Here is a 56,997-nt window from a genome sequence, read left to right on the forward strand (position 1 = left end):
AGGCGTTGCCGGGATCGTGAGGTAGGGCTCAGCCCAGCACCCGTGGATCGCCTGCCTGCCAACTGACCGATTGCCGGCGCAGGACGATCCGCCATCCCTCGGGGCGGTGCTCGACAACATCGTCGTAGGTGCCGGCGATGGTGAACAGCTCGGTCCGGCCGTCGATGCTCCGCACGTGCTGGGCGTGGAAATAGCTCGACACGGTCACCGTGTCGCCGTAGGAATCGAGGAGCGCCGAACCCACCAGATGCTGGCTGGCATCGAGCGGTTCGAGAGCCGTCGCGCAGGTTCCGGCGATCGCTGACGGTCCGGTCTCGGCCGGCAGTCCCGCGAACTCCATGGTCCCGTCCGGGGCGAACACCGACTCGAGACCGGTCCAGTCGTGACGATCAAGCGCGTGTGCATAACGCGAGGTCAGGGCGAGGATCTCTACTTTGTCGTCGGCGGTCAGTGAGGCGTGGGAAGTGGGCATAGTAGTGGCTCGTTCCGGTTCTCGTGGCTGATCGACTGGCATCAAAAGCAGCCGTTGACAGTGTGGTGAGGCTCACATAACGTAGCAGAAGCGAGTTCAATTCAACAGGAAGGAAGCGGACATGGTTGACAGCAGCCGCGAGGTCCGGGCGACCTCTGAGATGAAGATCCACGACGGGGTGGACAGCGACCAGCTCCGCTCGGTCGTCACGCAACTCGCCTCGAGTACGGAGGCCGAAGGCGATCACCTGTACGGGCACAACTTCTACGTCGACGATGCGGCGGGGATCCTCTTCGCTCACGAGCACTACCGGGACGCCGACGCGTTTCTGCAGCACCTCAAGGAGATGGACCAGGAGGTGGTGGGTGCGCTCATGTCGAAGGTCGACGTCCTCGACCTCCGGATCTACGGGTCCATCAACGACGAGCTCCGCGGGCTGCTCGAGGGGTTCGGCTCCGTCCGCACCTTCGACTACGTCGGCGGATTCACCAACCGGGGGGCGTGATCGTGACCACCGATTTCCAGTACGAGAAGTTCTTCGGTCTCGACGCGGAGCAGTTGAAGTGCCCGCACACCGCCTTCGAGGAGGTCCGGTCGGAATGTCCGGTCTCCCGTAGTGACGCCCTGGGCTTCTGGGTCGTGGCCGACCACGAGAACGCGCAGAAGGTGTTCAAGGACGCGAAGGTGTTCTCCACGAAGAAGATGCTCGGCGAGCAGGTGTCCGACGAGTGGCAGCGTCTGGTGGACCTGGCTTCCCAGCGTCCTGGCGCCAAGGAGGAGCTCGGTGAGGACTACGGCACGAGTGATCGGAAGGTGCTCCTGTTCGCCGACCCGCCGGAGCACGGACACCACCGCAAGCTGATCATGGGGGCGCTCACGCCCAACGCCCTGAAGTCCTGGGCTCCCAGGATTGAAGAGACCGCGGACATCTTCGTGGGCGGTATCACCGCCGGCGAGGAGGTCGAGTTCGTGGACGGGTTCGCGAACAAATACACGATGACCGTCATCGCCGACATTCTCGGATTCCCGCGGGACATGGTGCCGCAGATGCTCGACTGGACCGAGGGTTTCAACTCGATGGTCGGTAATCCGGACCAGACGGACGAACAGATCGAGGCGCTCGTCGACACCCGCTACGGATTTGACGTCTACTGCAACCGGCAGATCGACGACCGGATCGCCGCTCCGACGGAAGACCTGATCTCCCGGATTGTGAAGCTCAACGCCGACAGTGACGCACCGCTCGGCAGGGACGACCTGTTCCAGGTCATCCAACTGTCGATGGTGGGCGGAAGCGAGACCTCGGCGACCGCGCTGTCGAAGATGATCGAGTTCCTCGGCAAGAATCCCGAGATGTGGGCCGAGCTCAAGGCCGACACCGCGCGGATTCCCGCCTTCATGGAGGAGATGCTGCGGATGTACTCGCCGGTTCAGGGGTCGTTCCGTGGGGTCACGGAGGATGTCGAACTCGGCGGTCAGCAGCTCAAGGCCGGGGACATGCTCTGGGTGGGAATGGGCACGTCGAACCGTGACCCGAAGGTGTTCGACGACCCGGACCGGATGGACATCGACCGAGAGCGACTCGCCGCCACGCACGTGGCTTTCGGCGGGGGTCCGCACGTGTGCCCGGGGACCTCGCTGACGCGGATGGAGCTGCGGTTGATGCTCGAGAAGCTCATCACCGGCTTCTCTGGCGTCGAGCTGGTCGATTCCGATCCGGCATCCAAGCAGAGCTTCAACTTCTACGGACCTGCCGCACTGCCGGTCCGCTTCATCGCGTAACAGCCGCACGGCACCCGCGGCGCGCCCAGCGCGATCTTCGCGCCCGGATCGCTCAACGCCGATGGAGTGTCCCGTCGGCGCAGACACCACACGAAAGGACCTCACACCATGGTCAACGTCGAGAATCAGCCCGTATACCTGTTCGCCCTGTACCGCTGGTCGGGCACCTCGCCCGAGGAGTTCCGCGAGCACTACCTGGAGAAGCACGCCGACATCGGCAAGTCGATCCCAGGTGTGGCGTGGTGGCACACCTTCCTCAACAACAATCCGATGATGAACTGGGGGATCCCGGAGGGGGCGCCCAAGCCGGATGCATTCTCGATCATGGCCTTCGAGTCCGAGGAAGCACTGAAGAAGGCGCCGGAGAGCGAAGGGTGGGCAGCGGCCAACAGCGACAACACGGGCTTCGTCCAACACATCGACGTCTACGAGGTCTCGCGGGTCCAGCTCGTGTCCGAGAGCCTCTCTCAGTCGTAGTCGCAGCCGGGCCCAGGTGAGTCGGGCCCACGAGGGGGTCCGGGAGATTCTCCCGGGCCCCCTTCGACGTGTGTGTCCGTCCGAGAGGGGGTCGAGTGACACGCACCGAAGTGGACGTTCGTGTACTGCCTGCCGCATCAACCGTGTGACACGCCGAGCTGCACCGATTCATGAATGGGCTCAGTTTTACATTTGGCCTGCGCAAACGGCAGCGACGGGCGAGATATGAGGAAGTCAAAGTATTTGCCGAATGTGCCTTGCATCACTGTGTGGCCATGGTTACAGTGGTCCCTAATCAACTTCAGTTCAATTCGAAAGAGAGGCGCACGATGAGTGACGAACTGCGGAGCAAGAACCTGGAGCTGGTGCGGGCCTACACCGACGCGCTGAACAAGTGGGACATCGACACGATGCGTGAGATGTCTACCGAGGACGTCGTGTTCGAGCTCCCCTTCCGGCCGCCGACATTCGAGCGCGAAACGGCCGGCCGGGCGAACTACATGGAGGTGCTGGGGCAGGCCCGGGACCACATGATCGACGGTTCCGAGAACCTGCACGACATGACCCTGGACACGCTCGCGAGCGATCCGAACGTCGTGATCGCCACCTACAAGAGCGACATGACGCTCCGCAGCGGTACCCGGTACGCGAACGAGTACATCTCCCGCTTCGTGATCCGCGACGGCAAGGTGGCCCGCTTCGTCGAGTACTACGACTCGATCAAGCTCTTCACCGCCCTCGGCGGCTCGCTCGTCGAGGCCGGCGAGAACGAGCTGCTCCCCGAGGGGCTCAAGTCCTGACCCCGCTGCCGGCGTCGCCGGCGACCTCTCTCCCCGAACCCTCTCTACACCCCTAGGAGTACCTCTCATGGGTAAGGCCCTGCCTGATCCCGACGCCGTCGTCGCCGATCAGCCGAAGTGCCCCTTCGTCGACATGTGGTCCGACGAGTACAACGAGAACAACCTCGAGATCCTCAAGCACCTGCGCGAGGAGCACGATCTGGCGTTCCACAAGCAGGGGAACACAACCGTCCCGCTGGTGACGCGCTACAAGGACATGTGGAAGATCCAGCGTGACTGGCGGACCTTCCAGTCCGGACGTGCAGCCTCGCACCTCGCGGACCGACGCTACGACGATCCCAATGACACCCCGACGTTCATCCCGCTCGACACCGACCCCCCGGTGCACAGCGAGTGGCGTCAGATCATCGAGCCCCTCATGACCCTCAAGAAGATGGAGGCGCACTCCGAGATGATCGACGGGATCGCCGACGATCTGCTCAGCGGGCTCAGTGGGCGCACCCGGTTCAAGGTCATGAGCGAGTTCGTCCGACCGCTGCAGGCCAGGGCGATCTTCGCCGCGATCCTCGGGGTCCCGGCCGACAGTGACCGGATCATCCAGTTCTCCGAGTGGGCGCAGGACGCGCTGATCGTTCCCGAGCGGGCGGTCGAGGCGTTCGGAAAGCTGTCCGGCGCCCTCATGGAGATCCTCCAGGAGCGTCGTGCCAACCCCCGTGGCGACGACGACGTGGTGACCGTCCTCGCCAACTGCCGTCCCGGTGGTGAGGTTCCCGAGGACGGCGACCTGATCAAGATCATGATCGCGCTGACCCTCGGTGGGCTGGAGTCGACCGGCACCGTGCTCAGCGGAACGATCCACCACATGGCCACCCACCCCGACGACCTCAAGGAGCTCCAGGGCGACATGTCCCTGCTCGACGAGGCGATCGAGGAGGCGCTCCGACTTTTCGTCAACGTCACGCTCACGCAGCGGACGGTGACCAAGGAGACCACCCTCAACGGGTACGACCTCAAGCCCGGTGACAAGATCTGGAATCTTCCCGGATCGGCCAATCGTGACGAGACCGTGTTCCCGAACGGCGACGCCTGGGACGTCCACCGTGAGAACAAGCGGCACGTCTCGTTCGGCGCCGGAATCCACCGCTGTCTCGGGTCGAACCTCGCCCGCATCTTCCTCCGGGTGGCCTTCACGGCAGTCCTCACCCGGATGCCCGGTATCGCCCTGGTCCAGGGGCAGACCATCAAAACCCACTCGATGCCGACCCGCGGCTTGACCGAGTTCGAGGTCACCGTCGACGAGATCTCGCCTGCTGCCGCCGCCGGCTGACGCACCGGACGAGCACAGCGGGAACGACGCACTCCAGAAAGGACTCATCATGAAGGTGAAGATCGACCACGAATTCTGTGTCGGCCACGCGCGCTGCTTCGCGCTGGAGCCCGACTACATCGCCGAGGACGAGCGCGGACGCGGCGTCGTCCGTGAGGACGCGCCCGAGATGTCGGCCGAGACGGCGCGCCGCCTGGTCCGGGCCTGCCCGGAATCCGCGATCTCGATCGTGCGGGAATCCTGAGGCGACAATGACCATGGTTCAGGACCCTTTGCGCACCGGGATCGTCGACCCGGGCGAGGACGCGGGCGGAGACGCGACGATCGATGCGGTGGTCGAGCGCCGACGCGATCTCGCCGAGGGCGTCATCGAGCTCGTTATTCGAGCTGCCGATCGTAGTGATCTGCCCCGCTGGGAGCCCGGCGCCCATGTGGACATCGTCCTCGACGACGGTGAGATCCGGCAGTACTCACTATGTGGGGATCCGTCGGACCGCACTACGTACCGGGTGGCGATTCTGCTCGAGAATGAGGGGAGGGGAGGATCGCGGCGCATTCACGCCGATCTTCAGGCCGGGACGCCGCTGACCCTGAAGGGTCCGCGAAACCACTTCCCGCTCCATGATTCCCCTCGCTACCTGTTCATCGCGGGTGGGATCGGTGTGACGCCACTGATCCCCATGATGCGCGCGGTGGAGGCGGCCGGTGCCGAGTGGCGGTTCGTCTACGGCGGCCGGAATGAGTCGACGATGGGATATGTCGACGAGCTGCGAGAGATGGGCGACCGCGTCACGATCTGGCCCGAGGACGCGAACGGACTCATCGACCTCGACGGTCTCCTCGGAACCGCGGAGGAGGGCACGCTGGTCTACAGCTGTGGGCCCGAGCCCCTCCTGGCCGCGGTCGAGGAGCGGTGTGTGTCGTGGCCCAGCGGAGCATTGAATATCGAGCGGTTCACCGCTGTCGACATCGACACCTCTGCTGATACCGGCTTCGAGGTCGAACTGGCCCAGACCGGGATCACGGTCCAGGTGTCGGCCGAGCAGACGATCCTCGAGGTGGTCACCGACGCAGGTGTCTACGTTCCGACGTCGTGCACCGAAGGAACGTGTGGTTCCTGCGAGACCCCGATCCTCGAGGGGACCGCGGAGCATCGCGACGTCGTCCTGTCCCCGGAGGAGCAGGACGCCCAGGAAACGATGATGATCTGCGTCTCCCGGGCCTCCTGCCCGCGCCTCGTGTTGGATCTGTAGCACCGAGCGACATCGGCCGGCCGTCCTGGCATCACCCTTAATCACTCACATCAGGAGGAACAATGCTCCCCAGGAGCTACAGCGAGTTCTACATCGACGGACAGTGGCGGCCGACCGAATCGACCGAGAAGTTCACCGTCGTGTCCCCGTCCACCGGTGAGGCGATCGGCGAGGTCCCGCGCGCCACTCGCGCCGACATCGATGCCGCCGTCGAGGCGGCCCGTCGGGCGTTCTACGAGACCGACTGGGCCGACCGGCCTGTCGAGGAGCGCGCAGCGCTGTGTGAGGCACTCGCCACCCGGCTCTACGAGGTCAAGGACGAGATGGCCGAGCTGCTCGTGGACGAGCTCGGGTGCACCCGGATGCTCGCGGACGTCTACCAGGCGGTGGCTCCGACATTGCACTGGAACTACAACGCCGAGGTCGGACGGACGTATCCGTTTCAGGAAGTGCGCAAAGCGGACCTCGGGCCGCTCGCCGGAGGGTCCGCCGGCGGCATGATCATGCCTTACGAGACCCAGGCACTCGTGGTCAAGGAGCCGGTCGGGGTGGTGGCGACCATGGTCGCCTACAACTTCACCATGCCCGGGACGTCGCAGAAGGTCGCCCCGGCGATCGTGGCGGGCTGCACTGTGGTGGTCAAGGTTCCCGAGCCCAATCCGCTCGCGGTGTTCGCTCTCGGCCGGTTGATCGACGAGGTCGGATTCCCTCCCGGTGTGATCAACATCGTCGCCGCGGGCCCGGACGAGTCAGCTCACCTCGTGTCGCACCCCGACGTGGACATGGTCAGCTTCACCGGGTCAACCACCGTGGGGTCCCACATCGGCCGCGAGTGTGGATCGCTCATCCGCCCGGTGGTGTTGGAGCTCGGCGGGAAGTCCGCCGCGATCGTCCTCGACGACGCCGACCTCGACACCACCGTGCCGACCCTCCTGGGAGTCAGCGTGATTCCCAGTAGCGGGCAGAGCTGCGTGTGCCAGAGCCGCTTCCTGGTGTCCGAGGCGCGGCACGACGAGCTGGTGGAGCGACTGGTCACGGCCATGGCGGATATCAAGGTCGGCGACCCGCACGCCTCCGACACGGACATGGGGCCGCTGATCACCAAGGCACACCGCGAACGGGTGCTGGGGATGATCGAGCGAGCCGTCGAGCAGGGCGCGAAGGTCGCATTCGGTGGCGGCGTTCCCGAGGGGCTGGATGCCGGCTGGTATGTCGAGCCCACGCTGTTGGTCGACGTGACGCCGGACATGGAGATCGCACAGGAGGAGGTGTTCGGCCCGGTCGTCGCCGTGCTCAAGTACACCGACGAGGACGACGCGGTGCGGATCGCCAACGACAGCCGCTACGGTCTGGCGGGATCGGTCTACACGACTGATGTGGAGCGTGGATTCAAGCTTGCGCGGAAGGTGCGCACCGGCACCTTCTCAGTCAACTCCTTCTCGGCGGACTTCAACTCCCCGTTCGGCGGATTCAAGGAATCGGGCATCGGGCGTGAGCACGGAGTGGCCGGTCTGGAGGGTTACCTGATCCCCAAGACGATTTCGGTCGACCCGTCGATGTCCATCCCGGACTCTGTTGTCGAGCAGGCGGATGTCGTCACCACCGGCGCCCGCAAGGGGGCCTGAGCGAGGGGGCTGGTCAATCAGGCGGGAAGCGGGGCCCGGCCGGGTCGTGGCTCCCGCCGGCCAGCACACCGGGCCCGCCCGTCTCCTCGACTTTCCTCCACCCCTGTCGAGACGAGCGTTCCGCCAGCACCTGCCGACGGCAGATGCTGGCGGAACGCTCGTCTCATTGCCTGGGTGGCAAAGCAGGACGGTTGCGGCGATGGATGGGGGTCAGTTTCCGCTCGGCGCATGCCGCCGGAGCACCAGGTAGCCCAGCACGCCGGCCGCGACTGCGGTCGTCAGGAGGTACTTGGAACCGGTCAGGGCGGTCTGGTGGAGGAACCAGCTACCGATCCCGGACCAGCCGATGTCGCGCACGATCAGCAGCATCACCAAGGCCACCAGCGCGAGCAGGGCCACCAGGAGTGCCCAGAATCCCATCAGCGAGATGCGGCGGAACACCGCGGCGAACAGAAACGTCACGACCATCACCGCGAGCGAGAGTGAGCCGGCCAGGAGTCCGCCGCCCAGCAGGCCGTTGCTGCTCGTCATGAACGGCGAGTCGAATTGGTAGGCGTGGATGCCGAAGCCGTTCGTGACCCGCTCGATCCAGGCGGCCAGTGTGTAGGCGACCCCGACGCCGGCCGAGACCGCCGCGAACGCCAGGTAGGTGCCCAGCACGAATGTGCGTCGGCTGTAGCTCAGGGCCATCGCGAACGGCAGCGTGTGCGTGACCGTGTACGCAGCCAAGAAGGCGAGGGTCCACACCGCCGCCTGCGAGGCGCCGCCGTACATCGGATCCTCGGCGGCCACGCGGTCGCCCAGAGCGGCATGGATCCACAGCGTGATCTCGATCGACAGTGCCCACACCAGGACGAACACCATCGCCGGCACGAGGATCAGGTTGGTGGGGACGATGAAGTGCAGTCGGAACGCCGCCGGGATCCGGGCGACCCACGAAGGCGAGCGGGGTCGGTCGAGGCGCGGTGCGTCGAGGGTGGCGGCGGTCATGATGCGCTCTCCGGGTCGATGGTCGGATTCGGGGACGGTGTCGTCGTCGTTGGCGCAGTCGATCCCTCCGTAGCTCCTACTCCGTCGCCGACGGCGCCGGCAGTGACCGACGTCAGGTGCACGATCAGCTGCTGCAGTGAGACCGCGAGGACCTCGACGCCGCGGGCGCTGGCCCGCCGGAGTTCATGCTCCTCGAGCGCGCCCCACACGGTGGTGCGTGTCATGCGCCCCAGCGACTCGGTGTGCAGGACCTGCCGGAAGTCGGTGAGGTCGCGCACGGCGTCCGCGGGGCCGAGGAGGGTCACCGCCCGGCCGCGCAGCGTGTCGACCGGTTCGTCGAGCAGTATCCGCCCGCGGTCGATGAGGACCACGTTCTCGATGAGGTGCGCGATCTCGTCGATGAGGTGCGAGGAGAGGTCGATGGTGCGGGGGTGCTCGGCGTAGTCCTCGAGTAGCCGGTCGTAGAACAGCTGCCGGGCCACGGCATCCAGTCCCGTATAGGGCTCGTCGAAAAATGTCAGCTCCGCGCGGGAGGCGATCCCGATGATCACCGCCACCGCCGAGCGCTGCCCCCGCGACATCTTCTTGATGCGAGTCCTGCCCGGCACACTGAAGTCGCGGGCCAGTCGGTCGGCCAGGTGCTGGTCCCAGTGCGGATACGCCCTGGCGGCGGCCGCGAACGCGTGGCGGGCCATGGCGTCCTCGATGTACTTCTGGTCTTCGCGGACGAAGCAGATGTGCGGCAGGACCCGCTCGTTCTCGTGGGGGTGCTCGCCGAACACCGACACCTCGCCGCTGGTGGGCCAGTCCTGGCCGGACGCGACCGACATGAGTGAGGTCTTGCCGGCACCGTTGCGTCCGAGCAGACCATGGATGACGTCGGCCTCCAGTGACACGGTCACCGAGTCGAGCGCCGTGGCCGACTTGTGTCTGCGGGTGAGGTCGCGGACCTCGACGGCGTTACTCATCTACGCCTTCTCCTTCAGCTGGCTGTGGTCAGTGGTGGTGCGGATCAGCTCCACCACGTCCTCCGCGCTCAGCCCGAGGGTGCGGGCCTCGTCGAGCATGGGGGTGATGAAGTGATCCGCGAACCGTTGTTGTCTCTCGGCTCGCAGGAGCTCCCTGGCGCCGTCGGCGACGAACATCCCAAGACCTCTACGTTTGACGAGGATCCCGCGGTCTACCAGGAGGTTGACGCCTCTGGCAGCGGTCGCCGGGTTGATGCGGTGGAAGGCCGCGAGCTCATTGGTCGACGGGGCGCGCTCGCCCTCGGAGAGCGAGCCGTCGAGGACTGATGCCTCGACCTGGGTGGCGATCTGCACGAAAAGCGGTCTGCCGTCGTCCACTGACGTCACCCCTATAGTTGGCTGGTTAGTTACTCAACTAATGAACCATTTGACCGAAGGGGTGTCAAGGGCGGATCCGGAGTTGCTGACCGGGTCAGACGGAATCGGTTCAGCCGTCACTCCCGTACGTTCTGGCGGCTGCGGTCCTGGGGAAACGCTGACCGGAGTGACGGCTGAGTGGCCGTGGGGAGTGTGGCGGCCGCGTGACGGCTGAGTGGCGGCGGGCAGTGTGGCGACGGGCTGAGTGCGGCGGGCTGAGCGGAGGTCGAGTGCGGCGGGCCGACCGGCTTTGGAGGAGTTGCGAGCGACGGAGCGAAGGTCGCGGGAGACGGGGAGGCGCACCCGCGCGCCGGCGTCAGATCTTGCGCAGGCGCAGCCGTTGGATCGAGTGGTCCGAGTTCTTCCGCAACACCAGGGTCGCCCGCGGCCGCGTCGGCAGGATGTTCTCCACGAGATTCGGCCGGTTGATCGAGGTCCAGATCTCGCGCGCGGCGAGCCGGGCGGCCTTGTCGGACAGGTCGGCGTAGTGCGCGAAGTGCGAGTTCGGGTTGGAGAACGACGTCTTACGTAGGGAGAGGAATCGTTCGATGTACCACTGCTCGATGTCCTCGATGCGCGCGTCGACGTAGAGGGAGAAGTCGAACAGGTCCGAGACCATGAGCCGTGGCCCGGTCTGGAGGACATTGAGGCCCTCCACGATGAGAATGTCCGGACGCCGCACCTCGATGTGCTCGTTCGGCACGATGTCGTATTTGGTGTGCGAGTAGACGGGCGCCCGGACCAGCGGGGCGCCGGACTTCACCTCGGTGACGAACCGCAGCAGCGCACGCCGGTCGTAGGACTCGGGGTAGCCCTTGCGGTGCATGATCCCGCGCCGCTCGAGTTCGCGGTTGGGCAGGAGGAAGCCGTCGGTGGTGAGCAGGTCAACGCGGGGGTGGGAGTCCCACCGGGTGAGGAGCGCGCGAAGTACGCGAGCGGAGGTGGACTTGCCCACGGCCACAGATCCGGCGACCCCGATCACGAACGGCATCGGGGCGTCCGAGGCCTCGCCGAGGAACAGGTTGGTGGACTGGAACAAGCGTTGCCGCGCGGAGACCTGCAGGTGGATGAGGCGACTGAGCGGGAGGTAGATCTCCGCGATCTCGTCCAGGTCGAGATGGTCGCCGAGGCCGCGCAGGCCCTCGAGGTCCTGTTCGGAGAGCACCATCGGCATGGCCCGGCGCAACCGGCGCCAGCTGCGGCGGTCGAACTCCACGTACGGCGTGTAGTCGCCGGCATGTCTGCTCACAACACCCGATTGTGTCAGGTTCGTACGTGGTAGGGGACGTGAGGGGCCGGGGCACTAGAGTGGACGACGACGATGACGACGACGAGCCCTTCCGTCACCCGAGAAGTTTCGTCCACGGTGAACGCCAATGTGCGAGGAGCAGACATGAACGACCCGAACACCGACGTGTTCTCCGCATCCCTGTCCGACCTGGACCCCGAGGTCGCGGAGGCGATGGCCGGTGAGCTCGCCAGGCAGCGGGACACGCTCGAGATGATCGCGTCGGAGAACTTCGTGCCGCGCGCGGTGCTCCAGGCCCAGGGCTCGGTCCTGACCAACAAGTACGCCGAGGGATACCCGGGTCGCCGCTACTACGGTGGCTGTGAGCATGTCGACGTGGTGGAGAACCTGGCACGCGATCGCGCCAAGGAGGTCTTCGGCGCCAAGTACGCCAACGTGCAGCCGCACGCGGGCGCGCAGGCCAACGCCGCCGTGCTCATGGCGCTGGCGAAGCCGGGAGCGAAGATCATGGGCCTGTCGCTCGCCCACGGTGGCCACCTCACCCACGGCATGAAGCTCAACTTCTCGGGTCAGCTGTACGAGGTCGTCGCCTACGAGGTCGACCCGGAGACCATGCAGGTCAACATGGACACCGTCCGAGAGATGGCCCTGGCCGAGAAGCCGGATGTGCTCATCGCCGGCTGGTCCGCCTACCCGCGGACGCAGGATTTCGCGAAGTTCCGTGAGATCGCCGACGAGGTGGGCGCCAAGCTGTGGGTCGACATGGCGCACTTCGCGGGCCTGGTGGCCGCGGGACTGCACCCCAGCCCGGTGCCGCACGCGGACGTGGTGTCCACCACCGTCCACAAGACGCTGGGCGGCCCACGGTCGGGCATGATCCTCACCAACGATCTCGAGCTGTTCAAGAAGATCAACTCCAGCGTGTTCCCCGGGCAGCAGGGCGGCCCGCTCATGCACGCGGTCGCCGCCAAGGCCACGGCGATGAAGATCGCCGGCAGTGAGCAGTTCCGCGAGCGTCAGCAGCGCACACTCGAGGGTGCGAAGATGCTCGCCGAGCGCCTCACACAGCAGGACTGCAAGGACGCCGGTGTCGACGTGCTCACTGGTGGCACCGACGTGCACCTGGTTCTGGTGGACCTGCGCAACTCGGAGCTCGACGGTCAGCAGGCGGAGGACCTCCTCCACGAGGTCGGCATCACCGTCAACCGCAATGCGGTGCCGTTCGACCCGCGGCCGCCGATGGTCACCTCGGGCCTGCGGATCGGCACCCCGGCGCTCGCCACCCGCGGCTTCACCGCCGACGAGTTCCGCGAGGTCGCGGACATCATCGGTACAGCTCTGGCCGGGGGCAAGGACGCCGACGTCGCCGCGCTCCGTGACCGCGTCGCCGCGCTGGCCAAGGCCAAGCCGCTGTACGAGGGCCTGGAAGATTGGAAGATCCTGGGCTGAGCAGTCCGGTGAACGCGCGAAACCCCCCGCTGCACGCGGGGGGTTTCTGCTTCCCTGGGTTCCAGCTTTGAGCGGTGCTGGCTGTGAGGGGGCCCAGCTCTGAGCGGGGTCTACTCGGTGAAGCGGACCTTGGGCGTGCGGCAGATGAGGAGGCGGCGGACCTTGTCACCGTCGACCAGCTGGGCGGTCGCGTTGAAGCTCGCCTCGAACTCGCCGTCGCGTCGGGTCTCGCCGAGACAAAGCTCAGTGTCGCCGACACGTGCACCGGAGAGGATGTGATGGGTCAGAACGCTCTTCTCGCGCTGCTCGAGGTAGATCACCAGGCCGGCACGGTCTCCGTAGAACTCGGCCGCGGAGTCCCCTTTCGAGAACTGGATGGACAGCTCGAAATCGTCGGTGATGTGGTTCAGGACCCGGTCGGGGTCGTCCGAGTCCATGATCTCGAACCAGGCGTGTAACAGCGGGGTGGGAATGGACACAGCGTGTGCTCCGTTGCTCGTGGGTTCAGTTGCCGAGGGTGGGGGAGGCCAGGCCGAGTTCGGGATCGAACGCCACCTGGTAGCCGGTGATCAGGCCGTCCTCGCCGATCCGGGCGGACGCGAGGAAGTGACCGGTGATCGTCACGCCGTCCTCGACCACGGCGCCGTAGACGAACTCGAGCTCGCCCTCACGGGTCGCATGCGTGGGAACGTGGCGACGGTCCACCGGACCGCGGCCCTCGAGATACTCGCGGACCCCCTGTCGGTTCTCGCCGCGAACAGCGGTCTCGGGGAGAATGATGGCGAAGGAGACCCCGGGGGCCAGGAGTTCGAGTCCTGCGTCGAGATCGCGCGAGTCGATGCGCTCGTAGTAGGTCACGAGGGTTGAGTCATTCAAGGACATGAATCGAACTTAGTTCAGCCAAGGTGGGGTTTCAATAGGCTTGCGTGATCTGCCTCACCGTGATGTCATGTGGTGAACTGAACTCAGCTCAAGTTGTGAGATATCGGAGGTCCCTCGTGGCACAACAGATCCGGACGATCCAGCCGGAAGCAGACCCCTCGATCATCCTGCCCTCGGAAGAGCGGGAGGAGCTCCGCGCGGTGATCACCGGATTCGTCGACCGGCACGCCTCCCACGAGGCGGTCCGGGAGTCCGCCGACTCTAAGCCGGGCTACTCGCCCTCGCGGTGGGCCACGCTCAACGACGAGTTGCAGATCGCCGCCCTCGCCGTGCCCGAGGAGCTCGGTGGCCACGGCTTCGGTTTCGGCGACCTCGGTGTCGTCCTTGAGGAGGCCGGCGCGGCCCTGCTTCCCGAGCCGATCCTCGCCAGTGCCGTCGTGGGGTGCCAGGCGCTCGTCCGAGCCGACGATGCCACAGCCGTAGAGGAGCTTCTCGCCGGCGTCCTCGGTGGCCAGACCGTCCTCGCGACCGCACTTGATCAGACCGTCGCGCTCGAGTCCGCCGACGGGGGGACGGTCGCCAGGGGGCTGGCCGAGGGGGTGCTGTGGGGTGCTGCGGCCGACCACCTTGTCGTCGTCGCCACCTCCGGCGCCGACACCGTGCTCGCGGTGATCGACCTCGCCGACCTCACCCCCTCGCCGCGGGAGGTCGTCGACCTCACCCGCCGCCGCGCGGACCTGCCGCTCGAGGGCGCGCCGGCCCGAGTCCTCGTCGGCCCGGGCCGGGCCGCACAGGTCCTCGGCGAACTGCGTCTCATCCAGTCCGCGTCGCTCGCCGCCGAGCACGCCGGCATCGCCTCACGTCTGGTCGACGCCACCGTCGAGTACGTGCAGCAGCGCCAGCAGTTCGGACGCGCGATCGGCTCGTACCAGGCCATCAAGCACCGGCTCGCCGACATGCTCGTGGACCGCGAACGGTCCCGCGCCGCCGCCCTGTACGCCATGGCCGTCCTCGACGAGGAGGGTGCGGAGGACGCCGAGATGGCGGTTGCCGTGGCCTCCGCCGTGTGCGCGGACGCGGCCACGCGCAACGCGTACGAGACAATCCAGCTCCACGGGGGGATCGGCTTCACCTGGGAGCACTCCGCCCACTATTACCTCCGAAGGATGCTCGGCGACGAGGGCGCGTTTGGAGGCGGTCGCGCCGCACGCCGCGAGATCGCCGACCTGGCCGGGGTCTGAGGGGAGTGGGGGAATGGGAGCGAGAAGTCAGCCGGTCGTGGGCAACCCCACGACCGTGATGCCGGGGATCTCGGCGCACGAGCTCATCACCACCACCCGGGCGGTACGCCTGCGGATGGACCTCGACCGACCCGTCGCGCCGGAAATGCTCGAGGCCTGCGTCGCCGATGCGCTGCAGGCGCCGCAGGGGTCAAACCTCATGCGGACCGAGTTCGTGGTGGTCCGTGACCCGAGCAGGATCGCGCGACTCGGCGCGATCTACCGCGAAGAGTTCGACGGTTTCTACCGCGCCAGCGAGGTCGGGCTGTTCAAGCGTGTCGACGCCGACGACCGACACGCTGCCCAGAGTCGGCGCACCCGCGACTCAGCGGAGCACCTGGCCGAGGTGATGGACCGGGTGCCCGCGATCGTCATCCCGTGCCTGACCCCGCGCCTGACCGACGGGGACCTTCTCGCCGCCAAGCACCGGCTCGCCACCGTGTATCCCACCGTGTGGAACTTCATGCTCGCGGCACGCCTACGAGGGCTCGGCACCTGCTGGACGGGCATGACGCTCGGACGGGAGGCGGAGGTCGCCGAGATCGTGGGCATCGACCACACGGCCGTCGAACAGGTCTGCATGATCCCCGTCGCGTACTACACGGGGGAGACGTTCAAGCCGGCGTGGCGGCCGCCGGCCGAGGACTTCATCCACTGGGACACCTGGTGACCGCAGGGCCCGGACGAGAGCCCGACAGCGGGGCGGGGCGTGACTCTGTTCTGCGAAACCGCGTGTTCCGGGCCCTGATCACCGTCCAGCTGATCAACGCGATCGCGGTGTGGATCCACGTCGTGGCGGTCCAGTGGGTGCTCACCGAGCGCGGCGAGTCCGCTCTCGTGATCTCGCTGGCGCCCGCCGCGATGGCCGTGCCGTTCCTCCTGCTGTCCATGCCCGCCGGGGTGGTCGCGGGCTACGCCTCCCGCAAGAAGCTGATGGCGGGGGCCACCACCACCTCGGCCGTCGCGGCGGCCGCGGCGTGCCTGCTCACCGCTCTCGGCCGTGACGAGGCGTTCGCCATGGTGCTTTCCGTGCTGCTGGTCGGCTCCGCACTGGTGCTGGTGGGCGTCCCGTGGCAGTCGCTGTTGCCGGAGACCGTCGAGCGGGAGGACATCCCCTCCGCCGCGGTGGTGGACGGTGCCGTGTTCAACGTCGCGCGTGCCCTCGGGCCGCTCATCGCCGGTATCGGCCTGGGCCTGGTCGGCGCGGCGTGGACGTTCGCGTTCGTGTCCTTCCTGGCCGCGGTGTGCGCGGTGTTGTTGATCCGATCCGAGCGTGCTGCGCCTGATCGCACGCATCCTGGCCGACCAATCCTTCCCGAGCTGGTCGGCGCACTGCGGTTCGTCGCCTACTCCGCCTGGACGACCCGGCTGCTGGTCCAACTCGTCCTCTTCGGCATCCCGTCCAGCGCCCTGTGGGCCCTGATCTCACTCGTGGCCTACGACAGTCTCGCGATGGACTCCAGCGGTTTCGGCGTGCTCATGGCACTGGTCGGGTCGGGTGCGGTTCTCGCGGCGTTCACCCTGGGAGGGCTCCGACGCCGATTGCGTGTGCGGTCGTTCGCGGCCCTGGGGGCGGCGACCTACGGCGCTGCGCTGCTCGTCCTGGCCACCTCGTCCTCGGCGCTCGTGGTGGGCGTCGCGGTGTTCTTCGCCGGTGCCGCCTGGGTCAGCGTGCAGAGCACCTGGATGAGCATGGGGCACCAGTTCTTCCCGGATTGGATCCGCCCGCGGCTCATCGCCGTGATCCTCCTGGCGTTCCAGGGGACGCAGGCCGTCGGCGCCTTGCTGTGGGGGTCCCTCACCGACTCGCTCGGGCTCCCGGGCGCGCTCGCGATCGCCGCCGGACTGCTCGCCGTGAGCGCGCTGTCGCTGCGGTTCGTCGGCCTCGGGGCAGAGTCCGGGATCGAGCCCGTGCTGCTCTCCGGAGCACCGCCGATCGTGGTCGAGGAGGACAGCCGCGGAACCGTCGAGGTCCGGTACCGGTACGAGGTCGACGACGACCACGTCGCCGAGTTCGAGACCGCGATGAGGCACCTACGTCGGTCGCGTCTGCGCCTCGGCGGATGGGCCTGGACTCTCGACCGCGACGAAGGTCGAACCGGCGAATACGTCGAGTCCTATCGCGTGGCGAGCACAGCCGTGTTCACAGAGCAGGAACACAGCCGACTCACGGTGCCGGAGGAGCGGCTCCGCGAGCGCGTGCGGTCCTGCTCGGTCGCGATTGGCGGACCAGAGCTTCGGGTGTTGGACCACCGCTGACGCGGCGGGCTCCCGCGCATAACCCGCACGAGGGGTGGAGCAGGAAGGTGTCGACACCATTTCCTACGAGCTCGGGGCCCGCGCAGAGCTGGACGAGACCGGAGACCTGGTCCGCCAACTGGGGCGTCGGGCGTTCACCGCGGTGGCGGACACCCGTGATCTCGACCAGGTCGAGGCGGTCGTCGCAGAGGCGACCGAGCAGTTCGGTGGAATCGACATCGTCTGCGCCAATGCGGGCATCGCCTCGTGGGCGACCAGCTGGGAGATGACCGCCCTCCGGTGGAAGGAAATGGTCGACATCAATCTGACGGGCGTCTTCAACACCGTCCGTGCGGCACTGCCAGGGATGATCTCGCGCGGACGGGGTGGGTCGATTGTCCTCACGAGTTCCACCGCGGGCATCAACGGCTACCAGAACACCGCGCATTACACCGCGGCTAAGTACGGCGTGATCGGTCTCACGAAGGTGATGGCGCAGGAGGTCGGGCAGTACTCGATTCGCGTGAACGCCGTCTGTCCCACGACGGTCAACACGCCGCTGGTGATCAACGACGGCACGTTCAGGCTTTTCGCACCGAATGTCGAGAACCCGGGGGCAACGTCATCCGTCAGTGACGGCAGGGTCGGCGGTGGGGGCCCGGGAATTCACCTTTACATTTCAATGAACTGAGTTCAAATCGGTGATACCGTGAATCTCATCACACGAGCGATGAAGACAGCCGATCCGATAGTGGGAGTGACCATGGACAGCACCGCCGACCTACTCGTCATCGGCGCCGGGATGGCCGGACTGACCGCCGCCGCGCGGGCCACCGCGAACGGCGCGACGGTCACGGTCCTCGAGAAGGGATCGGCGACCGGAGGGTCGGCGCAGTTCGCAGGGTATGCGTGGACCGCGCCCACCCGGGAGATGATGTCGGAGATCAACCCCCATGGTGACCGGGCCCTGCGCAACGCGATCGTCGACGACTTCGCCGCGGGACTGGACTGGATCCGCGGACGCGGGGTCGAGTGTGCGGACGGCGTCCCGGTCCTGCGCTACGGCATCGGACACGCCTTCGACACAGTCCAGTACCTGGACGCCTGTGTGCGGGAGATCAAGGCCGGTGGAGGACAGGTCCTGACCGACGCCGAGGTGCGCTCCCTGGTCACGGACGGTGACACGGTCGTGGGCGCGGACGCGGTGGTGGGCGGTGAGTCGGTGCAGTTCCGCGCGGGCACGGTCCTGCTGGCGACCGGCGGGTTCCAGGCGAACCATGAATTGATCGACGAGCACCTGCATGCCAACGCCTCACAGCTCCCGCTGAGGTCCAACCCCCACAGCGACGGCGGGGGACTGCGCCTGGCCACGTCGGTGGGTGCCGACATCGGACCGCGTGACGCCGGCTTCTACGGCCACCTCATCCCCGCGGGCCTTAAGTTCCGCGACTCCGGCGACTTCGTGGAACTGTCCCTCTACTACTCCGAGCACGCGTTGCTGTTCAACCTCGGGAACAAGCGCTTCTATGACGAGACGCAGGGCGATCACCTCACCGCAAACGCACTCATGGAGCAGCCCGAGTCGCGCGGCCTGCTGGTCGCCGACGCCCGTGTCTACGAGGAGTTCATCTGCGGCTCGTACGTCGAGGGCGCGGTCGCCGTTGACAAGTACTCCGAGACCGCCAAGCGCGGTGGCCGGTGTGGCATCGCCGCGACGCTCGAGGACTTCGAGTACCTGCCCGAGGAGTGGGGCTATGACGGCGCCGCGATCGCCGAGGAGATCCGCAAGGTCAACGCCGCCGGACAGAAGGTGTTCCCGCCCCGCGAGTACGACTTCGACCCGCTCGACCGCGGGCCGTACTACATCATCGAGACCACACCCGCGGTGACGTTCCCACTGGTGGGGATCCGGATCGACGAGAACGCCTCGGTGCTGCGCGCGGACGGCAGCCCGATCCCCGGCCTGCTCGCCGCCGGATCCGACGTCGGCGGCATCTACCGCCGCGCGTACGCCGGAGGAATCTCCGCAGCACTGGTGTTCGGCCTGCGCGCCGGCGACTCCGCGACCCGGTGAGAGAGGCGAAACCCATGACCGAACAGGCGCGCTTCCCGCACGCATTCTCCCCGTACGCGATCGGCCCGCTCACCCTGCGCAACCGCCTCGTCGCCCTGCCCGCCGGCACCAGCATGGCCGTCGACGGAGTGCCCACCCACGCCGACCAGGAGCACTTCGAACGCATCGCCGGGGGCGGCGTGGGCCTCATCATCGGCGGCGCCACCGTCGTGCACCCGTCCACCACGCTGCGCTCACGCAAGCTGGTCGAGGCATACATCGACGAGGTGGTGCCCGCACTGACCGACAAGGCTCAGGCGGTCCACCGGCACGGCGCCAAGATCATCGGCCAACTGTGCCACCTGGGCCGCGAGTTCATCGGCGGGGAATCCGACTCGCCACCCACCGCGCCGTCGGCGATCAAGACCGTGCGCGACGCCTACCCGCCGCACGAGTTGTCCTCCGAGGAGATCGCGGACATCGTGCGGGGGTGGGGCATCTCGACCGAGAATCTCGTCCGAGCCGGATATGACGGTGCCGAGATCCACGCCGCCCACGGCTATCTACCCGCCCAGTTCATGTCCGAGCTCACCAACCACCGGACCGACTCCTACGGCGGGTCGTTCGAAAACCGGATGCGCTTCCTCGACGAGGTGGTGGCCGTGATGCGCGCGGCGCTCCCCGAGACCATGGTCCTGGGCGTGCGGTTGTCCGGCGAGGAGGAGATCCCCGGCGGCATGGGCATCGACGAGTGCGTGCGGATTGCCGAGCACCTCGCCGCCTCCGGGTCGGTGGACTACTTCAGCATCACCCACGGCACCCGGGGAAAGTACGTCAAGGATTCGACCAACCCGGACGCCGTGGCCGTGGATTCCGCCGCCCGGGTGCGCGCGGCGACCGGCCTGCCCGTCCTGGTGGGTCAGCGGATCCGGGACGCCGCGACCGCCGACCACATCGTCAAGACCGGCAAGGCCGACCTCGTCGGCATGGCCCGCGCGCTCATCGCCGACCCCGATCTGCCGGAGAAGTCCCGCACCGGCAGACTTACAGAGATCCGTGGCTGCCTGGGGATCAACCAGGACTGCCGGGCTTTCGATCCCCACCTGCACTGCGCGGTCAACGCCGAGATCGGACGCGGACGCCACGCCTCGTTCGGGGTTCTGGCAGACACTCCGAAAAACGTCGTGGTGATCGGCGGTGGCCCGGCCGGGCTCGAGGCGGCCCGGGTGGCCGCCGGCCGCGGCCACACCGTGACGGTGTTCGAGGCGCGGTCCGAGCTCGGCGGGACCGTGCAGGTCGCCGCGCAGTCTCCGCACCGCGCCACTATCGGCGACATCGTCGACTATCTGTCACACGAGATGCGCCGGCTGGGGGTCGAGGTCAATCTCGGTGCCCGGATCGACCCCGACGATCTCGCCGACATCCTGGAGATGGCCGATCACGTCGTCGTCGCCACCGGATCTTCGCCCGGCCCCCTGCCCACGCCGGCACGACCTGCCCAGGCTTCCGGCGCCCCGGCTCTGGTCACCGTGGACGACGTCCTCACCGGCACCATTCCCGAGGCGCCGGGTCGTGCGGCGGTCTACGACCCGGGCGACGGCTTCTGGCCCGCCTACAGTGCCGCGGAGGCGCTGCTCGCCCGTGGGTGGGAGGTCGACGTGGTCACGCCGCTCACGGCGCTGGCGCATCGCGTCCCCGCCGAGAGCGTCGGCCCGCTCCTGTCCCGCTTGGGGGCCGGGGGAGCCCGCCTGCACGTCGCGAGTGAGCTCACCCCGGATGCTGGGCGAGCGACGATCACCCCCGTCTTCGGCGGAGCACCCACACCGATCGAGGTCGACCTCCTCGTGTGGCACACCCCGCGCACGCCAGTCGGTGAGCTGGCGCGGAAGCTGGGGCAGCAGGCCACGGTCTCGGTGATCGGTGACTGCGTGACCCCGCGACGGATCAGTCACGCGATCGCCGAGGGCTACCGGGTGGGAGCGGAGATCTGATGACGCACAGTGGGCGGGAACATGAGTCCGACCGGGGCGCCGAGCAGGCGGTCCCGGCCCAGATGCAGGCCTGGCAGTGGACCGGAACCGGGCGGCCTCTCACGCTGTCCACCGTCGACGTGCCCGAGCCGGGGCCTGGCGAGGTGCTGCTGCGCGTGCGCGCGGCCGGGATGTGCCACTCCGATGTCGGTGAACTCGACGAACCGTCGTGGGCGGTCAACATCCACAAGAACCCCATCACCCTCGGCCATGAGATCGCCGGCGACGTGGTGGCGGTGGGCCCCGGTGTCCGCGCGAGCACAGCGGGAGCCGGGGGCGACGGCGCCGGTGGTGCGACAGACGTAAAGGATGACGACGACGTCGTCGTCATCGGCGGTCGGTACGGCGTCCACCCGATGGGCGTCACCGTGCCCGGATACGGCCGGGACGGCGGATACGCCGCGTACCACGTGGCGCCCGCCGCCGACCTGGTCCCGCTACCCGACGGCGTCTCCTACGCCCACGGCGCCCTCGGCACCGACGCCGGCATGACCTCCCATCACGCCGTGGCAGTGGTCGCCGGGGTCCGTGCCGGGCACCGGGTCGGGATCATCGGCCTCGGCGGACTCGGACAGATCGGCGCACGTATCGCCGTGCTGCTCGGCGCGACCGTGTACGCGGCCGACCCCAACCCGTCCGCGCGGGCGCTGGGAGAGGAGATCGGACTGGCCGACGTGTGCGCCGACGCCTCCGGCCTCGCGGGTCTCGGTCTGGACTCGGTGATCGACTTCGCCGGGTTCGGCTCCACGGCCCAGGCTGCCGTGACCGCGATCCGGGTCGGCGGCACCGTCGTGATGGTGGGGATGGGCGCGCACATCAGTGAGCTCGTCACCGCCGACGTGGTCCACCAGAAGGCCCTCATCCGCGGTTCGTCCGGCGGCACCCGCGAGGACATCGCGGCGGTGTACCGGTATCTCCACGACGGCGAGATCACCCCGGTCGTCGAGCACCTGACATTCGACCGGGTCGACGAGGGCATCGACCGGCTGCGGCGCGGCGACGTGACCGGCCGGCTCGTAGTGACGCGGTGACGCGGGTTGCTGTTGGCGCGGTGGCGTCGGCTCGTTCTCTGCACGCAGTCCACACAGGCACATGACGAAGGGAAGTCCCCTGATGACGGGAAACGAGGCGTCCGGTCGGTTCGCGGGCACGGTGGCACTGGTCACCGGCGGCGCGTCCGGGATCGGCGCGGCGGTGTCGCGCCAGCTCGCCGCGGAAGGTGCGCGATCAGTTCACGTGGTGGACCTGGCACGCGAGGCGGCGGAGTCCGTCGCCGCGGAGATCGGCGGTACCGCGCACGGCGTCGACGTGTCGGATCCGCAGGCGGTGGCCGAACTCTTCGAGCGGGTGCTCGCATCCGACGGGGGAGTGGACGTGGTGGTGCACGCCGCGGGGATCGACGACCCGGTCGCGAAGGGACACATCTTCGAGGCCGCTGATTCCGGTAAGCCGGTGGACGTTCTCAGCAGGCTCGACGACGACCGGTGGCGCCGGATCCACGCCGTCAACCTCGACGGGACCTTCCACATCCTCCGCGAGGCGGTGCGCGCCATGCGCCCGGCCGGTGGGGGATCCATTGTGACGGTCGGGTCGTCGGCGGGGTTCGACACTCTCGTGGGCTACCCGCACTACGCCTCGTCCAAGGCGGCGGTGCACGCGCTGAGCCAGTCCGTGGCCAAGGAGGTCGTCCACTTCGGGATCCGGGTCAACACCGTCGCGCCCGGACCGGTCGACACCGCGATGGCGGCGAGGACACCCGAGTCCGTGCGAAAGGCGATGAACTCTGGGAGCGCGTTCGGCTACGCGACCCCTGAGCAGCTGTCGGACAGCATCCTCTACCTGGCGTCCGACCAGGCCTCGAACGTGGTCGGCGCAGTACTCCTGAGCAACGGCGGGCGCTTCACGGTCTGATCCGGCGACAGTTTTCTCATTCGCCTCCGAGGACTCGAGCCCATGCCTTACGGTCATATGAATTGAGTTCAATTAGGGACTCTGGGCAAAGGGGCCCTGGACGAAGGAGAGGCAAATGAGGTCATTCAGAGCAGGGGCGGCGGTGGCGGGCTCCGTCGCCGTGATGCTGGACGCGGCGGCGTGCGGCTCCACGCAGGACTCCGGTTCGGAGCTGGCGGGAAGCTGGGACGAGATCGTCTCCGCCGCCTCCGGTGAAGGTTCCGTGACGCTGTACTCCAACCATGCTCCGGCCAATCTCGAGGCGCTCAAGGTGGCGTTCGAGGAGGAGTATCCGGAGATCACGCTGACATACGTCCGGGGGACCGACGCCGACCTGATTCCCAAGGTCGAGGTCGAGAACCAGACCGGAAACGCCGTGGCCGACGTGCACATGACGACCGATGCCGGCTGGGTGGCCCGCGGGGCCGAGTCCGACCAGTTCTCCGTGCCCGTGGTCGCCCCCGGCGCCGACGCTCCCGAGTACCGCGCTGAGGACGCGATGCTCGGCGAGGCGTTCTTCATGACCAGTGCCACCTCGATCGGGCTCGCCTGGAACTCCGACGAGGTCCCCGAGGGGCTCGAGGTTCCGCAGGACCTGCTCGACCCCCGCTTCGACGGCAGGGTGGGAGTCGTGTCGCCGGCGGGCTTCCCGGCCGTGGTCCACATCTACAAGCGTATGGACATCGACTACGCGGACGGGTACGTCGAGGACCTCGCCGAACTGAACCCCAAAATCTACACCAGCGCTCCCGGCGTGACCCAGGCGCTGGCCTCCGGTGAGGTGTGGGTGGCCCCCGGAGCGTCGATGGACGTTCTCGTCGAGCGCGACAAGGGTGCGCCCGTCGACTTCACCCTGCCGCCCAACCCGATCGGCGTCCCGTTCTACTCCCATGTGCTGTCCGCGGCGCCCAATCCGAACGCCGCGCAACTCCTGGCCGACTTCATGCTCACCGAGAAGGGGCAGGCGGCACTGTCGAAGAACTACATCGCGGTGCTGCCCGACGTGCTCGGGACCGGTGTCGAGGGCTCAGACGTCGTGGCGCAGGATCTCGAGGTCGCCGATCCGGCATCGATCGAGCCGGACGCCGTCTCCGAGTACGTCGCCCGGTGGGAGGGCCTGTTCTTGAACTGACAGGTGTTCTCGCAGGTGGGCACCCGAAAGTGCGTGTGCGAAGTTCACGGCTGTGACCTATTGCTTATCAGTGACCCACGTCATACACTTCGAGTGAATCGACTTCAGTTCGAATCTTCTATCGCCCTGCGGAAAGGGGATGCACGTGCGCTTCTCAAGGATCAAGGCAGCGGTGGCGGGAGTGGCCGCCACCGCGCTCGTCCTGTCCGGTTGTAGCTCAGGCGGGAGCGGCTCGTCCGAGCTCGCGGGCTCGTGGGACGAGATCGTCGCCGCCGCCACCGAAGAGGGGGCGGTCACGATCTACTCCACCCACTCGCCGGACAATCTCGAGGCGCTGAAGCAGGCGTTCGAGGCCGAGTACCCGGGGATCACGTTGACCTACGTCCGTGGCACCGACGCGGACATCCTGCCGAAGATCGAGGTGGAGAACTCCACCAACTCGGGCGTCGCGGACGTCCACATGACCACCGACGCGGGATGGATCGACCGCAGCCTCGACGCCGGATACTCGGCCGAGATCGTGGGCACCTCGTTCGACGACCCCGCCTACAACCGCGACGAGAACGTGATGGAGGACAAGTTCTTCCTCACCAGCGCCACGGTGTTCGGCATGGGGTGGAACACAATCCACGTCCCAGAAGGGATGACCTCGCCGGACGATGTCTTCGCGCCCGAACTCAAGGGCAAGGTCGGCATCCAGAACCCTAGCGGTATCCCGACCTACGTCGACATGTACCGCCGCATCAACGAGGACTACGGCACCGGCTTCGTCGACCGTCTTCCGGCGGCCGAACCGCGGGTCTACGCGAGCGCGGTGGGTATCACCCAGGCGCTCGCCTCGGGCGAGGTCTGGGCGGCCCCGATGGCCGCGAGCAACGTGCTTACGGAGATCGAGAAGGGTGCCCCGCTCGGCTTCGCTCTTCCCGAGAACCCCTACGGCGTGCCGTGGTACTCACACGTGCTGGCATCGGCTCCGAACCCCAACGCCGCGCAGTTGCTCGCCGACTTCCTCATCACGCCCGCCGGGCAGGAGGCCATCTCCGCCGACTATCTCGCCGCACTGCCGGATATCCCGGGCACGGGCGTCCCCGGTTCGGACGTCACCGCCCAGGACGTCGAACTGGGCGACGTGGACTCCTTCGATTCCGAGTCGGTCGAGGAGTACCAGGCCGAGTGGGAGGCCAAGTTCCTGGGTTGACACGCGGACCCGCCGGCACGGGATGCCGCTGGCGTCCCGTGCCGGCGTCATGTCTCGGCCCCGTCAACTGACCGATATGAATCCGAGGTCTGAAGTTAATGACTAGTCCAGGCTCGCGCACACACTGGCGGAAGCGCCTGTTGTATGTGCCCCTCGTCCTCGTGCTCGCGTACCTGGTCGTCTGGCCGCTGTACAAGCTGCAGTCGCTGGCGTTCGAGAACGGCGCACGTGGATACCGCTCCCAGTACGGACGGGCCGATATCGTCGAAACCCTACAGACGACGGCTGCTCTCGCCTTCTTCTCGTTGGTGATCGCGATGGTGTGCGGCACCGTGTTGGCCTACGCCACCACGCGGCTGCCCCGGCGGATGGGTTTCCTCAAGATGGTCCCCATCCTGCCGATCGTCATCCCGTCGGTCGCCAACGTCGTGGGGTTCGCGTTCCTGCTCTCACCCGGGCCGGGCTATATCAACATGGCGCTGCGCATGCTGCCCTGGTGGGATCACCTCCAAGCCGGGCCGATCAACGTGTACAGCTCCACGTGGATCATCATCATCACCGGCTTCAGCCTGACCTCGTTCGTCTATCTCTTCGTCAGCGCCGGAATGCAGAACATCAGCGGCGAGCACCTCGAGGCCGCGCAGATCAGTGGTTCGGGCTCGATCGGAACGTTCTTCAAGGTCGTCCTCCCGCTGCTGCGTCCGTCCTTGATCTACGGCGCCGGCGTGGCACTCCTGCTGGGGCTGGGCCAGTTCACCGCACCGCTGCTGTTGGGCCAGAACGAGGGCGTCAAGGTCCTCGCGACCGAGATGTACATGCGTGCCTCCGAATCGCCGATCAACTTCGCCGCTGCCGCTGCCGCGGGGTCGCCGCTGGTCATCGTCGGCATCATCGTCGTCTTCGGCCAGAAGATCCTCCTGGGAAACCAGTCCCGCTTCGTCACCCACGGTGGGAAGTCCTTTGCCCCGGTGTCCGGGTCCTCGCCCTGGGCCGCGGTGATCGTGGCACTGTACGGGCTGGTGGCGCTCGTGCTCCCACTCGTCGGAGTGATCATGGTGTCGCTGATGCCGTACTGGTCCGGCACGCTCACCTGGGACCTGTTCACGCTGACCAACTACCGGGCCCTGCTGACCACGCCCGGGATCGTCGATTCTGTCGTGACCAGTGTCGTGACCTCGATCGCGGCTGTGCTGATCTGTGTGCCGATCGGGTTCGGCGTGGCCAACCTGATGGTTCGCCACAGGGAACTGAAGTGGCTGCGCACCATCGCGGACCTCATCACGGCCATGCCGATGGGCATCCCCGCGGTGATCTTCGGCGTGGGCTTCCTGCTGACCTACACTGAGCCTCCGCTCATCCTCTACGGGACCCGCGCGGTCATCATCCTCGTCTACGTGGTCCTCATGATCCCGTTCGCGACCAGGATGCAGCTCACGGCCCTGATCGCAATGGGTGACAAGTACGAGGAGGCGTCCGCGGTCTCCGGGGCCGGCCCGGTGGCCACGATGCTTCGGGTGACGCTCCCGATGCTGCGTCCCGCGATCCTCAGTTCCATCGTGCTGATGTTCATCCTCCTGACCCATGAGTTCGCGGCGTCCCTGATGGTCCGCTCCGCGACGACCCAGGTGATGGGAACCCTGCTGTATGACCACTGGAGCAACGGCTCGTACACCCTCGTCGCCGCGATGGCGATCCTCATGTCTGCCGTGACCGGCACCGGCGTCGCCGTCGCGATGCTCGTGGGTGGTCGAAACGTCCTGGAAAAGCTGTGAGTCCGCGGGCCCCGGAAACCGGGTTCGACGACCGTTCCGCCGCGCAATGCCGGCACCACGAATGTGAGGAGTACCGATGACCGCCACGATCGAGATCTCAGGTCTGACCAAGCAATACGGAACCAACGTCGTCGTCGACGAACTCGACGTCGAGATCAACGCGGGGGAGTTCCTCGTCCTGCTCGGCCCGAGTGGATGTGGCAAGACCACGACACTCAGATGCCTGGCCGGGCTCGAGACCCCGGAGAAGGGGTCGATCACCTTCAACGGCGAGCCGATGTTCGACGCCGCGGCCCGGACGAACGTCCCGCCGAACAAGCGGAGCATCGGCATGGTGTTCCAGTCCTACGCGCTCTGGCCGAACATGACGGTGCGCAAGAACATCGCCTATCCGCTCAAAGCGCGAAAGATGAAGGACGCCATCGCCGGGGGGCGGGTCGAGGAGGCCGCGGCGATGGTGGACTGTGGGCACCTGCTCGACCGGCTCCCCGCGCAACTCAGTGGTGGACAGCAACAGCGCATTGCGGTGGCCCGCGGAATGGCGGCGAGGCCCGACCTCATGTTGTTCGACGAACCGTTGAGCAACCTCGACGCTCTGCTGCGCGACCAGGTGCGGACCGAAATCCACCGACTCCACGCCGAGCTCGGATTCGGTGCCGTGTTCGTGACTCACGACCATTCCGAGGCGTTCGCGCTAGGGGACAGGCTCGCGATCATGAAGAGCGGCAAGATCGAACAGCTCGCGACGCCACAGGATGTCTTCGATCAACCGGTCAGTGAGTACGTCGCGGACTTCATCGGCATGTCCAACCGGCTCGAGCTCCATCGCTCGGGACTGGAATGGACCACCGCCGCCGGCACGGAACTGCCGCTGAAGTGCGAGACCAACGGCTACAACGCCGTGGCCGCGCGGTTGTGGCCGGACGACATCACCCTGCACAGTGCGACCGAGGACGTGTCGGATCGTGAGATCGTCCTCGACGCCACGCTGGAGTCCGCGGAGTTCGGTGGCCGTCACTATGACGTCCAGGTGGCCGCGGGCCCGGAGACGTACCGCTTGCGGGCCTCGTCGGCGGTCCACGGGCAGTGGCTCCGCACCGCCGCGGTGGGAGAGCCCGTCGTCATCAGCTTCCGTTCGGATGACCTCAAGATCTACCCGCTCGACCAGGCCGCAGCTGCAGCCTGACCAGCGTGGACGGCCGGAAATCCGGCCAAATTGAATTAAGTTCAAGAATATGGTTGACGAGGACATCGCAGCCGTGTAGACATGAACTGAATCCAGTTCAAAGAACCCTCGAAAGGAAACGATCATGGTGCAGACCGATCACGTTCTGTTGGAGAAGGACGGCCCCGTCGCCCGCGTCTGGCTGAACCGCCCGCACGTCAAGAATGCCGTCACGGTGGAGCTCCTCCACCGACTGGACGAGATCATCAAGGAGGTCGACGCCGACCCCGATCTCCGGGTCCTCGTCCTCCGCGGTGTGCAGAACCAGTTCTGCTCGGGCTTCGACCTCAACGAGCTGCTCGGCGACTTCGTCGGCACCACCAATGCCATGGACGTCGGCGTCCTCTCGGCTCAGGTGTGCGACCGCCTGTACTCCATGAACACCCCGTCCGTCGCCGTCCTCGAGGGCTTCGTCACCGCCGGTGGCTTCGAGCTCATGATCTCGTGTGACTTCGCGATCGCCGCGGACGACGCGAAGATCGGCGACTTCCACATCCGTCGTGCACTGTTCGGCGGCGCCGGCCCGATCTACCGCCTCCCGCGCATGATCGGTCTCCGCAAGACCAAGGAGCTCATGCTCACGGGCAAGCTGCTCTCGGGTAAGGAGGCCAAGGACTTCGACCTCATCAATGACTCGGCTCCGGCCGACAAGCTCGACGAGTGCGTCGAGGAGTTCATCGGCCAGCTCACCGACAAGAGCCCGTTCATGATGAAGCTCACGAAGATGGCCGTGAACCAAGGCCTGGACGCGGACATCAAGTCGCTCATGATCATGGAGCACTTCGCGGTGGGCAACTCGCTGCAGTCGGCTGACGGCAAGGAGGGTGTCCAGGCATTCCTCGAGAAGCGTGAGCCGAAGTGGGTCGGCCGCTGATCTGACAGCACTCAACGGAGCGGGAAACGTCCACGTACAAGAGCAGGAGCACACGATGTCCCAGAACGAGAATCAGAACCCGCAGTTGCGGGGGAGTCGGTGTGGAGACTGCTCGACGGTGGCGTTTCCCGCGTCCGTGAGCTGTCAGCGCTGTGGCGGTTCCGACACGACCGAGATCGACCTGTCCGGCACCGGCACGGTGTGGACCGCGACGATCCAGCGTTTCGCGCCCAAGTCGCCCCCGTACGTCCCGCCGGCCGACGGGTTCCGCCCCTTCGGGGTGGGGTACGTCGAGCTCCCCGAGGGCGTCAAGGTGGAGGCCCTCCTCGACGGGGACTCGCCCGCCGAGCTCATCGGCAGCGAGGTCGTGTTGGTCGAGTCCCATCCCGTGCCGCGGTTCGCCACGGTCGCGGCCACCCCGAAGGAGAACTGATGTCGGACGTGTTCATCGTCGGTGCCGGGCTGTCCAAGTTCGGCCGCCAGGACGGCGTCACCGGCCGGCAGATGGCCGTCACGGCGATCCGGACCGCCCTGGCAGATGCCGAGCTGACGTGGTCGGACGTGCAGATCGCGTTCGGCGGCAGCGACGGGTCGGGTCTGGCGGACACCCTGGTCGCCGACCTGGGGCTGACCGGAATCCCTTTCACCAACGTCAAGAACGGCTGTGCGACCGGCGGTAGCGCCCTGGTCTCGGCGATCAACGCGATCCGCTCCGGTGCCGCCGAGGTCGCCCTGGCCGTGGGCTTCGACAAGCACCCGCGAGGTGCTTTCGACCCGCGTGCCGAGGAGTGGGGCCTGTCCGAGGGATACGGCACCCACGGACTCATGGTCACCACCCAGTTCTTCGCGATGAAGATCACCCGCTACATGGCACGTCACGGGATCTCCGAGATCACGCTCGCCCGGGTCGCCGAGAAGGCGTACCGGAACGGGAGTATCAACCCCAACGCCTGGCGTCGGGATCCCAAGACGATCGAGGAGATCGCCGCGTCGCCGATGGTCAACGACCCGCTCACGCAGTTCATGTTCTGCAATCCGGGCGAGGGCGGCGCCGCGATCCTGCTGGCATCCGAGAAGGTGGCGGAGCGCATGGGCGGCCGTGCCGTCGCGGTACGCGCCGTGTCCACCGGTACCCGACCCTTCGGCTCGTTCGAGGTCTTCAGCCCCGCCGTCCAGGGGGAGGGAGAGCCCAGCAGCGTGAGTACCGAGGTGGCGCGTCGTGCGTTCGAGACGGCCGGCGTCGCACCGTCCGACATCCAGGTCGCTCAACTCCAGGACACCGAGTCCGGCGCCGAGATCATGCACATGGCCGAGTGCGGATTCTGCGAGGACGGTGAGCAGGAGCAGATCCTCGCCCGGGGCGATACCGAGATCGGCGGTCGGTTCCCGGTCAATACCGACGGCGGATGCCTGGCAAACGGCGAGCCGATCGGTGCCTCCGGACTCCGTCAGGTCCACGAGATCGTCACGCAACTCCGCGGCGAGGCGGGGGAGCGGCAGGTCCCGAACTCTCCTCGACTCGGATTCACCCACGTCTACGGCGCACCCGGTATCAGTGCGTGCACCATTCTCGAAGGAGGACGTCGATGACCCCCCAGACCTCCGGGGCCACTGCGACGCAGCCGGCCGGCCTGACCGAATTCATCGACTCCGCGCGAGCCTGGCTGTCCACCGTCGCCGCGCCACGCCAGTCCCGCCCGTGGGGCGAGGGATCAGATGCCGTCGTGGTGTTCGAGAACTGGACTCCCGAGCAGGAGCGAGTCGAGACCGACCGCCGCCGCGACTACGAGAAGGCCAAGTTCGACGCCGGATTCGGCGCGCTTACCTGGGGCCCCGAGTACGGCGGTCAGGGACTGCCGATCGCGTTCGACCTCGCCTTCCGCCGTCTCGAGGCCGAGTTCGACCTGCCGCAGCGCACCGAGATGTTCCCGGTCACGCAGCAGCTGATCGCCCCGACCATCGCACAGTGGGGAACCGAGGAGCAGCGCTCCGAGTACGTGCGGGCGATGCTGCGCACCGACCTCATCGCGTGCCAACTGTTCTCCGAGACCGAGGCCGGGTCCGACCTGGCGTCGGTGCGGACACGTGCGGTGAAGTCCGGCGAGAAGTGGTTACTGAACGGTGCCAAGGTCTGGACGTCGGGAGCACCGGTGTCCGACTACGGCGTGGCGGTGTGCCGGACAGACCCGGAGGTGCCCAAGCACCAGGGACTGACGGTCTTCATCGTGCCCCTCGACAGCCCCGGGATCACCGTGCGGCCTATCCGCCAGATGACCGGCGGCTCGTCGTTCAACGAGGTGCTCATCGACGGCGTCGAGCTGGACGATTCCTTCCGTCTCGGCCCGGTCGGCGCGGGCTGGAAGGTCGCCCTCACCGTGCTGGCCGCGGAGCGCCTTGACTCGGGCAACCTCGGTCTCGACAACGCCGACCAGGCCGTCGAACTCGCCCGCAACATCGGCCGGGACCTCGACGCACTTGAGAAAGACACGGTCGCCGACCTGATCTGCCGGAGCTTCGTCCAGCGCCTGGTGGGGATGCGCGTGGCCGCCGCCGTGGTGGCCGGTCGCGAACCGGGCCCGGAGGCGTCGGTCGGCAAACTGCTCGCCACGGACACCATGGCGCGCACCTCGGAGACGGTCCGCACGCTGCTCGGCCCCGAACTCACCCTGCGCGGCGAGAAGTGGGGGACCTGGGCGTGGACCGAACACGTCCTCGGCGCCCCCGGCTACCGGATCGCCGGCGGAACCGACGAGATCCAACGAAACATCCTCGCCGAGCGCGTGCTCGGCCTACCGAGGGAGCCCAGGGCATGACGACCGCCGACACCACCTCCGAGGACGCACAGGTGGCCGCGCTCCGCGAGCGCGTGATCGCCGGACTCGAGGCCGCGGGCGTGGCCGGACCGTTCGGCACGCTCGATCCCATGCTCGGTGGGCATTCGGGTCTGACCTACCGGATCGCCGGTGCCGGTGAGTCCTTCGTGATCAAGGCTGTGCCCCCGGGGCAGAAGGCCATCGGACGCCACGACATGCTCCGCCAGGCGCGGATCATGACCGCCCTCGAGAAGACTGACGTCCCCGTGCCCGGCATCCGGGCCACTGACGAGACCGAGCCCGGCTGGTTCGCGATGGACCTCATCCCGGGTGAATCGCTGGAGCCGGTCCTCGACGACCCCGCGGTCGAGCCGACCCTGGCGGCCGCCCGCATGCGGCGCGCAGCCGAGATCCTCCCGGTGCTGCACGCGGTCCCGCTGGACTCGCTGCCGATCGACGGCGACGTGCTCACTCCCGCGGACGAGCTCAAGCGCTGGTCCCGCACGATGGGCGCGGTCCCACCGGAACTCGTCCCCGACGCCGCCCGGTTGGAGGACATGCTCGCGGCACGCATCCCTGATGCGGTCGACCCGGTGTTGGTCCACGGCGACTACCGGCTCGGGAACATCCTCTCTGACCGCACCGAGCCGGCGGCACTGATCGACTGGGAGATCTGGAGCCCCGGCGACCCGCGCGTCGAACTGGGCTGGTTCCTGGTGTTCGCCGACGGATCGAACTTCCCCGGGGTCGGCCGCGAGGTCCCCGGACTGCCCTCGGCCGACGAACTGATCGACATCTACAGGGCCGCCGCCGGACCGCTCACCGACTTCACCTGGTTCGACGCGCTCGGCCGGTTCAAGATGGCCGCGATCATGGGCCACAACCTGCGGCGTCACCGCGAGGGCCGGCACCACGACCCGGCCCAGGAGCAGCTCCCCGACACGATCAGCAGACTCATCGTCACCGGCATCGAACGCCTGGCCTGACGCAGAACCCGAGAAACGAGAGACGATCATGGACTTCGCGTTCACCCCTCGCACGGCGGAACTCGCCGCCAAGCTCGAGACGTTCATGAAAGAACATGTCTTCCCCGCCGAGGAGGTGTACGACCGCCAGATCTCCGAGAACGACAATCCGCACGAGCAGCCCCAGGTCATGCGGGACCTCCAGAAGACCGCCCGCAAGCAGGGGTTGTGGAACCTCTTCATGGCCCACGGCGACCTCGGCGCCAGCCTGACGAATCTCGAGTACGCGCCGCTGGCCGAGATCGTCGGCCGGTCGCTCATCGGCAACGAGGCGATCAACTGCTCCGCCCCCGACACCGGGAACATGGAGATCCTCGCGCTGTACGGGACCGAGGAGCAGAAGAAGCAGTGGCTCGAGCCGCTGCTGAACTGTGAGATCCGTTCGGCGTTCGCCATGACCGAGCCGGATGTCGCGAGCTCGGACGCGACAAACATCTCGACCAGCATCCTCCGCGACCGCGACGAGTACGTCATCAACGGTCGCAAGTGGTACGCCTCGGGCGTGCTGGACCCGGACTGCAAGCTCATGATCGTCATGGGCAAGTCGGATCCTGATGAGTCGACGTACCGCCAGCAGTCGATGATCCTCGTCCCGATGGACACCCCCGGCGTGACGGTTGTGCGCGACCTGCCGATGCTCGGCTACCACGATCGACTCGGCCACGGCGAGGTCCTGTTCGAGAACGTCCGCGTCCCGGCGTCGAACATGCTCGGTGAGGAGGGCGGAGGCTTCGCGATCGCCCAGGGGCGCCTCGGACCCGGTCGTATGCACTACGCGATGCGCGCCATCGGCATCGCCGAGCGGGCGCTGGAGATGATGTGCCAGCGCGCGACCGACCGCGTGGCGTTCGGCGAGCCGCTGGCCAAGCGCGGAGTGATCCGGGAGTGGATCGCGCGGAGCCGCATCGAGATCGACCAGATCCGCCTCATCACCTTCAAGGCGGCATGGCTCATGGACACCCAGGGCAACGCCGCGGCCCGCTCCGAGGTGGCCGCGATCAAGGTCAGCGCCATGGAGACCGCCCACCGGGTCGTCGACCGGGCGGTGCAGACCTACGGTGCCGCCGGCGTCAGTGACGACAACATCCTCGGCCGCTTCTACTCGCTGACCCGCGCGTTGCAGATCGCGGACGGACCGTCCGAGGTCCACCTGCGCACGATGGCGCGTCTGGAACTGAAGAAGTACACCCCCTCGAAGGAGAACGCGCGATGAGCACCGCACCCCGACTTCTCGACGGCAAGGTCGCCCTGGTCACCGGCGCCACCCGCGGGCTGGGAAAGGCCACGGCGTTCGCCCTCGCCGAGGCCGGCGCGACTGTCATCGTCTCGAGCCGTAAGACGGACCATTGCGAGGCGGTGGCCGCGGAGATCACCGAGGCCACCGGCACCACGGCCCACCCGCTCGCCCTGCACGTGGGCGACTGGGACGCGATCGAGCCGGCGGTCGACGCGATCGTCGCCGAGCACGGGTCGCTCGACGTTGTGGTGAACAACGCCGGCATCGCGCCGCTCGCCCCGTCCTCGCTCGAGGTCAGCGAGGGACTGTTCAGCAAGACGATCGACGTCAACCTCAAGGGCCCATTCCGCCTCATGGCCGTGGCCGGCGACAGGATGGTCACCGCCGGTGGCGGGTCGATCATCAACATCTCGAGTATCGGCGCCGAGCGTCCGAGCCCGCCGGAGGCCACGTACGCGGCATCGAAGAACGGGCTCAACGCGCTGACCCGGGCGTTCGCCCAGGAGTACGCGCCGACGGTGCGGGTCAACTGCATCATGCCGGGCGCGTTCGCCTCGGACATGGCGGCGGACTGGGATGAGGAGTTCCTCGGCCTGGTGGTGAACCGGCTCCCCGCCGGGCGCCTCGGTGATCCGAAGGAGCTCGCCGGCATGGTCGTCCACCTGGCCTCGGACCAGGCGGGCTACACGACCGGCGCACTCATCCCGGTCGACGGCGGTCGGACGGCGGTCTACTGATGGCCACCCCCGCGGACATGTTCGACCTGACCGGCCGTGTGGCCGTGGTGACCGGAGCGTCCTCCGGGCTGGGGGACGGGTTCGCCCGCACCCTCGCCGCCGCGGGCGCCACCGTGGTGGCCGCCGCCCGCCGTGCCGACCGGCTCGCCTCGCTCGCGGCTGATCTGCCTGGGCTGGTCCCGGTCGAGTGCGACATCACCGTGCCCGCCGACCGCGAGCGCCTCGTCGCCGTGGCATCGGAGATCAACGGCGGCGTCGACATCCTGGTGAACAACGCCGGCCGGCCGGGCCCCCCGGACGCGCTGACCGAGAGCGCCGAGGAGTTCGACGACATCCTGCGGGTCAACCTCACGTCCGGCTTCCATCTTTCGGTGGCCGCCGTGACGGCACTGCCGGAGGACCGGGGCATGTCGATCGTCAACATCTCGTCGGTGGTCGGCCTCGTCTCGACCGCCCCGATTGGCGGTGCCGGGTACGCGGCGAGCAAGTCCGCCGTGATCGGCACGACCCGCGAGCTCGCGGGTCAGTGGGGCCGGCGGGGGATCCGTGTCAACGCGGTGGTCCCGGGCTGGTTTGATACGGAGATGACCGACGGACTGTTCACCAACGACAAGTCCGCCGGGTGGGTGCGCCGCAACTCCATGCTCGGCCGGGGCGGCAGGGCGGGCGAGGTGGACGGCGCGGTGCTGTTCCTCGCCTCCGACGCCTCCAGTTATGTCACCGGGCACGTCCTCACCGTGGACGGTGGGTGGACGGCGAGATGACGACGACGGCGACGGGTGCGGCTGCCGCGGCGGAACCCCCACTCGAGATGCGGGCCCTGCGGCTCAGCGAGTGGGGCGCGGCGCCGACCCTCGACCGTGTCCCGGTCCCGCGACCCGGCCCGGGGCAGGTGCTGCTGCGCGTCGACGCCGCGGGCCTGTGCCATTCCGACCTGCACATCATGGACGCCGCGCCGGGTGTGCTGCCATACGAGCTGCCGTTCACCCTCGGCCACGAGGTCGTGGGCACGGTCGTCGAGGTGGGCGACGCCGCCGATGCCGGCTGGCTCGGGAGGAGCTGCGGGGTCCACGGCGTGTGGTCCTGCGGTAGCTGCCGCAAGTGCCTGGCCGGTCGCGACAACTACTGCGTGACCCTCACCGGCCCCATCGGGTGCGGCACCGGACGCGACGGCGGCCTGGCCGATTACATGCTGGTGCCGTCCGTGCGACATCTCGTCGAGGTGGACGCAGCGGCCGGACCCGCGGTGGCCCCGTTGACCGACGCGGCTCTCACCGCCTATCACGCGGTCACGTCCCAGCCTGTGGACCCGGCGGGCGCGATCGTCGTGGTGATCGGCGTCGGCGGACTCGGCCACCTCGCCGTGCAGCTGCTCGCCGCGCGTGAGCCGGCGGTACTGATCGGCGTGGACCCGCGGGCGTCCGCTCGCGAGCTGGCCGTACGACTGGGCGCTGACCACGCGGTGGACTCGGTCGACGAGGCCACCGCGCTCGTGGCAGAGCTCGCGGGTGACACCGGTGCCGACCTGGTCATGGACTTCGTCGGAGCCGCCCCGACGCTGGACAGCGCGTCGGGACTCATGGCGACCGGGGCGACCCTGGTCGTGGTGGGCTCGGCCGGCGGCCATCTCACCGTCGACAAGCAGGGTTCGCTGCCGCGGGGCTGGCGCGTCGAGGCGCCCTTCTGGGGCCCGCACCGACACCTGCAGGACGTCATGGACCTGGCCTCCACCGGTGCGCTGTCCGCCGTTGTCGAGACGCGGGGCCTCGATGAGGTCCTGGACGCCTACGAGGACCTGCGACACGGCCGGGCGGCGGGCCGCCTCGTCGTCGTCCCCTAACGCCACATCACCCACATTCCCTCACACCATCCAAGGAGAACGCGACCATGAAGCAGCTGGCCCGGGACGTCACCGAACGTGCAACGCGAACCCCCGACGCCATCGCTGTCGTCGACGGGGAGGGCACCCACACGACCGCCGAGGTGGCCGAGGCCGCCCGCGAACTCGCCCGCGTGCTGGAGGCCGCGACCGACGGCCCCGCCACCGTGCTGATCCGCGCCGACAACTCCTGGCGCACCGTCGCCGCCGCGATCGCGGTGGGCCTGACAGGTGGCCTGCTCGGCGTGATGAGCGGACACGCGAACAAGTCGGAGTTCGACATCGCGATGGAGGACCTCCAGCCCGATGTGGTGGTGGCCGACGGACCCCTGGGCGAGGTCTGGGACCTGGCCGGGCACGGTTTCGTCCTCGCCGGCAACGCACTGGCCGGCTGGGAGGTCTACGGGCCGGCCGACAGCTCCTCCCGCGGCGTCGAGCGGTGGAAGGGCGGCGCGGTGGCGGCCATGACCTCCGGCTCGACCGGTCGGCCCAAGTGCGTCATCCAGACCGAGGACGCCCTGCGCTACGCCGGACAGTCGACGATCGAAGCGGTGGGACTGGAACCCGGCGACGCGATCGGTGCGCTCGTCCCGCTGTCCTCCGCCGCGGCCATCTGTTTCGGCATGTACCTGCCCGCGATGCTCGGGGGCGCCATGGTGGCCGACGCGAAGTGGAACCCGGAGCGCGCCGTCGCGCTCCTGCGGGACAACGCGGTCGCCTGGACGATGCTCGTGCCCACGATGGCGCTGCAGCTCACGCTCGTCGACGGTGCCGACGGCGCGCTGTCGGCCATGAAGGCCATGACCGTCGGCGGCGGGCCGATGAACCAGAATTCGCTGCACTCGGCCGAGACCAAGCTCGGGACCACGTTCCTGCGGGTGTTCGGCATGTCAGAGGCGCTCGGCCACACCACGCCGCTGCCGGGTGACGACGTCGAGGTGCGGCTCGGGCGCGACGGTCGGCCATTCCCGGGAACCGTGTCCCGCGTGGTCGACGAGAAGGGGAACGTCCTCGGCGCCGGCGAGATCGGCTCACTCCAGGTCCGGGGGCCATCTGTGTTCCTCGGCTACGCGCGCGGGGGCCTGCCCGTCGCGCCCGACGTCACCGAGGACGGCTTCCTCGCCACCGGTGACCGCGCGGTGCTTTTCGACGACGGCTGCGTGAGTATCCGGGGCCGCGAGAAGGACCTCATTATCCGCGGCGGCCGCAACATCGACATCAACGAGGTCGAGGCGGCCCTTGCCGGAATCGCTGGCATCCACCAGGTCTGCGTGGTGCCCGTGCCCGACCCCGTGTTGGGAGAGCGGGCGGCCGCCCTGGTCGTGCCCGACGGTCGCGCGCCCGGTCTGGAGGAGATCCGACGTGATCTCGAGGCCGCGGACTTTCCGAAGTTCAAATGGCCGGAGTTCGTGATCGAGGTTGACTCGCTCCCGCAGTCGCGGGTCGGCAAGCTCGACCGTGCGGGTGCCGCGACCCTCGCGGCCTCGCTCTCCGGCGGCGGAACCGGGTAACACGGCGTGAGCGGCTGCTATAGCCGATATGGTGTGATCTGAAGTCAGTTTTATACAATTTCCAGGAAAGTACACCGAGTATGGGGGAGTGACGCATGGCGGTCGCGACGAAAACCGAGAGTCCGCGTTCCAAGCGCACGGTCATTCTTGACGCGGCCGTGGCGCACTTCGGCAGTGTCGGGTACGAACACACCAAGTGGGCGACGGTCGCGCAGGACGTGGGGATCGGCCAGACCGCGCTGTACCACTACTTCGAGTCCAAGGCGCACTGCCTGCTCACCATCATGAGTTCGGAGCTCGAGCGGTATCGCGAGAGATTCGAGGCCGCGGTCGAGGGTTCGGCCGATGCCGACACCGCCCTGCGGGCGGCGGTCGCGAGTGCCTACGACATCACGGAGAGTGAAGCTCTGTCGGCCCGGATCCTCCTCGACCACATCGACATGTTGGCGACGCCCCGGTCGTCCGCCCGCGAGGAAGAGGTGCGGGTCCGTGCACGCGAGCTGGTGCGCGTGGTGGAGAAGAACTGGAGCGACCTGCTCGGGCGGGGAATGGACTCGGGGGAGTTCCCGAGGCGCGACGAGAAGGAGCTCGGCCGGTTCGTGCTGGGACTCATCAACTCGGTGTGGAGTTGGTACCGTCCCGGCGGATCGCGGAAGCTCCCCGAGATCGCGGATTCGGTCACCAGCGCCTGCCTGCGACTGGTGCACTGAGCCCGAGCCGTCCCGGCGATCTCACCCACCCCGCAGTCTGATCCACCCCGGCATCTCACCCACCCGGAAGTCTGATCCACCCCGGCGGGAACGTCGGGGTGGTACTTTGCCCTTAGTGTCTGAAGTGAATTCAAGTTCGGAGAAGTGATGTACAACCTGATCGTCATGGCATCCAGGCCGAGTGAATGGACCCACGAGCAGTTCATCGAGTGGTGGCGCGGCGAGCACGCCGACGTGACCTACCCACTGCCCGGGCTGCGTCGCTGGTCCCACACCGCTGTCAAGGAGACCGGTCCCAACCGGCACTCACAGGGGTGGGACGGGGTGTCCGTGCTGTCCTTCGACTCGAAGGAGGCGTACGAGGAGATGCTGAAGAGTCCGGAGTGGGCCAAGGCCGCCGAACACGTGGGGTCCATGGGAGGTCGCGCCATCATGGTGATGGGCGAAGAGCAGATCATGGTCCCGGGACCGTGACCTCGCAGGGGTCGGACTGGGCCGAGGTCGGGTGCTACCAGGTGGCCGACTCGGTCTACCGGATCCCCCTGCCTATGCCGCAGGACGGCCTGCGGGCCATCAACGTCTACGTTGTCCGCGGTGACGAGGGCGTGTCGCTGATCGATGCGGGATGGAACGTCCCGGGAAATCTGGAGATCCTCCGGGAGGGACTCGCGTCCGTCGGTGCGGCGCTCGAGGACATCACGGACGTCCACGTCACGCATATCCATCGGGATCACTACACGATGGGGCCCGAGCTGCGCAGACGAGTCGGGTCGCGCATCCACCTCGGCCGCGCGGAGGAGCCCGGACTCACCGTGCTCCGCGACCTGGCGAACGCCGTGCCCATGGATTCGCTCGAGCAGCTCCGGCGCGGCGGTGCTCCCGGCGTCGCCGAGACCGCCCTGGCCCGGGGGCTCGAGGACGACTGGTTCGAGCGGGACTGGGAACTTCCCGACGAGTGGACGGAGCAGGGCCCGGTTTCGGTCGCGGGGCGCGAGATGCGGGCCACCGTGACGTCGGGCCACACCAAGGGGCATCTGGTCTTTGACGACACCGGTCTCGGGGTGACCTTCACCGGTGATCACGTGCTGCCACGCATCACCCCGTCGATCGGGTTCGAGCTCGGAGGGTGGGACAACCCGCTCGGGGACTACCTGACCTCGCTCGCCGCGATGCTGGATCGACCCGATTCGGTCATGCTCCCGGCCCACGGCGTGGTCGGTGGAAGCGTGCACGCGCGCGTGCGCGAACTGCTCGACCATCACGATTTGCGGCTCGACGCCACCCGTCGGGTCCTGCTCGCGACCCCGGGGGTCACTGGTCTCGGCGTGGCCACCGCGCTCCCGTGGACGCGCCGGGAACGCCGTTTCTCCGAGCTCGACGACTTCAACCAGATGATCGCGATCTGCGAGACCATGGCGCACCTCGACGTGCTGGTCGCGCGGGGACAGGCCACAGTCGACCGGGTGGTGGGCGAGGCGCAGCACTTCATCGCCTCCTGACGGCGTATGCGGGCTGCCCACCGAATCCTCCTGAAGGCGTCTGCGGGCCACCCACCGAAGCGGGAGGGAGCCCTCAGCGTGCGGTCCACCCGCCGTCGGCGTAGACCTCCGCTCCGGTCATGAAGCCGGCGTCGTCGCTGGCGAGGAACGCGACGCAGCCCGCGATCTCGGCGGGGGTTCCGAGCCGGCCCATGGGGGTGTTGGCGAGCATCCCGCGATGTCGTTCGGATCCCTCGTACCGCTCGAGTAACTGCAGGGTCTCGATGAAGCCCGGGTGTAGGGAGTTCACCCGGACGCCTTTGGTGGCCCAGTGCAGCGCGGCGTTCTTGGTCATGGTCCGCACCGCGCCCTTGGCGGCGTGGTAGGCGAAACTGTTGCCGAAGCCGCCGACGCTGCCGAGGATCGAGCACACATTGACGATCGCGCCGCCGCCGGTGCGCTCGATCGCCGCCCCGGCGTGCTTCATCCCGAGCCATACGCCGGTCTGGTCCACGTCGATCACGCGCTGCCAGTGCTCCGGCGACTCGTCCTCGACAGATTTGATGCTGCCGATCGCCGCGTTGTTGACCAGGGCGTCGATCCGACCGTGGACCTCGAGGGTGCGCTCAACGGCCGCGATCCAGCCATCCTCCGATGACACGTCGAGTTCTAGTGCGAGATGACCGCGGGCGGGGAGTGAGGCGGTCAGGTCGGCGACCTGGGAGCCGGCGAGGTCGGCGGCCACGATGACGGCGCCCTCACTGGCGAGACGTGCGCAGATCTCGGTGCCAATCCCTCCGGTGGCGCCCGTGACCAGGACGATCCGATCGGTGAAGCGTTCCATGAGTGCCCTCTCGGTAGCGTGCGATTCGGCGCGGTGCGGGTGCGGTCGGGACCGCGAGGCGCGCATGAATCGAACTCGGTTCAGTATACGATGATGGTCCGCAGCTCAGGCGGGAAATGCCACCATGAGAGCGTCGGCCACGCATGCGGGGGAGTCTTGCCCCTCGATTTCGATCGTGTACCGGACGCAGCCGAGCACGCCGCCGTGATCGATCTCGCGCGTCCACTCCACACTGCCACGGGCCCGAAGTCGGGAGCCCGGCCGGACGAACGACGGGAACCGCACCTTATCGAGCCCGTAGTTGATCGCCCGACCTGCGGCGTCGAACGTGAACAAGTCGGAGCTGAGTCGGGGGATCAGTGACAGGGTGAGATAGCCGTGGGCGACGGTGGAGCCGAGCTCTGAGGCGGCCGCCCGTTCCGTGTCGACATGGATCCACTGGTGGTCTTCGGTGGTGTCCGCGAACGCGTTGATCCGATTCTGGGTGATGGTGAACCAGTCGCCCGCGCCGAGGTCGGTGCCGGCGGCGTTCTTGAACTCGTCCACGTTTCGGAAGGTGATGGTCATGAGTGGGTTTGCTCCCGTTTTCGAGTACTGAATTCAGTTCGGTTGCGAGAACTCTACCTCGCCCGGGGTGAGGGGCATGGGGTCCGGCAACTCAGGCGAGCCGGAACTCGACGATCGGAATGTCCGCGGGTCGGACTGCGCCGTGTTTCGAGACCACGCTTTCCAGGAACCTCTACGACTCTGGGTGATCTGTCCGGTAGCGGGCAAGTGCCTGCGCCGACTGGTCCGCGGGGAGCATCGTCGCTGTTGCCGGGTGGCGGCGAAGGCGTCCGGTACTGATGAAGCACGTCGGGGTAGCGCGGAGATTCCGGTACCACTGTGAGGCATGCCCGAAGCCGCTGGCGACGAGTAGCCGGTCGGGGGCCGGGCGATCGATCACCTCCAGGCAGACGAATCGCGGCCTGCCCGATGATCACCCCGTGTGCTCGAGGAGCATCAGTCGATTCCCGAGTATGCCCCCGAGTCCCCACCGGTAGAGGTGGATAGGCGCCCCTGCCGTGTGTCGGTTCCGCAGTACTGCCAGCCCGATTCCGCTGGGGGAGAGGTCCATGCACCCACGGTCGCACCATCGGCGGCGGGGCGCGACCAGTGGCGGGGCGCGACCACGGATTCGCCGGCGGTGATGGTCGCCAGCGCCCGGGGCGGGATACCGTACTCAGGGTGAACTCGGGTGACAGGGTGGATGCGAGGCCGGGAGTCGGTCCGATGCGGCAGGGATTGACGATTGGGTACGTCCCGGGCGTGCAGCCCGACAAGTGGCTGACCCGCTGGCGTGAGCGGCACCCCGACATCCCGGTGGCCGCGAGACGAGTGGGTGATCCGCGGACGGACCTTGCCCATACTGCGGGGGAGAACGGTTTCGACGTGGTGTTCTTCCGCGAGTCCGCCGACGATTCACGCACGGCGCCGGAAGGCCTGCTGCGGGTGCCGTTGTACACCGAGACGATGGCGGTTCTCGCGGAGAAGGACCATGAACTGGGAGCGTTCGACTCGCTGACGAAGGACGATCTGGAGGGTGAGACCTGGCTCGATCCGGTGGACACACTTGTCGCATCTCCGGACGAGGTCGCCTCCGCGGTCGATCTGGTGGCGGCGAATGTCGGGCTCCTGGTCCTGCCGCTCCCGTATGCACGGTCGCTCAGTCGGCGCGACGTGGTGATCCGTCCGCTGGAGGGTGTGCCCGCCACGCGGATGGGCGTGGCGTGGTCCTCGAAGCGTGAGGGGGATGTGCTGATCGACGAGTTCGTCGGCATCGTCCGTGGCCGCAAGGCGGCGAGTTCGCGTGGCGGGTCTGACGCGCCGCGGGAGAAGCGGACGGCGAGAGAGAAGGCCGCGGCCAAGGCGCAGGCCCGTGCTGAACGTTCGGGAAAGGTTGGTGGCGGAACCAGCGGCCGGTCCGCACGGGGCGGCCGCTCGACTGGCCGACGGTCGCGCTGAGGACGAGCATCGTCGCAGGCGCGGCGAAGCCCGCTCAGCGAGCGCCGGGGGCGCCGACCATGGCCAGGGCGAACTCGAGGTGACGGGCCACCACGTCGTCGGCGGACAGCGGACCGTCGGGCCTGTACCAGGACGCGATGGAGACGCAGAGCGAGGCGATGGCACGCGCTGTGTCCTCGGGATGCTCGCACGTGAATTCGCCGGCGTCGACGCCCGCACGGATCGCCTGCTCGATCATCGCCTGCTGTAAGTCGCGTTGGGCGACATGGTGGGCTCGGACGTCCGCGTCCATGCTGCGCATCTCGGTCGAGGCCACGAAGGCGTGGTCGCGCCGTGCCATGTGGAACCGGGCGAGGCATTCCACCACGTTCGAGAATCTGGTCGTGGGGGAATGGCCGGCGTCCTCGGCGGCAGCCGCGGTGTGCGCGAGCATCTCGGCCATCGCGGCGTCGACCACCGCGGCCAGGATCGCCTGCTTGGACTTGTAGTGGTGATACAGGCCGGGAACCGAGAGTCCCGCGGTCTCGGCGATCATCCGGATCGACGCCCCGTGGTACCCGTGCCGGGCGAACACCTCGAGCGCGGCACGAAGCGGCGGGGACAGCCCGTCGGGGCCGAATTCTCGCCAGTTGTCCATGCGTCCATTCTCCTCGTCGGTCGTTGTGGTCCCGCGGTACCCCCAGGGTTGACACTCCATGTGGTGTGGGTAACACTATGTCACACCGAGCGATCGTTCGGTCGGGAACGTGTCGGGCCGAAAGGCGAAACGGAGGTTGGGAATGAGCAGCACGGGATCACGGCCCTGGCGGGAGCTGTACCGCCCGGGGCTAGACGAGGACGTGGTGTCGCGGCCCTCGACGATCGTGGATGCCTGGCGCCGTCGCGTCGACGCGAACCCCGACGGCCGCGCTATCGCCTACTTCGACACAGCTCTGACCACGCGTGAGGTGGACGCACAGTCGGACGCACTCGCCGTAGCGCTCCAGGATCGCGGTGTCGGGGCGGGGGACCGCGTGGGGATCCATCTGCAGAACATTCCCCAGTACGCCCTGGCGATGCTGGCACTGTGGAAGATCGGGGCGGCGGCGGTAGTGCTCAACCCCATGTACTTCGGGCGAGAACTGCGGCTTCCAGTCGAGGATTCGGGCGCCGTCGGCGTGATCGCGACGGACCGTGACGTGCCCGCGATCCGCGAAGCCGTCACCGGTACCGCCGTGGCCTGGATCCTCAGCACCAGCGAGCGCGACCTGCAGACGCGTGACGACCCCCGCGTCTACCAGGACACGGAGAAGGCCGCCCCTTCCACGGACGGCGACCTGGTCGAGGCGATCACCCGGTTCGAGGGGCAGGCGCCGACGCCGGCCGAGATCGCGCCGGACGACCTGGCGCTGTTGACCTACACCTCGGGCACCACCGGTCCGCCCAAGGGTGCGATGAACTCGCACGCGAATGTGGTGGCCGTGGCCCGCAGCTTCGGCGAATTCGTCGGAGTGGTCCCGGGCGACGTGGTCCTCGCCATCGCCCCGCTGTTCCACATCACGGGCGCGGTCATCAACGCGACGCTCGGCCTGATCAGCGACACGACTCTCGTCTTTGCCGGCCGGTTCCGGCCTGAGGTCATCCTCGACGCGTTCGCCGAACACCGTGTGACGTACACGATCGGTTCAATCACCGCCTACAACGCACTCATGCGCCTAGACGAAGCGGGCCCTGAACACTTCGCCTCCGTCAAGAGCCTCTACAGCGGTGGGGCGCCCATCCCACCGTCGACAGTCGAACGGTTTGAGGAACGGTTCGGCCACTACATCCACAACGCCTACGGCATGACGGAGACGACTTCCGGGGTCGTCGCGGTACCTCTCGGGCGCCGCGCACCCGTCGACCAGGCCAGCGGCACCCTGTCCATCGGCGTGCCGCTCCCCGGGATCGACGCGGAGGTCGTCGGTCCGGACGGGGACCGGGTCGCCCCTGGTGAACAGGGTGAACTCGTACTGTCCGGTCCGCAGATCGTCTCCGGGTACTGGCGGAACGAGGCGGCCACCGCGTCGACCATGCCCGGTGGCCGACTCCATACCGGGGATGTCGCCGTGATGGACGCAGACGGGTGGGTGTACCTCGTAGACCGCCTCAAGGACCAGATCAACGCCTCCGGGTACAAGGTCTGGCCTCGAGAGGTCGAGGACGCACTGTACGAGCACGAGGCGGTGTTCGAAGCGGCGGTCGTCGGTCTGCCCGACGAGTACCGCGGAGAGAAGGTGGTCGCGTTCGTCTCCCTCAAGGCCGGACACGCCGCCACACCGGACGAGTTGGTCGCTTTCGCCTCCGAGCGGCTCGCCGCCTACAAGAGGCCGTCGGAGATCCATCTCCTCGGCGAACTCCCCAAGACACAGACGGGCAAGATCCGTCGCCGCGAACTGCGCGACGACAACACCCCAGCCACCCCCTCACACTCTTCCGAAGGGAACTAGAACACCATGACCGAGGTCTACACAGACTCTCACGGAGCCGCGCAGGGCAGCGGCTCCGCTGCGGCCGCGGCCCGGCCCGGCAAAGGCAACCGGAATGCCGTCAGATCACTGGTCGCGAGCACCACCGGCCAGCTCTTCGAATGGTACGAATGGACCGCCTACGCGGTGTTCGCCCCGTTCATCGCCGCGGCGATGTTCAACGACGCCAACCCGGTCTCGGCGCTGCTCGCGACCTTCGCCGTCTTCGCCGTCGGGTTCCTCATGCGCCCGCTCGGCGGCATCGTCTTCGGCCGCATCGCCGACGTCAAGGGCCGCAAGCACGTCCTCATCGTGACCATGCTGATGATGGCCGGAGCGAGCCTGCTGATCGGTGTGCTGCCGAGCTACGAGTCGATCGGCATCGCCGCGTCGGCGCTCCTGCTCCTGTCACGGATGATCCAGGGCTTCGCCCACGGCGGCGAGTCGGCGACCGCGTACAGCTATGTCGCCGAGATCGCGCCGCCGCACCGCCGCGGCATGTGGGGCAGCCTGGTGTTCGTCGCCATCATGGGCGGCACCGTGATCGCCTACGGCATCGGCGGTGGCATCACCGCGCTGATGTCCGAGTCCGCTGTGGGCGAGTGGGGCTGGCGGATCCCGTTCCTGATCGGCGCGTTGTTCGCCCTCTTCGTCCTCTACCTGCGTCGCAGCATGGAGGAGTCGGAGGTCTTCGACACCGCCGAGGCCGTCGAGTCCGGCGATAAGGACGTGTCTGCGGACACGGTCGTGACGACCTTCTCCCGCGGCCGTATGGCCGGCGCGATCGGGCTCGTCGTGGCCATGGTCTCCGGCATCACCGTCGCGCACTACACGTGGAGCTCGTACGCCTCCACCTTCGCCATCACGCAGCGTGACATGGACGCCGGCTCCGCCTTCTGGATGATCTTCGGCAGCCAGCTCATCGCGCTGTGCACCCTGCCGTTGTGGGGCCTGCTGTCGGACAAGATCGGTCGCCGCCCGGTGATCTTCATCTTCGCCGTGGGCACCATCATCACCACGCCGTTCCTCATGGGGATGATCAGCGATCAGCCGTGGACGCTGTTCGTGACCTCCCTGATCGCCATGACCCTCGTCGCGGCGGCCGGGTCGATCCTCTCCTCGTTCATGTCCGAGGCGTTCCCCACCAAGATGCGCTCGGCTGGCATCGGTTTCGCGTACTCGTTGTCCGTCGCCGTGTTCGGCGGCAGCGCCCCGTACCTCAACGCCCAGTTCATCCAGTGGGACCTGTACTGGCTGATCAGCGCCTACATCGTCTTCCTGTGCGTGTGCACGATCATCGCCACGGCCGTCATGAAGGAGACCCGCGGCAGCGACCTGCACAAGGTCGGTAGCAACTGATCCGCTCACCCGACCGGCCACCCGGTGGCCGGTCGGGTCCTGCTCCACCACCCGATCGACCATCTACGACGAGGATCGAGCAATGACCACATCACCGTCAGAGCACGAGGACCTGCCCATCGCGGACCTACTAAGCCCGGATCTGGTGGGCCCCCGGCTCGCCGAGGCCACCGGCGACGAGTCCTGGAAGGATTTCTCCGCCGAGCTCATCGCCGGCGGCAAGTCCAACCTCACGTTCACCCTCCGCTCGGACGCCGGCGAGGTCATCCTCCGCCGTCCGCCCACGGGCAAGCTCCTCCCCAGTGCCCACGACATGGAGCGCGAGGCGCGCATCCAGCTCGGCCTCGGCCCCACCGACGTACCGGTCGCGCAGGTGCTGCTCAACGAGACCACCGGCGAGGACCTGGGCGTTCCGTATTACGTGATGGAGAAGGTGGTCGGCCACGTCATCCGTGACGAGCTACCGGCGGGCTTCGCCGGGTCCGACGACGACAAGGCCGCCATGGCCGACGCGCAGATCGACGCCCTGGTGGCGCTCCATTCCGTCGACCAGGACGCCGTCGGACTGGGGGATCTCGGTCGCCCGGACGGCTATCTCGAGCGGCAGCTGCGTCGCTGGCTGGGGCAGTCAGAGAAGGCCCACGAGTCCGTCCGCACGGACCGCCTGGCGGAACTGGCCGCCCGTCTCGGCGAGAGCATGCCCACCTCGCCGTCGTCCCGGATCACCCACGGCGACTACCGCCTGGACAACTACGTCGTGGACCCGTCCGACCCCGGCAGGATCCTCGCGATCCTCGACTGGGAGCTGTCGACCCTCGGCGATCCCGTCGCGGACCTCGCGCAGACGGTCCTGTACTGGGGCGATCCCGACGGACCGACGGTCCCGCTGATCCCGTCGCTCACCACCGAAACCGGCTGGCCCGGCCCGGACCGCCTACTCGAGCGCTACTGCGCGGCGACCGGCACCGATCCGTCAGAGATGCCCTGGTACCTGGCGTTCGCCACCTTCAAGTTCGCGGCCATCGCGCAGGGCGTGGCCACCCGTTCGCTCGCCGGCGACATGGCCGGCCAGGACTTCGGTGACATCGGACCGCAGATCCGCGACCTGGTCGACCACGGCCACTCGATCCTCGACTCCCGGAAGGGGACCTCTTCATGACCGACACTGGCACCACTACTCCCGCCACCACCGGCTCCGCGCCGGTCGATCCCCGTACCGGCCCCCAGACCGCCGTGCCCGTGTTGGACCGCTTCCGCATGGACGGCCGCGTCGTGGTGATCACCGGCGCCTCGTCGGGCCTGGGCGCAGGGTTCGCCCGCGCGCTGTCCTCCGCCGGTGCGACGGTCGTGCTCGCCGCACGTCGCAAGGACCGCCTCGAGGCGCTCGCCGAGGAACTGCGCTCCCGCGGCGGTACGGCCTCGACCGTGGCCTGCGACGTCGCCGACCCCGCCTCGTGTGCCGAGATGGTCCGCGCGACGATGGACGAGCACGGCCGGGTGGACGTGCTGGTCAACAACGCCGGCCTCGGCACCGCGGTGCCCGCGCTCAAGGAGACCCCTGACCAGTTCCGCTCGGTCGTGGACGTGAACCTGAACGGGGCGTACTGGGCGGCCAAGGAGTGCGCGGCGGTCATGGAGCCGGGCTCGAGCATCGTCAACGTGGCGAGCGTGCTGGGACTGACCGCCGGGTTCGCACCGCAGGCCGCGTACTCCGCCACCAAGGCCGCGGTGATGGGCCTGACCCGCGACCTGGCCTCGCAGTGGGGTTCGCGCCGCGGGATCCGGGTCAACTCACTCGCTCCCGGCTACTTCGCCTCCGAGATGACCGACGAGATCCCCGAGCAGATGCTCGCCGACATCACCGGTAGCACGATCTTCGGCCGGCTCGGTCTCCAGCCGGAGCTGGACGCCGCCCTGCTGTTCCTCGCCTCCGACGCCTCCTCGTTCGTCACCGGTACGACCCTCGTCGTGGACGGTGGCATGACCCTGCACTGACCGTCGCTTCCCTTCCGTCTCCGCGCCCGTCGCGCCCGGATCCAACCCAGTCTCTCTACAGGAGTAAAGATCATGGAGTTCGCTCACAGTCAGCGCAGCCTCGAGCTGCAGGAGAACATGTGGGAGTTCATGCGCGAGCATGTGTTCCCGGCCGAGCCCGTGTGGGAGGAGTACCTCCGCGAGCACGGCGACAACGCCTACCCGCCGGTGATGGAGGACCTCAAGGCCGAGGCCCGCCGCCGTGGCCTGTGGAATCTCTTCCTGCCCGAGTGGTCCGGAATCTCCAACCTCGAGTTCGCCGCGGTGTCGGAGATCTCGGGCTGGTCGCCGGTCATCGCGCCCGAGGCCATCAACTCGCAGGCGCCGGACACCGGCAACATGGAGACGTTCCACCTGTTCGGCACCGACGAGCAGAAGGCCAAGTACCTCGAGCCGCTCAAGGAGGGAAAGATCCGCTCGGCATACGCGATGACCGAGCCCGACGTCGCCTCCTCGGACGCCACGAACATCCAGACCGTCATCCGGCGCGAGGGCGACGAGTACGTGATCAACGGCCGTAAATGGTGGATCACCGGCGTGGCCGACACCCGCTGCGAAATCTTCATCGTCATGGGCAAGACCGATACCGAGGCCGAGACGCACCGCCAGCAGTCGATGGTGCTCGTCCCGCGCGACACACCGGGCCTGACCATCGAGCGCAACCTGCCGCTGTTCGGCTACCAGGACCAGCACGGCCACTGCGAGCTCGTGTTCCGCGACGTGCGTGTGCCGGTCGAGAACCTGCTGGGCGAGGAGGGCGCCGGATTCGCGATCGCCCAGGCTCGCCTCGGACCGGGCCGCATCCACCACGCGATGCGCGCCATCGGCATGGCCGAGCGGGCGCTCGCGCTCATGGTGGACCGTGCCAAGTCCCGCCACGCCTTCGGCGGCTACCTCTCCGAGCAGGGCGTGGTGCAGGAGCACATCGCCAACTCGCGCATCGAGATCGACCAGGCGCGCCTGCAGGTGCAGCACTGCGCCTGGATGATCGACACGGTCGGCGCCAAGGAGGCCCGGTTCGAGATCTCCGCCATCAAGGTCATCGCCCCCCAGGTCGCCTGCACGGTCATCGACCGGGCGATCGAGATCTTCGGTGGCGCCGGAGTCTCGGACGACACCCCGCTGGCCTACTTCTACGCCTGGGCCCGGGCGCTGCGGATCGTCGACGGCCCGGACGCCGTGCACCGCCGCACCATCGCCCGTGGCGAGCTCCGTCGGACGCCGCCGTACATCGGCTGAGAACTGAAACTAGGATCTCCAACTAAGAAACTAGGATGTCCAACCAAGTAGGTCGGACCCTCGAGAGAAGGAAGTTCTACACATGGGTGCAGTAATCGTCGAGGCCGTGCGCAGCGCGGTCGGCAAGCGTAACGGCGGACTGGCGGGCGTCCATCCCGCTGACCTGTCGGGCGCCGTTCTCAAGGGCCTCGTGGAGAAGGCGGGCCTGGATCCCGCTGCCGTCGAGGACGTCATCTGGGGCACGGTCAGCCAGGTCAACGAGCAGGCCGGCGATATCGCGCGGACCGCCGCGCTGTCGGCAGGGTTCCCCGAGACGGTCGCCGGTGTGTCCATCGACCGGCAGTGCGGCTCGTCGCAGCAGGCGCTGAGCTTCGCCGTGGCTGTGGTCGAGTCCGGCATGCACGATGTCGTGATCGCCGGTGGCGTCGAATCGATGACCCGCGTCCCGATGTTCTCGAACGTCGCCAAGGGCACGTCGCCCTACGGTGAGTCGTTCAAGGAGCGCTATAACGGCATCTCCCCGAACCAGGGCATCGGCGCCGAGATGATCGCCGAGCGGTGGGGCTTCTCGCGGACCCAGCTCGACGAGTTCTCCGTCGCTTCGCACGAGAAGGCGGCCGCTGCGCAGGACGCCGGCTTCTTCGCCGACCACATCATCCCGGTGCAGACCCCGGACGGCGTCATGGACACCGACGAGGGCATCCGCCGCGGTTCGACCGTCGAGAAGCTCGCCGGGCTCACCCCGCCCTTCAAGGAGGACGGCGTGATCACCGCAGGCAACGCCTCGCAGATCTCCGACGGTGCGTCTGCGATTCTCGTCATGAGCGAGGAGGCCGCCGCCAAGTACGGTCTCAAGCCCATCGCGCGCGTCCACACCGCGACGCTTGCCGGCGACGACCCGGTGATCATGCTCACCGCGCCGATCCCGGCCACCGCCAAGGCGCTGACCAAGTCGGGCCTGTCCATCGGTGATATCGGCACCTTCGAGGTCAACGAGGCCTTCGCGCCCGTGCCTATGGCGTGGCTCGCCGAGACCGGCGCCGATCAGGCCAAGCTCAACCCCAACGGCGGCGCGATCGCGCTCGGCCATCCGCTCGGTGGCTCGGGCGGACGCCTGATGTCCGACATGATCGCGCACATGCGCAACGAGGGCATCAAGTACGGCCTGCAGACCATGTGTGAGGGCGGCGGCCAGGCCAACGCCACCATCATCGAGCTGCTCTGATCCGCCACCGCGGCTGACAAACAGCGGAGCCCGTCACGCACGTCGCGTGACGGGCTCCGCCCATTTCCGGCCCCGCTGACCTCAGGCCCGGCCCCGCTGACCTCAGGCGCCGGTGAGGACCACCGCGCGCCCGAGGATTTCGCCGCGGTCGAGCGCCTCATACGTCGCCGGTGCCTCGTCGAGCGAGACGCGCCGCGAGATAACCCAGCCCAGGTCGAGCTTTCCGGCCGCGAGCAGCCGGATGAGATCGGGCACGTCACGCCGTGCGCGGGCCCCGTAGGAGCCCTTGATCTGGATCTTGCGCCGGACGATGCGGGCGAGGTCCACGTCGAGGGTGGTCCCGGCAGGAGGGATCCCGACGACGACGGCACGACCGCCTTCTCTGGAGATGTTCACGGCAAGATTCGTGGTACCCGCCGATCCGAGCGCCTCGAAGGCCACGTCCACCCCGCGGCCGCCCGTGAGCTCGGCGACCGCCTCCGCGGCATCCACCTCCGAACTGTTCACCGTGTGCGTGGCACCCATCCGGCGGGCGAGGTCCAGCTTGTCGTCGTCGACATCGATCGCGATCACACTCTCGGCGCCACTGGCGGCCGACAGTTGCACGATGTTCTGTCCGACCCCTCCCACGGCGATCGCCGCCACCGACTCGCCGGTCCGCACCCCGCCCACGTTCCGCACGGCGCCGTACGCGGTGAACAGGGAGCAGCCGAGAATGGCGGTGTCGGTGAGGTCCAGGGAATCCGCGAGGCGGAACACACTGGTCGCGGGGGTGACGCTGTACTCGGCCATCCCGCCCATCGAGTACATCGACAGGGGAGAGCCGTCGGTTCGGTGGAGGCGGGTCTCGCCGTCGTAGAGCGTGCCCCGCAGGCGGTTGAACTCGAAGAACGTCGAGCACAGGTCCTCCATGCCACGCGCGCAGTTCTCGCAGGCGCCGCACGGCATGATGAACGACCCCACCACCCGGTCGCCCGGCGCAACGTTCGTCACGCCGGCGCCGACCTCGACGACGATCCCGGAGATCTCGTGGCCGAGCACGCCCGGCAGCGGGAATCCGACTTCACCCTTCATCACGTGCAGGTCCGTGTGGCAGACCCCGCACGCGTGGTTGTGCACCAGCACCTCACCCGCGCGCGGCTCGGGGATCGGGATGTCCTCGATCACCAGGGGAGCATTCGTCTCCACACACACCGCGGCCTTCATCTGCGCACCTCTCGTCGGTCGGTCCCCCGATGGTGCCGACACTACTCAGCTGCTGTGCCCCAGGAGGGCGTCCGAGATGATGCGCATCTGGATCTCGCTGGTGCCCTCGAAAATGCGCGTCAGCCGGGCGTCGCGCCAGTGCCGCTCCACCTGGAAGTCGGTGGTGTAGCCCGCGCCGCCGTGGATCTAAATGCCCTGGGACGTGACCCGCTCGGCCATCTCCGTGGCGACGAGCTTGCACATGGCGGCCTCGGTCGAACACCTTCTGCCCGAGTCGATGTCGGTGGCCACGGAGTACATGAGCTGGCGCGCGGCCTCGATGTCCGCGGCCATCTTGGCGATCTCGAATCGCAGGTACTGGAAGTCGCCGATGGGTCGGCCGAACTGCTCGCGCGTCGCCACGTATGCGATCGAATCCTCCAGCGCGGCGCGCGCCAGGCCGATCGCCCGGGCGGCGGTGTGAGCCCGACCCACCTCGAGACCCGAGACCGCCATGTAGATCCGGGTCGAGAGCGTTGGCGACGGGCAGGACCTCCTTGGCGGTGAACTCCCTGGCCAGGTCGCGGATCGCGAGCCGCTCCTCGGTGAGGTAGACGGGGGTTCCGGGGCGGGCGGTGGGCTTGTGGGTCATCCGGGGCGGTCTTCCTTGTCCGAGGTGTGGCGGTGTCGTCAGGTGAGGCGGTCGGTGTCCGTGCCGAGGAGCGGAGCGGGACCGGTGGCCAGGTGCGCCCCGTCGAAGGTCGCCGGGTGGGCGGCGACGAGATAGGTGCCGACGCCCGGCTGGTCGAGCGGGGAGAAGAGCGGATTTGCCCGGAGATCGCCTTCGGCCACGACGTCCGCGAAGGTGCGGTACCGCTCGTGGAGCACCACGGAGTCGGTGAGCGCGCTCGCGACCTGCTCTGTGGTGTGGGCGGCGAACCACCGGGCGAACAGTGCGGCCAGCACCTCGCGGTAGGAGTAGCGGTCGGCCTCGGTGGAGAAGTCGGCCCCGGTCGCGGACTCCAGGGCGTCGACGGCTTCGCGGGTGTCGGTAACGCGGGCCAGGTCGTGGAAGTGCCGGGTGGTCAGGGCCACCACCATGAAGCGACCGCCGTCCGAGGCGGTGAAATCGGTGCCGAAGGTGCCGTAGACGTGGTTGCCGACCGCGGGCCGGGAGGAGCCGTCGAGCTGCGGCTCGGTGAGGTAGCCCAGGGTCCCCGCGGTCGGCAGCGCCACGTCGTCGAGCGGCAGGACGATCCGCCTGCCGCGTCCGGTCTGATCCCGCTCGCGGACGGCGGCCACCACGGCCAGTGCCGCGTGGAGACCGGCGGCCACGTCCCAGGCCGGGAGCGCGTGGTTGACCACCTGTCCGCCACCCGGGCCGGTGATGGACGGGAACCCGAGCGCCGCGTTGACCGTGTAGTCGACCCCGGGCCGGCCGTCGCGGCGGCCGAGCAGTTCCAGGGTGATCACGTCCGGGCGGAGGCGAGCGAGCGTCTCGTGGCTCAGCCAGTCCCGGCCCCCCGTGTTGGTGACGAGGATCCCGCCGCCGTCGCCGGGCGCGGTGACCAGCTCGCGCAGCGACCGTCGGCCGTCCTCGGAGCGCAGGTCGAGTGTGACCGACGCCTTGCCGCGATTGAGCCCGGTCCAGTAGATCGACGTGCCGTCCGGCGCCAGCGGCCATCGGTGCACATCCGCGCCGCCGCCGACCGGGTCGACTCGGATCACCTCGGCTCCCAGCTGTGCGAGCGTGAGCCCGCACAGGGGAGAGGCCACGAAACTGGACAGCTCCACGACGCGGATGCCCTCGAGGGGGCGGCCGGTGGGCTCAGACATCGATACCTCCGGAAATGTTCGTTCGCGACGTCGAGAGACAACCCAAACTCTGATAATGGTTGCTAGCGTACAGGTGGTCAGGGGCAGGTGGGCCCCTGAAGTCCGGCCGCTGGCGAGAGGTGCACGATGGGGGATCAGTCCATGACGTCGGAGGTGGGCGCGGAGGACTTCGCGGACATCCTGTCGGCCACGCGCGAGTACGTCCGCACTGTTGTGGTGCCCCGCGAGCAGGAGATCGCCGACGCGGACGCGGTGCCCGAGGACATCCGCGCCGGACTCGCCGCTATGGGACTGTTCGGCTACGCCATCCCGCAACAATGGGGCGGCCTCGGGCTGGACCTGCGCCAGGACGTGGAGCTGGCCATGGAGTTCGGCTACACGACCCTGGCGATGCGCTCGCTCTTCGGCACCAACAACGGGATCGCCGGGCAAGTGCTCGTCAACTACGGGACCGACGAGCAGAAGGCGCAGTGGTTGGAGGCGATCGTCTCCGGGGAGGTGATCGCCTCCTTCGCGCTGACCGAGGACGGCGCGGGCTCGAACCCGGCGGGGCTGTCCACGAAGGCTGTACGCGACAGGGACGACTGGGTGATCGACGGGGCCAAGCGCTTCATCACCAACGCGCCCGTGGCCGGCCTGTTCGTGGTGTTCGCCCGCACCCGTCCGGCAGATTCCGGAGGGACGGGCATCGCGGTGTTCCTGGTCCCCGCGGACACGCCGGGCGTGAGCGTCGGTCCCCGGGACAGGAAGATGGGCCAGGAGGGCGCGTGGACCGCCGAGGTGTCCCTTGACGGCGTCCGCGTCCCGGGCTCTGCGCTGGTCGGGGGCGACGAGGACGCCGGGTACCGCGCCGCCATGACCTCCCTCGCGCGCGGCCGCGTGCACATCGCGGCGCTGGCGGTGGGCGCCGCGCAGCGCGTGCTGGACGAAGCACTGGCGCACGCGGTGGTCACCACCCAGGGCGGCACACCTATCGGGGACTTCCAGTTGGTCCAGGCCATGCTCGCGGAGATACAGACGGGGGTGATGGCCGGACGGGCCCTGGTCCGCGAGGCGGCGGAGGCCTATGTCTCCGGCAGCGACCGGCGGATCGCGCCCTCAGCAGCGAAGCTGTACTGCACCGAGATGGTGGGCAGGGCGGCGGACCTGGGGGTCCAGATCCACGGCGGCAGCGGCTACATGCGCGGCGTGCCCGTCGAGCGGATCTACCGCGACGTCCGGCTCCTGCGCCTGTACGAGGGCACCAGCGAGATCCAGAAACTCATCATCGGCGGCGGGCTGGTCCGGGCCCAGGCCGCTCGCACCTCGGGGTCACAGTGACCGCCGACCTGCTGCCGCTGGCCGGGTACACCGTCGTGGCCGTCGAGCAGGCGGTGGCCGCCCCACTGGCCACCCGGCACCTGGCCGACCTCGGCGCCCGGGTGATCAAGATCGAAAGACCGGGGGAGGGGGACTTCGCGCGGCACTACGACGCCACGGTGCACGGCCAGGCCTCCCACTTCATCTGGCTGAACCGCGGCAAGGAGTCGATCGAGCTCGATCTGGCTTCGCCGCGGGGCCTGGAGGTCGCGGAGGCATTGATCGACCGGGCCGACGTACTGGTGAGCAACCTGGCGCCCGGATCGATGGGCCGGCTCGGTCTGGGGGCCGAGGCCATCCGGGCGCGGCGGGAGGACCTCGTCGTCGTCACCATCTCCGGATTCGGGGACGGCGGGCCCTACACCCACCGCAAGGCCTACGACATGCTGGTGCAGGCCGAGTCCGGCCTCTGCTCGATCACCGGCACGCCCGAGACGGCCACCAAGACGGGCGTGCCCGCATCCGACATTGGCACCGGGATGTACGCGCTCTCGGCGGTGCAGGCCGCCCTACTGCGCCGGGAGCGCACCGGGGTCGGCGCCACGATCGAGGTGTCGATGTTCGAGGCCACCGCCGAGTGGATGGGCCACCCG

General features: G+C 68.0%; 55 protein-coding genes and 2 pseudogenes (1 of these 57 only partly in view). 43 read left to right on the forward strand and 14 right to left on the reverse strand.

Going from position 1 to position 56,997, the window contains the following annotated elements; genetic code table 11:
* Positions 1-28: 28 nt before the first annotated feature.
* Positions 29-472, reverse strand: coding sequence for a nuclear transport factor 2 family protein (locus OPF83_RS08800; protein WP_264887015.1), 444 nt, complete (start codon positions 470-472; stop codon positions 29-31).
* A gap of 121 nt (positions 473-593) precedes the next feature.
* Here OPF83_RS08800 and OPF83_RS08805 point away from each other — a divergent pair, with 121 nt between their 5' ends.
* The 8 genes from OPF83_RS08805 to OPF83_RS08840 all read left to right on the forward strand — a co-directional run bounded on the left by OPF83_RS08805 (position 594) and on the right by OPF83_RS08840 (position 7,736).
* Complete coding sequence (locus OPF83_RS08805) at positions 594-977, forward strand: hypothetical protein (protein WP_264887017.1); 384 nt, start codon at positions 594-596, stop codon at positions 975-977.
* Between the two features lie 2 nt (positions 978-979).
* Complete coding sequence (locus tag OPF83_RS08810) at positions 980-2,254, forward strand: cytochrome P450 (protein WP_264887019.1); 1,275 nt, start codon at positions 980-982, stop codon at positions 2,252-2,254.
* A 108-nt stretch (positions 2,255-2,362) separates the two neighbouring features.
* Positions 2,363-2,731, forward strand: a complete 369-nt coding sequence (locus OPF83_RS08815) for an EthD domain-containing protein (RefSeq protein WP_264887020.1) — start codon at positions 2,363-2,365, stop codon at positions 2,729-2,731.
* Between the two features lie 329 nt (positions 2,732-3,060).
* Positions 3,061-3,531 (forward strand): nuclear transport factor 2 family protein, encoded by a 471-nt coding sequence (locus OPF83_RS08820; RefSeq protein ID WP_264887021.1) that lies wholly within the window; start codon positions 3,061-3,063, stop codon positions 3,529-3,531.
* 67 nt (positions 3,532-3,598) lie between these two features.
* Complete coding sequence (locus tag OPF83_RS08825) at positions 3,599-4,858, forward strand: cytochrome P450 (RefSeq protein ID WP_264887022.1); 1,260 nt, start codon at positions 3,599-3,601, stop codon at positions 4,856-4,858.
* 49 nt (positions 4,859-4,907) lie between these two features.
* A complete protein-coding gene (locus tag OPF83_RS08830) occupies positions 4,908-5,102 on the forward strand; it encodes a ferredoxin (protein WP_264887023.1) in 195 nt (64 codons plus the stop codon).
* Positions 5,103-5,109: 7 nt separating this feature from the next.
* Complete coding sequence (locus tag OPF83_RS08835; RefSeq protein WP_264887025.1) at positions 5,110-6,111, forward strand: PDR/VanB family oxidoreductase; 1,002 nt, start codon at positions 5,110-5,112, stop codon at positions 6,109-6,111.
* Between the two features lie 62 nt (positions 6,112-6,173).
* The gene (locus OPF83_RS08840; protein ID WP_264887027.1) at positions 6,174-7,736 is read left to right on the forward strand and encodes an aldehyde dehydrogenase; all 1,563 of its coding nucleotides are present in this window, start codon (positions 6,174-6,176) and stop codon (positions 7,734-7,736) included.
* A gap of 210 nt (positions 7,737-7,946) precedes the next feature.
* Here OPF83_RS08840 and OPF83_RS08845 read toward each other — a convergent pair whose 3' ends face one another.
* The 4 genes from OPF83_RS08845 to coaA form a co-directional block, all read right to left on the reverse strand.
* Complete coding sequence (locus OPF83_RS08845) at positions 7,947-8,726, reverse strand: hypothetical protein (RefSeq protein WP_264887029.1); 780 nt, start codon at positions 8,724-8,726, stop codon at positions 7,947-7,949.
* Positions 8,723-9,694, reverse strand: a complete 972-nt coding sequence (locus tag OPF83_RS08850) for an ATP-binding cassette domain-containing protein (RefSeq protein WP_264887031.1) — start codon at positions 9,692-9,694, stop codon at positions 8,723-8,725. Before OPF83_RS08850 ends, OPF83_RS08845 begins: the two co-directional genes overlap by 4 nt.
* Complete coding sequence (locus OPF83_RS08855) at positions 9,695-10,072, reverse strand: GntR family transcriptional regulator (protein ID WP_264887033.1); 378 nt, start codon at positions 10,070-10,072, stop codon at positions 9,695-9,697.
* Between the two features lie 355 nt (positions 10,073-10,427).
* Positions 10,428-11,360, reverse strand: coding sequence for a type I pantothenate kinase (gene coaA / locus OPF83_RS08860; RefSeq protein ID WP_264887035.1), 933 nt, complete (start codon positions 11,358-11,360; stop codon positions 10,428-10,430).
* A 144-nt stretch (positions 11,361-11,504) separates the two neighbouring features.
* Between coaA and glyA the strand changes: the two genes are divergently transcribed.
* Positions 11,505-12,809 (forward strand): serine hydroxymethyltransferase, encoded by a 1,305-nt coding sequence (gene glyA / locus OPF83_RS08865; protein ID WP_264887036.1) that lies wholly within the window; start codon positions 11,505-11,507, stop codon positions 12,807-12,809.
* A gap of 110 nt (positions 12,810-12,919) precedes the next feature.
* Here glyA and OPF83_RS08870 read toward each other — a convergent pair whose 3' ends face one another.
* Both OPF83_RS08870 and OPF83_RS08875 read right to left on the reverse strand, forming a co-directional pair.
* On the reverse strand, positions 12,920-13,246 hold the full coding sequence (locus tag OPF83_RS08870) for a hypothetical protein (protein ID WP_264887173.1): 327 nt from the start codon (positions 13,244-13,246) through the stop codon (positions 12,920-12,922).
* 67 nt (positions 13,247-13,313) lie between these two features.
* Positions 13,314-13,691: a nuclear transport factor 2 family protein gene (locus tag OPF83_RS08875; RefSeq protein ID WP_264887037.1), complete on the reverse strand. Its 378-nt coding sequence runs from the start codon at positions 13,689-13,691 to the stop codon at positions 13,314-13,316.
* A gap of 116 nt (positions 13,692-13,807) precedes the next feature.
* Here OPF83_RS08875 and OPF83_RS08880 point away from each other — a divergent pair, with 116 nt between their 5' ends.
* The 25 genes from OPF83_RS08880 (at position 13,808) to OPF83_RS09000 (ending at position 40,854) form a co-directional block, all read left to right on the forward strand.
* A complete protein-coding gene (locus OPF83_RS08880) occupies positions 13,808-14,932 on the forward strand; it encodes an acyl-CoA dehydrogenase family protein (RefSeq protein WP_264887038.1) in 1,125 nt (374 codons plus the stop codon).
* A gap of 13 nt (positions 14,933-14,945) precedes the next feature.
* Positions 14,946-15,641 carry a nitroreductase family protein gene (locus OPF83_RS08885; protein ID WP_264887039.1) on the forward strand — a complete coding sequence of 232 codons (696 nt, stop codon included), beginning with the start codon at positions 14,946-14,948 and terminating at the stop codon, positions 15,639-15,641.
* Entirely contained in the window at positions 15,638-17,230 is a 1,593-nt protein-coding gene (locus OPF83_RS08890; protein WP_264887040.1) for an MFS transporter, read from the forward strand. The genes OPF83_RS08885 and OPF83_RS08890 overlap by 4 nt, the downstream gene beginning before the upstream one ends.
* 34 nt (positions 17,231-17,264) lie before the next feature.
* Positions 17,265-17,900, forward strand: a complete 636-nt coding sequence (locus OPF83_RS08895; RefSeq protein ID WP_264887041.1) for an SDR family NAD(P)-dependent oxidoreductase — start codon at positions 17,265-17,267, stop codon at positions 17,898-17,900.
* Positions 17,901-17,972: 72 nt separating this feature from the next.
* On the forward strand, positions 17,973-19,283 hold the full coding sequence (locus OPF83_RS08900; protein ID WP_264887042.1) for an FAD-dependent oxidoreductase: 1,311 nt from the start codon (positions 17,973-17,975) through the stop codon (positions 19,281-19,283).
* 14 nt (positions 19,284-19,297) lie between these two features.
* A complete protein-coding gene (locus OPF83_RS08905; protein WP_264887043.1) occupies positions 19,298-21,253 on the forward strand; it encodes an FAD-dependent oxidoreductase in 1,956 nt (651 codons plus the stop codon).
* On the forward strand, positions 21,253-22,323 hold the full coding sequence (locus tag OPF83_RS08910; protein ID WP_264887044.1) for a zinc-binding dehydrogenase: 1,071 nt from the start codon (positions 21,253-21,255) through the stop codon (positions 22,321-22,323). The genes OPF83_RS08905 and OPF83_RS08910 overlap by 1 nt, the downstream gene beginning before the upstream one ends.
* 82 nt (positions 22,324-22,405) lie before the next feature.
* A complete protein-coding gene (locus OPF83_RS08915) occupies positions 22,406-23,203 on the forward strand; it encodes an SDR family NAD(P)-dependent oxidoreductase (RefSeq protein ID WP_264887045.1) in 798 nt (265 codons plus the stop codon).
* Between the two features lie 115 nt (positions 23,204-23,318).
* On the forward strand, positions 23,319-24,374 hold the full coding sequence (locus OPF83_RS08920) for an ABC transporter substrate-binding protein (RefSeq protein WP_264887046.1): 1,056 nt from the start codon (positions 23,319-23,321) through the stop codon (positions 24,372-24,374).
* A 139-nt stretch (positions 24,375-24,513) separates the two neighbouring features.
* Entirely contained in the window at positions 24,514-25,572 is a 1,059-nt protein-coding gene (locus OPF83_RS08925) for an ABC transporter substrate-binding protein (protein ID WP_375546237.1), read from the forward strand.
* A 98-nt stretch (positions 25,573-25,670) separates the two neighbouring features.
* On the forward strand, positions 25,671-27,344 hold the full coding sequence (locus OPF83_RS08930) for an iron ABC transporter permease (protein WP_264887048.1): 1,674 nt from the start codon (positions 25,671-25,673) through the stop codon (positions 27,342-27,344).
* A gap of 76 nt (positions 27,345-27,420) precedes the next feature.
* Positions 27,421-28,530 (forward strand): ABC transporter ATP-binding protein, encoded by a 1,110-nt coding sequence (locus tag OPF83_RS08935; RefSeq protein ID WP_264887049.1) that lies wholly within the window; start codon positions 27,421-27,423, stop codon positions 28,528-28,530.
* Between the two features lie 124 nt (positions 28,531-28,654).
* The gene (locus tag OPF83_RS08940) at positions 28,655-29,443 is read left to right on the forward strand and encodes an enoyl-CoA hydratase/isomerase family protein (RefSeq protein WP_264887050.1); all 789 of its coding nucleotides are present in this window, start codon (positions 28,655-28,657) and stop codon (positions 29,441-29,443) included.
* 55 nt (positions 29,444-29,498) lie between these two features.
* Positions 29,499-29,876: a Zn-ribbon domain-containing OB-fold protein gene (locus OPF83_RS08945; RefSeq protein WP_264887051.1), complete on the forward strand. Its 378-nt coding sequence runs from the start codon at positions 29,499-29,501 to the stop codon at positions 29,874-29,876.
* Positions 29,876-31,033, forward strand: a complete 1,158-nt coding sequence (locus tag OPF83_RS08950) for a thiolase family protein (protein WP_264887052.1) — start codon at positions 29,876-29,878, stop codon at positions 31,031-31,033. The genes OPF83_RS08945 and OPF83_RS08950 overlap by 1 nt, the downstream gene beginning before the upstream one ends.
* Positions 31,030-32,256, forward strand: coding sequence for an acyl-CoA dehydrogenase family protein (locus OPF83_RS08955; RefSeq protein WP_264887054.1), 1,227 nt, complete (start codon positions 31,030-31,032; stop codon positions 32,254-32,256). Before OPF83_RS08950 ends, OPF83_RS08955 begins: the two co-directional genes overlap by 4 nt.
* On the forward strand, positions 32,253-33,242 hold the full coding sequence (locus OPF83_RS08960) for a phosphotransferase family protein (protein WP_264887056.1): 990 nt from the start codon (positions 32,253-32,255) through the stop codon (positions 33,240-33,242). The genes OPF83_RS08955 and OPF83_RS08960 overlap by 4 nt, the downstream gene beginning before the upstream one ends.
* A 28-nt stretch (positions 33,243-33,270) precedes the next feature.
* A complete protein-coding gene (locus OPF83_RS08965; RefSeq protein ID WP_264887058.1) occupies positions 33,271-34,494 on the forward strand; it encodes an acyl-CoA dehydrogenase family protein in 1,224 nt (407 codons plus the stop codon).
* A complete protein-coding gene (locus OPF83_RS08970) occupies positions 34,491-35,255 on the forward strand; it encodes an SDR family NAD(P)-dependent oxidoreductase (RefSeq protein WP_264887060.1) in 765 nt (254 codons plus the stop codon). The genes OPF83_RS08965 and OPF83_RS08970 overlap by 4 nt, the downstream gene beginning before the upstream one ends.
* Positions 35,255-36,019: an SDR family NAD(P)-dependent oxidoreductase gene (locus tag OPF83_RS08975; protein ID WP_264887062.1), complete on the forward strand. Its 765-nt coding sequence runs from the start codon at positions 35,255-35,257 to the stop codon at positions 36,017-36,019. Before OPF83_RS08970 ends, OPF83_RS08975 begins: the two co-directional genes overlap by 1 nt.
* Positions 36,016-37,095, forward strand: coding sequence for an alcohol dehydrogenase catalytic domain-containing protein (locus OPF83_RS08980; protein ID WP_264887064.1), 1,080 nt, complete (start codon positions 36,016-36,018; stop codon positions 37,093-37,095). The genes OPF83_RS08975 and OPF83_RS08980 overlap by 4 nt, the downstream gene beginning before the upstream one ends.
* A 47-nt stretch (positions 37,096-37,142) precedes the next feature.
* Complete coding sequence (locus tag OPF83_RS08985; RefSeq protein ID WP_264887066.1) at positions 37,143-38,645, forward strand: class I adenylate-forming enzyme family protein; 1,503 nt, start codon at positions 37,143-37,145, stop codon at positions 38,643-38,645.
* 95 nt (positions 38,646-38,740) lie between these two features.
* A complete protein-coding gene (locus OPF83_RS08990; protein ID WP_264887067.1) occupies positions 38,741-39,355 on the forward strand; it encodes a TetR/AcrR family transcriptional regulator in 615 nt (204 codons plus the stop codon).
* Positions 39,356-39,502: 147 nt separating this feature from the next.
* A complete protein-coding gene (locus OPF83_RS08995; protein ID WP_264887068.1) occupies positions 39,503-39,829 on the forward strand; it encodes an EthD family reductase in 327 nt (108 codons plus the stop codon).
* Positions 39,826-40,854: an MBL fold metallo-hydrolase gene (locus OPF83_RS09000; protein WP_264887070.1), complete on the forward strand. Its 1,029-nt coding sequence runs from the start codon at positions 39,826-39,828 to the stop codon at positions 40,852-40,854. Before OPF83_RS08995 ends, OPF83_RS09000 begins: the two co-directional genes overlap by 4 nt.
* A gap of 73 nt (positions 40,855-40,927) precedes the next feature.
* Here the strand turns inward: OPF83_RS09000 and OPF83_RS09005 are convergent, their stop codons facing one another.
* The 3 genes and pseudogenes from OPF83_RS09005 to OPF83_RS17480 form a co-directional block, all read right to left on the reverse strand.
* Positions 40,928-41,677, reverse strand: coding sequence for an SDR family NAD(P)-dependent oxidoreductase (locus OPF83_RS09005; RefSeq protein ID WP_264887072.1), 750 nt, complete (start codon positions 41,675-41,677; stop codon positions 40,928-40,930).
* A 105-nt stretch (positions 41,678-41,782) separates the two neighbouring features.
* A complete protein-coding gene (locus OPF83_RS09010; RefSeq protein WP_264887074.1) occupies positions 41,783-42,244 on the reverse strand; it encodes a MaoC family dehydratase in 462 nt (153 codons plus the stop codon).
* Positions 42,245-42,416: 172 nt separating this feature from the next.
* Positions 42,417-42,641 (reverse strand): annotated as a pseudogene (locus OPF83_RS17480) (nitroreductase family deazaflavin-dependent oxidoreductase); the annotation flags it as partial.
* A 308-nt stretch (positions 42,642-42,949) separates the two neighbouring features.
* Between OPF83_RS17480 and OPF83_RS09015 the strand changes: the two are divergent.
* Positions 42,950-43,681: a LysR family transcriptional regulator substrate-binding protein gene (locus tag OPF83_RS09015; protein ID WP_264887076.1), complete on the forward strand. Its 732-nt coding sequence runs from the start codon at positions 42,950-42,952 to the stop codon at positions 43,679-43,681.
* Between the two features lie 34 nt (positions 43,682-43,715).
* On the opposite strand, the gene OPF83_RS09020 is transcribed toward OPF83_RS09015, so the two are convergent.
* Entirely contained in the window at positions 43,716-44,318 is a 603-nt protein-coding gene (locus tag OPF83_RS09020; RefSeq protein WP_264887078.1) for a TetR/AcrR family transcriptional regulator, read from the reverse strand.
* 142 nt (positions 44,319-44,460) lie between these two features.
* Here OPF83_RS09020 and OPF83_RS09025 point away from each other — a divergent pair, with 142 nt between their 5' ends.
* The 6 genes from OPF83_RS09025 (at position 44,461) to OPF83_RS09050 (ending at position 52,024) form a co-directional block, all read left to right on the forward strand.
* Positions 44,461-46,149: a class I adenylate-forming enzyme family protein gene (locus OPF83_RS09025; protein ID WP_264887080.1), complete on the forward strand. Its 1,689-nt coding sequence runs from the start codon at positions 44,461-44,463 to the stop codon at positions 46,147-46,149.
* 6 nt (positions 46,150-46,155) lie between these two features.
* Positions 46,156-47,526, forward strand: a complete 1,371-nt coding sequence (locus OPF83_RS09030; RefSeq protein ID WP_264887082.1) for an MFS transporter — start codon at positions 46,156-46,158, stop codon at positions 47,524-47,526.
* A gap of 82 nt (positions 47,527-47,608) precedes the next feature.
* Positions 47,609-48,685, forward strand: a complete 1,077-nt coding sequence (locus OPF83_RS09035; RefSeq protein WP_264887084.1) for a phosphotransferase family protein — start codon at positions 47,609-47,611, stop codon at positions 48,683-48,685.
* 74 nt (positions 48,686-48,759) lie between these two features.
* On the forward strand, positions 48,760-49,521 hold the full coding sequence (locus OPF83_RS09040; RefSeq protein ID WP_264887174.1) for an SDR family NAD(P)-dependent oxidoreductase: 762 nt from the start codon (positions 48,760-48,762) through the stop codon (positions 49,519-49,521).
* 72 nt (positions 49,522-49,593) lie between these two features.
* Positions 49,594-50,799: an acyl-CoA dehydrogenase family protein gene (locus OPF83_RS09045; protein WP_264887085.1), complete on the forward strand. Its 1,206-nt coding sequence runs from the start codon at positions 49,594-49,596 to the stop codon at positions 50,797-50,799.
* Positions 50,800-50,881: 82 nt separating this feature from the next.
* Positions 50,882-52,024, forward strand: coding sequence for an acetyl-CoA C-acyltransferase (locus OPF83_RS09050; RefSeq protein ID WP_264887086.1), 1,143 nt, complete (start codon positions 50,882-50,884; stop codon positions 52,022-52,024).
* A gap of 102 nt (positions 52,025-52,126) precedes the next feature.
* On the opposite strand, the gene OPF83_RS09055 is transcribed toward OPF83_RS09050, so the two are convergent.
* From OPF83_RS09055 to OPF83_RS09065, 3 genes and pseudogenes are all read right to left on the reverse strand, one after another.
* Entirely contained in the window at positions 52,127-53,230 is a 1,104-nt protein-coding gene (locus tag OPF83_RS09055) for a zinc-binding dehydrogenase (protein ID WP_264887087.1), read from the reverse strand.
* Positions 53,231-53,275: 45 nt separating this feature from the next.
* Positions 53,276-53,728, reverse strand: a pseudogene (locus OPF83_RS09060) (acyl-CoA dehydrogenase family protein); the annotation flags it as partial.
* Between the two features lie 171 nt (positions 53,729-53,899).
* Positions 53,900-55,045, reverse strand: coding sequence for a CoA transferase (locus tag OPF83_RS09065; protein ID WP_264887088.1), 1,146 nt, complete (start codon positions 55,043-55,045; stop codon positions 53,900-53,902).
* A 141-nt stretch (positions 55,046-55,186) separates the two neighbouring features.
* Between OPF83_RS09065 and OPF83_RS09070 the strand changes: the two genes are divergently transcribed.
* Together OPF83_RS09070 and OPF83_RS09075 are read left to right on the forward strand one after the other, a co-directional pair.
* Positions 55,187-56,365: an acyl-CoA dehydrogenase family protein gene (locus OPF83_RS09070; RefSeq protein WP_264887089.1), complete on the forward strand. Its 1,179-nt coding sequence runs from the start codon at positions 55,187-55,189 to the stop codon at positions 56,363-56,365.
* Positions 56,362-56,997 carry the 5' portion of a CaiB/BaiF CoA-transferase family protein gene (locus OPF83_RS09075; protein ID WP_264887090.1) on the forward strand. It continues 540 nt past the right edge of the window, so only the first 636 of its 1,176 coding nucleotides appear in the window; it begins with the start codon at positions 56,362-56,364; its stop codon lies off the right edge, out of view. The genes OPF83_RS09070 and OPF83_RS09075 overlap by 4 nt, the downstream gene beginning before the upstream one ends.

It is taken from the genome of Dietzia sp. NCCP-2495 (genome assembly GCF_026011735.1).
Taxonomy (GTDB): Bacteria; Actinomycetota; Actinomycetes; order Mycobacteriales; family Mycobacteriaceae; genus Dietzia.

Coding starts and splice junctions, on each gene's coding strand:
- OPF83_RS09070 (WP_264887089.1), top strand. CDS start 55,187: ATGACGTCGGAGGTGGGCGCGGAGGACTTCGCGGACATCCTGTCGGCC.
- OPF83_RS08955 (WP_264887054.1), top strand. CDS start 31,030: ATGACCCCCCAGACCTCCGGGGCCACTGCGACGCAGCCGGCCGGCCTG.
- OPF83_RS09010 (WP_264887074.1), bottom strand. CDS start 42,244: ATGACCATCACCTTCCGAAACGTGGACGAGTTCAAGAACGCCGCCGGC.
- OPF83_RS08820 (WP_264887021.1), top strand. CDS start 3,061: ATGAGTGACGAACTGCGGAGCAAGAACCTGGAGCTGGTGCGGGCCTAC.
- OPF83_RS08960 (WP_264887056.1), top strand. CDS start 32,253: ATGACGACCGCCGACACCACCTCCGAGGACGCACAGGTGGCCGCGCTC.
- OPF83_RS08805 (WP_264887017.1), top strand. CDS start 594: ATGGTTGACAGCAGCCGCGAGGTCCGGGCGACCTCTGAGATGAAGATC.
- glyA (WP_264887036.1), top strand. CDS start 11,505: ATGAACGACCCGAACACCGACGTGTTCTCCGCATCCCTGTCCGACCTG.
- OPF83_RS08930 (WP_264887048.1), top strand. CDS start 25,671: ATGACTAGTCCAGGCTCGCGCACACACTGGCGGAAGCGCCTGTTGTAT.
- OPF83_RS08970 (WP_264887060.1), top strand. CDS start 34,491: ATGAGCACCGCACCCCGACTTCTCGACGGCAAGGTCGCCCTGGTCACC.
- OPF83_RS09025 (WP_264887080.1), top strand. CDS start 44,461: ATGAGCAGCACGGGATCACGGCCCTGGCGGGAGCTGTACCGCCCGGGG.
- OPF83_RS08975 (WP_264887062.1), top strand. CDS start 35,255: ATGGCCACCCCCGCGGACATGTTCGACCTGACCGGCCGTGTGGCCGTG.
- OPF83_RS08900 (WP_264887042.1), top strand. CDS start 17,973: ATGGACAGCACCGCCGACCTACTCGTCATCGGCGCCGGGATGGCCGGA.
- OPF83_RS08875 (WP_264887037.1), bottom strand. CDS start 13,691: ATGTCCTTGAATGACTCAACCCTCGTGACCTACTACGAGCGCATCGAC.
- OPF83_RS08985 (WP_264887066.1), top strand. CDS start 37,143: ATGAAGCAGCTGGCCCGGGACGTCACCGAACGTGCAACGCGAACCCCC.
- OPF83_RS09005 (WP_264887072.1), bottom strand. CDS start 41,677: ATGGAACGCTTCACCGATCGGATCGTCCTGGTCACGGGCGCCACCGGA.
- OPF83_RS08815 (WP_264887020.1), top strand. CDS start 2,363: ATGGTCAACGTCGAGAATCAGCCCGTATACCTGTTCGCCCTGTACCGC.
- OPF83_RS08940 (WP_264887050.1), top strand. CDS start 28,655: ATGGTGCAGACCGATCACGTTCTGTTGGAGAAGGACGGCCCCGTCGCC.
- OPF83_RS08835 (WP_264887025.1), top strand. CDS start 5,110: ATGACCATGGTTCAGGACCCTTTGCGCACCGGGATCGTCGACCCGGGC.
- OPF83_RS08990 (WP_264887067.1), top strand. CDS start 38,741: ATGGCGGTCGCGACGAAAACCGAGAGTCCGCGTTCCAAGCGCACGGTC.
- OPF83_RS09030 (WP_264887082.1), top strand. CDS start 46,156: ATGACCGAGGTCTACACAGACTCTCACGGAGCCGCGCAGGGCAGCGGC.
- OPF83_RS08830 (WP_264887023.1), top strand. CDS start 4,908: ATGAAGGTGAAGATCGACCACGAATTCTGTGTCGGCCACGCGCGCTGC.
- OPF83_RS08825 (WP_264887022.1), top strand. CDS start 3,599: ATGGGTAAGGCCCTGCCTGATCCCGACGCCGTCGTCGCCGATCAGCCG.
- OPF83_RS08950 (WP_264887052.1), top strand. CDS start 29,876: ATGTCGGACGTGTTCATCGTCGGTGCCGGGCTGTCCAAGTTCGGCCGC.
- OPF83_RS09050 (WP_264887086.1), top strand. CDS start 50,882: ATGGGTGCAGTAATCGTCGAGGCCGTGCGCAGCGCGGTCGGCAAGCGT.
- OPF83_RS08965 (WP_264887058.1), top strand. CDS start 33,271: ATGGACTTCGCGTTCACCCCTCGCACGGCGGAACTCGCCGCCAAGCTC.
- OPF83_RS08925 (WP_375546237.1), top strand. CDS start 24,514: ATGCACGTGCGCTTCTCAAGGATCAAGGCAGCGGTGGCGGGAGTGGCC.
- OPF83_RS08840 (WP_264887027.1), top strand. CDS start 6,174: ATGCTCCCCAGGAGCTACAGCGAGTTCTACATCGACGGACAGTGGCGG.
- OPF83_RS09035 (WP_264887084.1), top strand. CDS start 47,609: ATGACCACATCACCGTCAGAGCACGAGGACCTGCCCATCGCGGACCTA.
- OPF83_RS08845 (WP_264887029.1), bottom strand. CDS start 8,726: ATGACCGCCGCCACCCTCGACGCACCGCGCCTCGACCGACCCCGCTCG.
- OPF83_RS08935 (WP_264887049.1), top strand. CDS start 27,421: ATGACCGCCACGATCGAGATCTCAGGTCTGACCAAGCAATACGGAACC.
- OPF83_RS08920 (WP_264887046.1), top strand. CDS start 23,319: ATGAGGTCATTCAGAGCAGGGGCGGCGGTGGCGGGCTCCGTCGCCGTG.
- OPF83_RS08800 (WP_264887015.1), bottom strand. CDS start 472: ATGCCCACTTCCCACGCCTCACTGACCGCCGACGACAAAGTAGAGATC.
- OPF83_RS08915 (WP_264887045.1), top strand. CDS start 22,406: ATGACGGGAAACGAGGCGTCCGGTCGGTTCGCGGGCACGGTGGCACTG.
- OPF83_RS09055 (WP_264887087.1), bottom strand. CDS start 53,230: ATGAAGGCCGCGGTGTGTGTGGAGACGAATGCTCCCCTGGTGATCGAG.
- OPF83_RS09020 (WP_264887078.1), bottom strand. CDS start 44,318: ATGGACAACTGGCGAGAATTCGGCCCCGACGGGCTGTCCCCGCCGCTT.
- OPF83_RS08945 (WP_264887051.1), top strand. CDS start 29,499: ATGTCCCAGAACGAGAATCAGAACCCGCAGTTGCGGGGGAGTCGGTGT.
- OPF83_RS08980 (WP_264887064.1), top strand. CDS start 36,016: ATGACGACGACGGCGACGGGTGCGGCTGCCGCGGCGGAACCCCCACTC.
- OPF83_RS09045 (WP_264887085.1), top strand. CDS start 49,594: ATGGAGTTCGCTCACAGTCAGCGCAGCCTCGAGCTGCAGGAGAACATG.
- OPF83_RS08905 (WP_264887043.1), top strand. CDS start 19,298: ATGACCGAACAGGCGCGCTTCCCGCACGCATTCTCCCCGTACGCGATC.
- OPF83_RS09015 (WP_264887076.1), top strand. CDS start 42,950: ATGCGGCAGGGATTGACGATTGGGTACGTCCCGGGCGTGCAGCCCGAC.
- OPF83_RS08870 (WP_264887173.1), bottom strand. CDS start 13,246: ATGGACTCGGACGACCCCGACCGGGTCCTGAACCACATCACCGACGAT.
- OPF83_RS08885 (WP_264887039.1), top strand. CDS start 14,946: ATGGGAGCGAGAAGTCAGCCGGTCGTGGGCAACCCCACGACCGTGATG.
- OPF83_RS09065 (WP_264887088.1), bottom strand. CDS start 55,045: ATGTCTGAGCCCACCGGCCGCCCCCTCGAGGGCATCCGCGTCGTGGAG.
- OPF83_RS08995 (WP_264887068.1), top strand. CDS start 39,503: ATGTACAACCTGATCGTCATGGCATCCAGGCCGAGTGAATGGACCCAC.
- OPF83_RS08910 (WP_264887044.1), top strand. CDS start 21,253: ATGACGCACAGTGGGCGGGAACATGAGTCCGACCGGGGCGCCGAGCAG.
- OPF83_RS08850 (WP_264887031.1), bottom strand. CDS start 9,694: ATGAGTAACGCCGTCGAGGTCCGCGACCTCACCCGCAGACACAAGTCG.